47 protein-coding genes and 1 tRNA gene (2 of these 48 only partly in view) are annotated in these 57671 nt (G+C 38.2%); 43 read left to right on the top strand and 5 right to left on the bottom strand.

What is annotated here, in order from left to right; genetic code table 11:
* The 4 genes from ACGHIY_RS06825 to ACGHIY_RS06810 all read left to right on the top strand — a co-directional run.
* Window positions 1-892, top strand: partial view of a [FeFe] hydrogenase, group A gene (locus ACGHIY_RS06825; protein ID WP_008601602.1) — the 3' portion only. The gene continues 578 nt to the left of window position 1, outside the view; 892 of the gene's 1470 nt are visible here — the last part of the coding sequence; its start codon lies beyond the left edge, outside the window; the stop codon is at window positions 890-892.
* A gap of 272 nt (window positions 893-1164) precedes the next feature.
* Window positions 1165-1794, top strand: a complete 630-nt coding sequence (locus ACGHIY_RS06820; RefSeq protein ID WP_004697557.1) for a DUF47 domain-containing protein — start codon at window positions 1165-1167, stop codon at window positions 1792-1794.
* A complete protein-coding gene (locus tag ACGHIY_RS06815) occupies window positions 1787-2785 on the top strand; it encodes an inorganic phosphate transporter (protein WP_008601598.1) in 999 nt (332 codons plus the stop codon). Before ACGHIY_RS06820 ends, ACGHIY_RS06815 begins: the two co-directional genes overlap by 8 nt.
* 429 nt (window positions 2786-3214) lie before the next feature.
* Window positions 3215-3388 (top strand): hypothetical protein, encoded by a 174-nt coding sequence (locus tag ACGHIY_RS06810; RefSeq protein ID WP_004697552.1) that lies wholly within the window; start codon window positions 3215-3217, stop codon window positions 3386-3388.
* A gap of 232 nt (window positions 3389-3620) precedes the next feature.
* Here the strand turns inward: ACGHIY_RS06810 and ACGHIY_RS06805 are convergent, their stop codons facing one another.
* Genes ACGHIY_RS06805 through ACGHIY_RS06795 form a run of 3 tightly spaced genes read right to left on the bottom strand, consistent with a single transcriptional unit; the run spans window position 3621 to window position 6427 of the window.
* Window positions 3621-4625: an ABC transporter substrate-binding protein gene (locus ACGHIY_RS06805; RefSeq protein ID WP_390525396.1), complete on the bottom strand. Its 1005-nt coding sequence runs from the start codon at window positions 4623-4625 to the stop codon at window positions 3621-3623.
* Between the two features lie 21 nt (window positions 4626-4646).
* A complete protein-coding gene (locus ACGHIY_RS06800) occupies window positions 4647-5393 on the bottom strand; it encodes an ABC transporter ATP-binding protein (RefSeq protein WP_390525395.1) in 747 nt (248 codons plus the stop codon).
* A gap of 26 nt (window positions 5394-5419) precedes the next feature.
* Window positions 5420-6427 (bottom strand): FecCD family ABC transporter permease, encoded by a 1008-nt coding sequence (locus ACGHIY_RS06795; RefSeq protein WP_390525394.1) that lies wholly within the window; start codon window positions 6425-6427, stop codon window positions 5420-5422.
* A 252-nt stretch (window positions 6428-6679) separates the two neighbouring features.
* On the opposite strand from ACGHIY_RS06795, the gene ACGHIY_RS06790 reads away from it, so the two are divergent.
* The 18 genes from ACGHIY_RS06790 (at window position 6680) to ACGHIY_RS06705 (ending at window position 32177) form a co-directional block, all read left to right on the top strand.
* Window positions 6680-7135 (top strand): PTS sugar transporter subunit IIA, encoded by a 456-nt coding sequence (locus tag ACGHIY_RS06790; RefSeq protein WP_004696688.1) that lies wholly within the window; start codon window positions 6680-6682, stop codon window positions 7133-7135.
* 20 nt (window positions 7136-7155) lie between these two features.
* Window positions 7156-7431 carry a PTS sugar transporter subunit IIB gene (locus ACGHIY_RS06785; RefSeq protein WP_024061110.1) on the top strand — a complete coding sequence of 92 codons (276 nt, stop codon included), beginning with the start codon at window positions 7156-7158 and terminating at the stop codon, window positions 7429-7431.
* Between the two features lie 29 nt (window positions 7432-7460).
* Window positions 7461-8828, top strand: a complete 1368-nt coding sequence (locus ACGHIY_RS06780; RefSeq protein WP_278604423.1) for a PTS ascorbate transporter subunit IIC — start codon at window positions 7461-7463, stop codon at window positions 8826-8828.
* Window positions 8828-9223 (top strand): YbaN family protein, encoded by a 396-nt coding sequence (locus ACGHIY_RS06775; RefSeq protein ID WP_278617831.1) that lies wholly within the window; start codon window positions 8828-8830, stop codon window positions 9221-9223. Before ACGHIY_RS06780 ends, ACGHIY_RS06775 begins: the two co-directional genes overlap by 1 nt.
* Before the next feature lie 257 nt (window positions 9224-9480).
* Window positions 9481-10371 carry a helix-turn-helix transcriptional regulator gene (locus ACGHIY_RS06770; protein WP_278617832.1) on the top strand — a complete coding sequence of 297 codons (891 nt, stop codon included), beginning with the start codon at window positions 9481-9483 and terminating at the stop codon, window positions 10369-10371.
* Between the two features lie 232 nt (window positions 10372-10603).
* A complete protein-coding gene (locus tag ACGHIY_RS06765) occupies window positions 10604-15625 on the top strand; it encodes a TonB-dependent receptor domain-containing protein (protein WP_390525393.1) in 5022 nt (1673 codons plus the stop codon).
* A gap of 186 nt (window positions 15626-15811) precedes the next feature.
* Entirely contained in the window at window positions 15812-20890 is a 5079-nt protein-coding gene (locus ACGHIY_RS06760) for a TonB-dependent receptor domain-containing protein (protein WP_316060930.1), read from the top strand.
* Window positions 20891-20925: 35 nt separating this feature from the next.
* The gene (locus ACGHIY_RS06755; protein WP_004696674.1) at window positions 20926-21543 is read left to right on the top strand and encodes a MotA/TolQ/ExbB proton channel family protein; all 618 of its coding nucleotides are present in this window, start codon (window positions 20926-20928) and stop codon (window positions 21541-21543) included.
* Between the two features lie 2 nt (window positions 21544-21545).
* On the top strand, window positions 21546-21953 hold the full coding sequence (locus ACGHIY_RS06750) for a biopolymer transporter ExbD (RefSeq protein WP_004698605.1): 408 nt from the start codon (window positions 21546-21548) through the stop codon (window positions 21951-21953).
* 2 nt (window positions 21954-21955) lie between these two features.
* Window positions 21956-22759 carry an energy transducer TonB gene (locus ACGHIY_RS06745; protein WP_004696671.1) on the top strand — a complete coding sequence of 268 codons (804 nt, stop codon included), beginning with the start codon at window positions 21956-21958 and terminating at the stop codon, window positions 22757-22759.
* Window positions 22760-22787: 28 nt separating this feature from the next.
* Window positions 22788-23306: a flavodoxin family protein gene (locus tag ACGHIY_RS06740; RefSeq protein ID WP_008601576.1), complete on the top strand. Its 519-nt coding sequence runs from the start codon at window positions 22788-22790 to the stop codon at window positions 23304-23306.
* 21 nt (window positions 23307-23327) lie between these two features.
* Window positions 23328-24968, top strand: a complete 1641-nt coding sequence (hutW, locus tag ACGHIY_RS06735; protein ID WP_120055516.1) for a heme anaerobic degradation radical SAM methyltransferase ChuW/HutW — start codon at window positions 23328-23330, stop codon at window positions 24966-24968.
* 339 nt (window positions 24969-25307) lie between these two features.
* Entirely contained in the window at window positions 25308-26312 is a 1005-nt protein-coding gene (locus tag ACGHIY_RS06730) for a carbohydrate kinase family protein (RefSeq protein WP_390525392.1), read from the top strand.
* Window positions 26313-26318: 6 nt separating this feature from the next.
* Complete coding sequence (locus ACGHIY_RS06725; RefSeq protein ID WP_270278483.1) at window positions 26319-27680, top strand: TrkH family potassium uptake protein; 1362 nt, start codon at window positions 26319-26321, stop codon at window positions 27678-27680.
* A 35-nt stretch (window positions 27681-27715) separates the two neighbouring features.
* Window positions 27716-28366 carry a TrkA family potassium uptake protein gene (locus tag ACGHIY_RS06720; RefSeq protein WP_008714417.1) on the top strand — a complete coding sequence of 217 codons (651 nt, stop codon included), beginning with the start codon at window positions 27716-27718 and terminating at the stop codon, window positions 28364-28366.
* 112 nt (window positions 28367-28478) lie between these two features.
* Window positions 28479-29285, top strand: a complete 807-nt coding sequence (locus ACGHIY_RS06715; protein WP_105086709.1) for a hypothetical protein — start codon at window positions 28479-28481, stop codon at window positions 29283-29285.
* Between the two features lie 12 nt (window positions 29286-29297).
* Window positions 29298-30398: an AAA family ATPase gene (locus tag ACGHIY_RS06710; RefSeq protein ID WP_105086708.1), complete on the top strand. Its 1101-nt coding sequence runs from the start codon at window positions 29298-29300 to the stop codon at window positions 30396-30398.
* Between the two features lie 135 nt (window positions 30399-30533).
* Window positions 30534-32177 (top strand): VWA-like domain-containing protein, encoded by a 1644-nt coding sequence (locus ACGHIY_RS06705; RefSeq protein ID WP_278621806.1) that lies wholly within the window; start codon window positions 30534-30536, stop codon window positions 32175-32177.
* 105 nt (window positions 32178-32282) lie between these two features.
* Here the strand turns inward: ACGHIY_RS06705 and ACGHIY_RS06700 are convergent, their stop codons facing one another.
* Entirely contained in the window at window positions 32283-32960 is a 678-nt protein-coding gene (locus ACGHIY_RS06700) for a metal-dependent hydrolase (RefSeq protein WP_021148419.1), read from the bottom strand.
* 108 nt (window positions 32961-33068) lie between these two features.
* Between ACGHIY_RS06700 and moaC the strand changes: the two genes are divergently transcribed.
* The 14 genes from moaC to ACGHIY_RS06630 all read left to right on the top strand — a co-directional run bounded on the left by moaC (window position 33069) and on the right by ACGHIY_RS06630 (window position 50086).
* A complete protein-coding gene (gene moaC / locus ACGHIY_RS06695; protein WP_278621805.1) occupies window positions 33069-33572 on the top strand; it encodes a cyclic pyranopterin monophosphate synthase MoaC in 504 nt (167 codons plus the stop codon).
* Between the two features lie 45 nt (window positions 33573-33617).
* Window positions 33618-38894 carry an AAA domain-containing protein gene (locus tag ACGHIY_RS06690; protein ID WP_278621804.1) on the top strand — a complete coding sequence of 1759 codons (5277 nt, stop codon included), beginning with the start codon at window positions 33618-33620 and terminating at the stop codon, window positions 38892-38894.
* A gap of 53 nt (window positions 38895-38947) precedes the next feature.
* The gene (trmL, locus tag ACGHIY_RS06685) at window positions 38948-39433 is read left to right on the top strand and encodes a tRNA (uridine(34)/cytosine(34)/5-carboxymethylaminomethyluridine(34)-2'-O)-methyltransferase TrmL (RefSeq protein WP_004696651.1); all 486 of its coding nucleotides are present in this window, start codon (window positions 38948-38950) and stop codon (window positions 39431-39433) included.
* A 105-nt stretch (window positions 39434-39538) separates the two neighbouring features.
* Window positions 39539-39904: a YlbF family regulator gene (locus tag ACGHIY_RS06680; RefSeq protein ID WP_278621802.1), complete on the top strand. Its 366-nt coding sequence runs from the start codon at window positions 39539-39541 to the stop codon at window positions 39902-39904.
* A complete protein-coding gene (murB, locus tag ACGHIY_RS06675; protein ID WP_004698708.1) occupies window positions 39879-40808 on the top strand; it encodes a UDP-N-acetylmuramate dehydrogenase in 930 nt (309 codons plus the stop codon). The genes ACGHIY_RS06680 and murB overlap by 26 nt, the downstream gene beginning before the upstream one ends.
* A 138-nt stretch (window positions 40809-40946) precedes the next feature.
* Window positions 40947-41894, top strand: coding sequence for an epoxyqueuosine reductase (locus ACGHIY_RS06670; RefSeq protein WP_278621801.1), 948 nt, complete (start codon window positions 40947-40949; stop codon window positions 41892-41894).
* Window positions 41895-42091: 197 nt separating this feature from the next.
* A complete protein-coding gene (gene typA / locus ACGHIY_RS06665) occupies window positions 42092-43903 on the top strand; it encodes a translational GTPase TypA (protein ID WP_278621800.1) in 1812 nt (603 codons plus the stop codon).
* 267 nt (window positions 43904-44170) lie between these two features.
* A complete protein-coding gene (locus ACGHIY_RS06660; RefSeq protein ID WP_004696641.1) occupies window positions 44171-44890 on the top strand; it encodes a DUF4198 domain-containing protein in 720 nt (239 codons plus the stop codon).
* A 146-nt stretch (window positions 44891-45036) separates the two neighbouring features.
* Window positions 45037-47280, top strand: coding sequence for an autotransporter outer membrane beta-barrel domain-containing protein (locus ACGHIY_RS06655; protein WP_004696638.1), 2244 nt, complete (start codon window positions 45037-45039; stop codon window positions 47278-47280).
* 98 nt (window positions 47281-47378) lie between these two features.
* Window positions 47379-47837, top strand: coding sequence for a low molecular weight protein-tyrosine-phosphatase (locus ACGHIY_RS06650; RefSeq protein WP_205112542.1), 459 nt, complete (start codon window positions 47379-47381; stop codon window positions 47835-47837).
* A gap of 140 nt (window positions 47838-47977) precedes the next feature.
* Window positions 47978-48052: transfer RNA gene (locus ACGHIY_RS06645), tRNA-Arg, on the top strand.
* 371 nt (window positions 48053-48423) lie between these two features.
* Window positions 48424-49239, top strand: a complete 816-nt coding sequence (locus tag ACGHIY_RS06640; protein ID WP_316146324.1) for a class I SAM-dependent methyltransferase — start codon at window positions 48424-48426, stop codon at window positions 49237-49239.
* 9 nt (window positions 49240-49248) lie between these two features.
* Window positions 49249-49596: a nitrous oxide-stimulated promoter family protein gene (locus tag ACGHIY_RS06635; protein ID WP_004696632.1), complete on the top strand. Its 348-nt coding sequence runs from the start codon at window positions 49249-49251 to the stop codon at window positions 49594-49596.
* A complete protein-coding gene (locus ACGHIY_RS06630) occupies window positions 49586-50086 on the top strand; it encodes a folate family ECF transporter S component (RefSeq protein WP_004696629.1) in 501 nt (166 codons plus the stop codon). Before ACGHIY_RS06635 ends, ACGHIY_RS06630 begins: the two co-directional genes overlap by 11 nt.
* Window positions 50087-50163: 77 nt before the next feature.
* On the opposite strand, the gene ACGHIY_RS06625 is transcribed toward ACGHIY_RS06630, so the two are convergent.
* Window positions 50164-50442, bottom strand: coding sequence for a glutaredoxin (locus ACGHIY_RS06625; RefSeq protein ID WP_302498133.1), 279 nt, complete (start codon window positions 50440-50442; stop codon window positions 50164-50166).
* Between the two features lie 192 nt (window positions 50443-50634).
* Between ACGHIY_RS06625 and ilvB the strand changes: the two genes are divergently transcribed.
* From ilvB to argF, 7 genes are all read left to right on the top strand, one after another.
* Complete coding sequence (gene ilvB / locus ACGHIY_RS06620; RefSeq protein WP_390525391.1) at window positions 50635-52362, top strand: biosynthetic-type acetolactate synthase large subunit; 1728 nt, start codon at window positions 50635-50637, stop codon at window positions 52360-52362.
* 8 nt (window positions 52363-52370) lie between these two features.
* A complete protein-coding gene (ilvN, locus tag ACGHIY_RS06615; protein ID WP_042986452.1) occupies window positions 52371-52883 on the top strand; it encodes an acetolactate synthase small subunit in 513 nt (170 codons plus the stop codon).
* A 187-nt stretch (window positions 52884-53070) separates the two neighbouring features.
* The gene (locus tag ACGHIY_RS06610; RefSeq protein ID WP_021148405.1) at window positions 53071-53658 is read left to right on the top strand and encodes a carbonic anhydrase; all 588 of its coding nucleotides are present in this window, start codon (window positions 53071-53073) and stop codon (window positions 53656-53658) included.
* 31 nt (window positions 53659-53689) lie between these two features.
* Window positions 53690-54148: a hypothetical protein gene (locus ACGHIY_RS06605; RefSeq protein WP_021148404.1), complete on the top strand. Its 459-nt coding sequence runs from the start codon at window positions 53690-53692 to the stop codon at window positions 54146-54148.
* A 92-nt stretch (window positions 54149-54240) separates the two neighbouring features.
* Entirely contained in the window at window positions 54241-55563 is a 1323-nt protein-coding gene (locus ACGHIY_RS06600) for a fibronectin type III domain-containing protein (protein ID WP_390525390.1), read from the top strand.
* Window positions 55564-55791: 228 nt separating this feature from the next.
* A complete protein-coding gene (locus ACGHIY_RS06595) occupies window positions 55792-56976 on the top strand; it encodes a M20 family metallopeptidase (protein ID WP_316146326.1) in 1185 nt (394 codons plus the stop codon).
* A 31-nt stretch (window positions 56977-57007) separates the two neighbouring features.
* On the top strand, window positions 57008-57671 hold the 5' portion of the coding sequence (argF, locus tag ACGHIY_RS06590; RefSeq protein WP_390525389.1) for an ornithine carbamoyltransferase. 347 nt of this gene lie beyond the right edge of the window; 664 of the gene's 1011 nt are visible here — the first part of the coding sequence; its start codon is at window positions 57008-57010; its stop codon lies beyond the right edge, outside the window.

Genomic DNA, 57671 nt, shown 5'->3' with positions numbered 1-57671 from the left:
GATTGCTATGCAAGCGCCTACACAAAAAACATATTTTGCTGAAAAAATGGGCCTTGATGCAAAACAAATTGTTGCTGTTGCAGTAACACCATGTACAGCTAAGAAGTTTGAAATTCGTCGCGATGAAATGAATTCCTCTGCGGAATACTGGGATACACCAGAAATGCGCGATACAGACTACTGTATTACTACACGGGAACTTGCAAAATGGTTGCGCGCAGAAGAAATCAACTTTGATGATCTTGAAGATTCTGCTTTTGACCCATTGATGGGTGAAGCTTCTGGTGGTGGTATCATTTTCGGTAACACTGGTGGTGTTATGGAAGCGGCTATGCGTGCGGCTTACAAGATGGCGACAGGTGAAGATGCACCTCAAACATTGATTCCATTTGAAGCTATTCGTGGCATGGATGGTGCTCGCGAAGCAGACGTAGTGATTGGAGATAAAACATTACACGTAGCGGCAGTTCATGGTACAGGTAATTTGCGTAAGTTCATCGAACGCATGCGTGCAGAAAATATCCATTATGACTTTATCGAAGTAATGGCTTGTCGTGGTGGCTGTATCGGTGGTGGTGGACAACCACGCGTTAAATTGCCGATGGCTGACAAAGCTCGTGAAGCTCGCATTGCTTCCTTGTATACTCGCGATGCAGAAGTAACTGTAAAAGCTGCTTGTGATAATCCAGATATCCAAAAATTGTATGCTGAGTTTTTTGATGGCAAACCTATGAGCCACAAAGCACATCATATGTTACATACTACCTTTGTAAATCGTTCTGAAGATTTAGGCCCTAATGGCGCTTGTACGCCTGCTACATGCCCTACATCCGTACCTAATTTAAAAAAGGCGGCAGAGGCGGCTAAAGCGGCGGCGGAAGCTAATAGCTAAGAGTTGATGGTTATTAGTTAATAAAAAACACAAAGATAGCTAAGAAATATATAGCAGATAGTTGATATGTTAGTCAGCTATCTGCTTTTTATCTATTTTATATAGTGGAAATATGGTCAATAAAAGCTTTCACAGATGTAGATTCTATATATGCCATATACGCATAGGGGTTAAAATATAGAGATTGGTAAATTGGTTTAGGAATTACCTGTAGTATGCTATAATTAAATTGTTATTATAGAAGCAATCAATACTGGTTCGGGAGGATCTTCATGGCTTTTAAATTAAAAGGAAAAGAAGAAAAATTTTTCAGTATTTTGGAAAAGCATGCTGCACTAACTTATGAAAGTGCGGAAATGATGGAACGCGTGTTTAAGGGGGATATCTCTAAGGAAGAGGCATTTCTTGAAATTGATACAAAGGAAAAAGCTGCCGATGAATTAGTAAATGAAACTGTAGAGCGTTTGCGCAAAACATTTATCACTCCAATGGATCGTGAGGATATTCAGCTTTTGATTGACCAACTGGATACTACATTGGATAATATCAAAGAAATCATGGATAAAATGGTTATGTATCACGTTGGCAAACCAAGTGATGGTGCTATTCGCATGAGTGAAATTGTTGTTAAATGCGTTAAGCATATCAACAAATCCATTGGTTATATGGGTAGTCTTAAAAAGGATCATGTGAAGGTAGAGGGGCGTGTTCACCAAGTATTGAAACTTGAGTCTGAAGCGGATAATATTTATCATGAAGAAATGGCTAAGCTCTTTACAGAGTGTACAGATCCAATTGAAATTATCAAATGGAAGGAAATCCTTAGCGCTATGGAAGATGTAATCGATGGCTGCGAAGATTTGGTTGGTACATTCCGCCGGGTAGTATTGAAGTATGCTTGATGCCCATTATTTAGTATGGCTAGTTGTATTTTTAGCATTAGCCTTTGACTATATCAATGGCTTTCATGATACGGCGAATGCCATTGCCACATCCGTTTCTACACGAGCTATTGAGCCTAAAAAGGCAATTATGATGACCGCTGCTCTAAATTTTTTGGGTGCAATGGTTAGTACAGGTGTTGCAAAGACTATCGGTGGTGATATAGTAATGTCGCCATCTCTTATCGATAGTGGTATTATTTCTGCAGCCCTTATCGGTGCCATTACATGGAATCTTTTAACCTGGTATTGGGGAATCCCAAGTTCCTCATCCCATGCTTTGATTGGTGGTATCATCGGTGCTGTGGGCTGGTCTGTAGGATTTGACGCGTTGAATGAGGCGGGGATTTTAAAAATCTTTTTGTCTCTTATTTTATCTCCGATTGTAGCCATGATTGGTGGCTATATTGTGATGAAAGTATTGTTGCTTATTTTCGGTAGATTTTCTCCGATTGCTTTAAATGATCGATTTAGATCCATGCAAATTGTATCAGCAATTATGATGGCATTTTCTCATGGCTCTAATGATGCACAAAAAGCGATGGGGATAATCACATTAACCTTACTTAGCGGTGGTTTCATCGATACATTAGATGTACCGATTTGGGTAAAACTTTGTTGTGCTACTGCAATGGCTATGGGTACTGCTGTAGGCGGTTGGAAAATTATCTCTACAATGGGTACCAAGATTTTCAAACTAGAAACTATTAATGGGTTCGCTGCTGATTTAAACTCGGCGATTACTATTTTTACAGCTACATTCTTACATTTGCCTGTAAGTACTACACATGTAGTAAGTGGTTCTTTACTAGGTGTAGGCTCTTCTAAACGTATTAAAGCCGTTAACTGGGGGGTAGCAAGATCTATGGTTATGGCTTGGTTTGTAACGATTCCATTATCTGGCATCGTTGCCGCTATTGCTTATGAAGTAGGTCACTTACTATTTGGCTAATTCATATACTTTTTATTATAGTAAAAAAGACTGCAAACGCAGTCTTTTTTGTTTATCAAAATATTCTTCCTATATTGTCATATTTATAAATAATTTGCTTTTCTATTTTAAAATTCTATTTACTATATGTGTACGTGATAGTATCTAAATAGTCTAAAAATATAGAAATAAACTGGTTTGTAAATACTATATTCTATAAAAGAGATTTATCTATATTTGGCAACATTAATGTTACAATTCAAGTTGAATAGGGGAAAATACTTATAAATATGTGTTTTGTTGATTATGCATTTTACTAATAAATGAAGTTTATTACTAATTTATAAGCTGTTAAGAGGTTGTTTAAAGTGAATGGCTATTGCATACTTATGTATCCGAGGTTATACTATCGGTAGAAGGAGTATTTCAAGTGAAAAGTGAGGTATGTATATGGCATGGGGTGGATCTAGACGCGGTGCCGGGCGCCCACGTAATCCTATTAAACGTATTGGTAGAACCTTTCGACTCAGTGATGAAGAGTTTCTTTCGCTAAAGCCATTGATCATGGCTATTAAGGCAAATAATGATAAACGATATAGGCAACAATATAGTCGAGAAGTATAAATAATCAGGCATTGTCACAGCATATACAATTTAATACATTTTAAATCTATTTTACAATAATTCATTATTTCTAAATCTTTCAACTACAACACATCTTTACTCTCTAAACAATATGCTGTGTGCAATACAAGTAGTACGAAAAGGTCCCAATTCATTTGAATTGGGACCTTCTTCGTTATATATAATATACAAAACATATTACATATATTACTCTATATCTTGTTATATTAAATTAGTCTACTTTGATGCCGTGAATTTCTTCGGCTAAACGTTTTAAAGCATCGACGGTACGTACACCAGGTGTGATTTCAGAAAGTTTTACACGAATGAAGTGACCTTCTTTAACGGCTGTGATGTCTTGAAGTTGAGGGTTAGCCTTGATTTTTTCAATTTTTTGTTGGAAATCATCGTCGTTGCGGATAGAATTGCCATAGTCAGCGATAATAATATAATCAGGGTTTTGTGCAATTACTGTTTCCCAAGAACCTTTAGCCCATGTTTTATCAACGCCTAAGCCGCTCATTACATTATCAGCACCGATAAGTTTTAAGATGTTAGTAGTATAACCTTCGAATGCTGTGAATGGTTGACCATCTTCGGAGTCATAAATGAAAACGCGTTTGCGAGGCAAGTCTTTTAGCTTGTCTTGGATAGCTGCCAATGTTTTACGTTGACCTGCAACCCATTCTTCTGCCTTAGGTTTTACGCCGAAAATCTCACCTAATTTAATCATGTCGCTGAAGTTGGTTTCTAGGTCAGCTTTAGTAGATAACATGGATTCAGGGATCCAAATATTAACCTTTTGGGAAATCATTTTATCTGCAGGTATAGCTCGTTTGCTAAAAGAATCAGGCCATCCCGTTGCGAAGTCAGGCTTTACGGACATGAATACTTCATAGGAAGGCCATTTATCAGATAATACTTTTACTTTGTCGTAAGCCGCTTGTAAAGGTGGGTAGATTTCTTCTTCTTTGAAAGCCGTCCCAGCCATTTTGTCTTCAAGGCCTAATTGTAACATCATTTCCGTCGTTGCTTGGGACATGGATACTGCATGAGTAGGAGCGGATTTTACGGCAAAGTCTGTTTTTGTACCATCAAATGTTTCACTCCACGTTACTGCATTGCCATTGTCCGCTGTGTTCTTAGTTGTGTCAGAACCACAGCCCGCAATAGCAAAGGTTGCGCATGCCATAGCAATTAATAATAATTTTTTTGATTTTCTTAATTTTTGAAACATAGTAAGTCCTTTCTTTACTAATTAATAATATAAATGATAGCGCCCTTCATCCCAAGAGGTTTTGAAAGAAACTTCAAAAATTGGTTCAAGAATTTCAGGTGTGAGTACCTCAGTAGGGAAACCTTCTTTTAGAAGGGTTCCTTTGTTCATGATGACTATATGATCGCAATATTGAGCCGCTAGATTTAAGTCGTGAAGGACTACGATCGTAGTGCCTTTAAAAGCCCGTAATTGTTTCATTAGTGCCACTTTATACTTCATATCTAAATGATTAGTAGGTTCATCTAAAAGAAGTATTTGAGGTTTCTGGGTTAAGGCTTTAGCAATAAATACGCGTTGCTTCTCACCACCTGATAAATGATGAATTTCTTCATTTGATAAATGGGTGATTCCTACTTCATTCATATAATGCTCTGCAATTTTAACATCCTCAGAATTATAGGTGCCAAAGTGTTGTTTGTACGGATACCGTCCCATGAGAACGATATCTTTTACGAGAAAATCATCAATCATAGCGTCTCTAGATTGTGTTAAGACTGCTACCAATTGAGCAAATTCGCGACCTTTATAAGACTCTAAAGGTTTTCCGTTTAATGTGATTTTGTTTTTTGTTGGATGAAGTCGATATAGATGGCTAAGTAGGGTAGACTTACCACATCCATTCGGTCCAATTATGGCTGTTATTTTATTGGTAGGAAATGTTACAGAAATATTCTTTAACACTTCTTTTGTTTCATAAGAAAAAGACAGCTGATTAATTTGATACATAGTATCTCCTATAGATATGATATACACTAACCATTGTGTTTATAACGATTCATGATAATCCAAATGAAGAGAGGCGCCCCCAATAAAGATGTAAGCACACCAATAGGGATTTCTTCTGGACTGTAGAGTGCTCTCGATAATACGTCTGACCAAATCATAACGATGCTACCGATGAGTGCACTGAATAGTAATGTGTATTTATGCTTAGGTCCGCCTACAATCCGAGCAAGGTGAGGGATGATAAGGCCGATAAAGCCAACTACACCAACCTTTGATACTAGTGTGGCAATCACAATAGAGGATATGATAACGATGCTTAATTGTAACTGCTTAACGGAAAGCCCCATTTGTGCTGCTTCATGATTACCGAGTAGCAACACATCAAGGTCTTGATTGAACATATAGATATATAGCATAAACAAGGTTACAATAATTGCTGTTAATGGTAAATCGCCCCATTGTATGCCTGCAAAGCTGCCAAGTAGCCAGAACATAGCACTTCGCACTTGAGCTTCGTGTTTGGCTCCGTAAATAATCATCATTGTTAAGGCTGAGAATACACCAGTCATACCCATACCTATGAGGATAAGTTTTACGGGGCTGTTGCTTTTACCAACACATAAGAGGACTAATATAATTGAAAGTGCTGCGCCTAGGGCCGCAAAAATAGGCGTATTGTACTGGCCTAAGAATGGTAGGCCACCCATGATAATAGCGAAAACGGCACCTGTGCTTGCGCCAGAAGAAACACCTAATACATAGGGATCTGCGAGGGCATTGCGTGTGACAGTTTGCATTAATAGACCTACAAGTGATAGACCTATACCTGTTAGAACAGAGTAAATAAGTCGTGGTAAGCGGATATCTGTAATAATCGTATCAGTCATAGATGCTGTAGTATTTGCATCAATCATAGACATAAGTGCTGAAATAATTTGGTCTAGAGAAATGAATTTAGCGCCAAACTGTAAAGCTGTTACTAATGAAATACAGAGGATTAGACAGAGTACAAATACTTTTACCGAAGTCTGCATAAAATCTCCTTATTCTATTTTTTATTTAGGTAGTTTAAGTCTTATCTAAGTATAGAGAATTTTCAATATATATACAATATTAATACCTGTATAGGTATTATACGTATAAGGGTTTATTAAATTATAAATAGCAAAATCTTATGTTAGCTTTATTCATTTTTATAAGTTCATTGTTATTTTGATATATGAAAAATTTATTATAATAGCTATAATAGAACTATATGTACAGAAGTACGTTTAGGAGGTGTTAGTTTGATACAAGATTTATTATCTGAGGATAATGTATCCTTTCATTATCCCGCTGAGACGTGGGAGGATGTTATTCGTCATGGTGGTCAACTGATGGTTGATGCGGGTTTTACGGATCCATCTTATACAGAGGCTATGGTTGAAGTCGTTCGCGAAATGGGTCCATATATCGTATTGGCTCCAGGTCTTGCTATGCCACATGCTCGCCCAGAACATGGTGCAAAGCGTGTAGGGACAGCTTTAGTGACATTGGAAAAACCATTGAATTTTGGCAGTCCTGATAATGACCCTGTATCTGTCGCATTATTTTTATGTGCTCCCAATAAAGATGAGCATATTCAATTGTTAACAGATATTGCTACTTTATTTGAGGATGAAGAATTCTTAGATGCGGCCGTTGACTTTGAAAGTATTGACGACGTACAAGCATTCTTGGCAGAGCATTTAGACGAGCAATAAACATTTAGAAGGAGGCAAGTATGATTTCTGTATTAACTGTATGTGGTAATGGTATTGGTTCTAGCTTGATGTTAAAAATGAAAATTGAAGAAATTTGTGCTGAAAATGGTATCGATGCACAAGTTGAATCTATCGATTTTAACGCGGCTCAAGGTCGTAAGGCAGATCTCATCGTAACTGTAAAAGAGTTGGCTGAACAATTTGACGATAAAAATGTTGCTATTGTTCGTAGCTATATTAATAAAAAGAAGATTACAGAAGATGTTCTTGAAGCATTAAAACTAGCTGCTCAATAATATGTAACAATTATATAGGAGGTAGTGCCATGGAAATGGTATTAGAGTTCTTGCGTGATGTGCTGTCTCAACCGGCACTTTTGATTGGTATTATGTCATGTATAGGCTTGATCGCCTTGAAACGTCCGTTTCATAAAATAATGACGGGCACATTAAAACCTATTCTCGGGTATTTAATGTTAGCTGCAGGTGCGGGTGTTATCGTTAGCAATCTTGACCCTTTGGGGAAAATGATTGAACATGGATTCCATATTACTGGTGTAGTGCCAAATAATGAAGCTATTGTAGCTGTTGCACAAAAGGTACTTGGCGTTGAAACAATGTCTATTCTTGTTGTAGGCTTATTGATGAACTTATGTATTGCACGTTTCACCAAGTTTAAATATGTGTTCTTAACAGGTCATCACAGCTTATTTATGGCATGCCTTATGTCTGCCGTACTTGGTACAGCAGGTTTATCTGGTATGGAACTCATACTTGTAGGTGGTTTCTTAATGGGGGCATGGTCTGCCATTTCTCCAGCTATTGGTCAAAGTTATACATCCAAAGTGACAGATGGTGATGAAATTGCCATTGGTCATTTTGGTAGTTTAGGCTACTATTTATCGGCTTGGGTTGCTAAATATGTTGGTAAAGCTGAAGATAGTACAGAAGATATTGAAATACCAGAAAAATGGGGCTTTTTACGGGACTCAACATTATCTACCGCATTGACTATGATTGTATTCTACTTAATTGCGGCTTTTGCGGCTGGTTCCGAGTTTGTAGCCATTTTATCCGGAGATATGAGCCCATATTTATACGCTGTTATGAGTGCTATGAACTTTGCTGTTGGTGTAACAATCGTATACTCTGGTGTGCGTATGATCTTAGGTGATTTAATCCCTGCATTCCAAGGCATTGCTACAAAAATTATCCCTAATGCAATTCCAGCTGTAGATTGTGCCGTATTCTTCACCTATGCTCCAACTGCAGTGGTATTAGGCTTCCTTAGCTCCTTTATTGGTGGTATTATCGGTATGCTTATCCTTGGTGCTGTAGGTGGCGTATTAATTATTCCTGGTCTTGTGCCACACTTCTTCTGTGGTGCTACAGCAGGTATTTATGGCAATGCTACTGGTGGACGTCGTGGTGCAGCAGTAGGCGCTTTCCTAAATGGTTTGGCTATTACATTCTTGCCAGCTTTGGCGTTGCCAGTTCTTGGTCAATTAGGCTTCCAAAATACAACCTTTGGTGATGCGGACTTTGCCGTAATGGGTCTAGTATTAGGTAATGCTTATGAATGGGTAGGTATGGCTGGTATCTATGGCATTGTAGCTATTGCCGCTTTAGTACTCATTGTTCCTAACTTTATTAAAACAAAGGGTAAAGTTATTAACTATGTAGAAGAGGATTAATGAAAACAACTGAGCAACATCGTAATGTAGTTGTTCGATATGTATTCCTGACTATTGGGGCCATAAGTTTTGCCCTTGGTACAGCAGGTATCGTACTACCACTATTGCCAACAGTTCCTTTTTATATGCTAACGTTATTTTGTTTGGCTCGTGGATCTGAACGACTCCATAAAATGTTTTTGGCGTCTAGTTTATATCAAAAGACTGTTGCTGCTTATGAACGCGATAAAGCGTTGACATTGCGGGCAAAGTTGTCCATTCTCGTATCCGTTAGTGCCATAATGACAATTGGTGCCTATTTTAGTCAAGATATGCCTATTGCTCTAATGGTTATGGGCATTATATGGGTAGCTCATGTCATAGCATTAGCTTTTATTATTAAAACAAAAAAATAGAAACTTATATCCTTAGTTTTGAATATAGCCTCATGAATTAAGTTCTTGTAGTTTAATTTATGAGGCTTATTTTATAGCACACTAACTATATCTTAATGATGATATTAATTATTCTATATTACTAAAGCTAACTAGCTTATATTTTTAAATATAAAATGAATTATTACTATTTTGAAGTTGACAATGACTATCAATAAGTATACTATAATATAATATTATTAATTTATGTTTATAGAATTTGTGTATATGGTGATAGTATGAATCCACATAATCATGCGGCCTCACATGCTGGAACATCTATGTCAAGGTATACGGTGTTTGACGGTATCGATCTAATGTTTCTAGATGTGAAGCAAGAGACGATTCAATTTTATGCTAAATCACATACCAAGACGTTTGCTATAAATCACTGTGAAGAGGGGCGCATAGAGTGCAAGTTTTCATCTGGTGAGTATTTATATATGGGGCCAGGGGATATGTCGTTAGGTTGGCATATACGCTCTGATTATCAACATGAAAATTACTTTCCTACAAAATTATTTAAAGGAATTGTATTATTAGTAGATGTTGCAAAAGCTCAACCCGTATTAGATGCACTTGTTAGTGATTCTCGAATTGATTTGACTGAGTTGGCCAATCGGTTTTGTGAGCATTCTGATTTTGGTATGATGATGGAAGAAACGGAAACTGTTCGTCACATTTTTTCCAGTTTATATAATGTGTCAGATCAAATAAAAGAGCACTATTTTAAATTAAAAGTGATTGAAATCTTTTTATTATTATCTGTTATCTCTACAGCTAATCCTGAAAAGAGAAGTACCTATAGAAAGCAACAGGTAGATATTGTAAAAGCTGTAAGTGAATATGTATCAACACAGTTTATGAAGCGTATTACTATTGATTCCTTGTCTGAACAGTTTGATATTCCTACATCTACCCTGAAACGTTGCTTTAAAGGTGTATTTGGTACAACCATACATCAATATCTAAAAGAATGTCGTATTAATGCGGCGAAGCGATTGCTTCAAGACTCAGATCAGTCTATTTTAGAAATCGCTAATGCGGTAGGGTATGAGAATGGTAGTAAATTTACTAGTGCATTCAAAGAGGCTACTGGTGTAACGCCAAGTGCTTATCGTAAGGTCTAAATAATTTGGACCTTATATTATCCTAGCTAAAAATTTTTGTGCTTTAGGCTAAGTTTGATAGTCTATGAAAATTAAATATTGTCCTAAACGTATATTTTTGGTCTATTCGGAGTAGATATGTATAATACACTTTGCTACTATTAAACCTGTAAATGATTTTCAATGTCATTTGGTTATAGTGGTAAAGTGTATTTTTATATGCATGGTTAAATATATGTGTGGAGGAAATTTAATGAATAGGAGTTGGGTGCGGGCAAGGAGATATGTCATACTATCCTGCGCAGTAGCGTGCTGGTTGCAAATGCCGGTGGTTATGGCGGACAATGCGACTGTAACAACCGATGTGGTTCATGTTCGCGGTACATGGGCTGAAGAGCAGGCAAAACAAGAGTCTCAACAGACGACGATTATCACGAAGAAGGATATTGTCAAAAAGCAGGCAAAATCCGTAGAAGATATTGTATTTTCCGAAACTGGCGTATCTAGAACCGTCGATTCGATGGGGCGCGTTGGCGTATCTATCCGTGGAGCGGATCCTCGTCATACCTTGATTCTTGTGGATGGACAGCCTGTGATGGGCGACCTTGCCAAATATCAAGGTGCTGGTGATGAATTACAACGTCTCGGTACAGAAAATGTGGAACGTATAGAAATTATCCAAGGTGCAGCCAGTGCTAAATACGGATCCGATGCCATCGGTGGTGTTATCAATGTTATTACCAATAAACCGCGTAAGACCGCTGGCCTTCAGTTTAATGGGGAAGGTCGTAGAACTAAAGGCGACGGTGATATCGTACCGTTTTCCAATTTCTTTATGCGCGCTGATTCCGGCTCATTAGGTAAGTTAAAAGTTAATATTCACGGTAGTAAACGTGATATTATGCCTATTTATGCTAGCGAGCGGCGTCGTATCAGCGCTATGACCAATGATGAAGATCACGGGTTTTTAAAGAATTCCCTACGATATTACGGTACAAATTCCAATATAGGTTTGGCCGCTACGTATGATATTAATGATAAACAGTCTTTGGGAGTCCGTATCGATAGGTATAATGAAGACTTGGAACGATATGTAAAGCGCAGTACTTCTTATTTGGAACCTCAGGTTCATTACAAACGGGATTTAGATAGGAACAATCTTAATTTGACGTATACTGGTCAGGACAATAAGAGTTCGTGGAAAGCGGAGCTGAATTATACTCGGACCAAAGAAGATGATGTAACATTAACCAGTGACTACGGGAACAGTACCTATGAAGGGAAAAATACATTAAACTATGTGGATAATGTAGATCATCGTCAATGGAGCGTAACACTCGGGGCAGATACGCAAGTCAATAAGAAACATCTCTTGTCTTATGGTATTGGGTTTATACGGGAGACAGGCGAAGGTAGCAGACTTAAAAATGCGCCTCATACCTATAAACGGCATATCGACCCCTGGGATTATGATAAAAGTCTGGCAGTAAAAAACGGTGTTCCCTCATCCACAATTTATGACCATTCTTTCAGAAAAAACGAGGCCGGTGTAGAGCAGTGGAATAAGGAGAAAGAATGGTATAACGGAGATAAAAGCAAGCCAAACACATTGCCGGAATTTACTTATGAAGAATATCTTCAATATTTGGATCCCCAGGCGGGGATTGATTCAGCGGCCGCAATGGGGCTTGTGGACGGCCCCGTGACGGAGCGTACGCTGAAAAAACGGAATCCTGAAGCTTATGCGCGATATCAGCAGTTTGCTAAACGTTTATTAGCGGAGAATAAAGAATTTATTGAAGACTATCATTTTAATAAGGAGGGCCGAAAAGATGAAAACGGTAAGTATTATCCAGCACTTTATGATGCCTATTTACCGAGCTTTTACTATGGCGCCGTACCGGATTTTGATTCTACGAAGTTGAAATTAAACGGAGCTTATTTTAAAGAAGAGTATTTAAAACGCGTTAATCAACAGACCGCAGGACGTGCAGAGATCAAGAAACAGAATTTCTTTATTCAGGATACGTGGCAGGTTAATAAAAATACTACTTTATCACCAATTATAAGACTGGATCATAGTGATTTATTTGGCTCCAACTGGTCGTTTAATTTCGGTATGACTCATAATGTACATGGAAATGTACACCGCAGATTAAAGGCTAATGTGGGTACCAGTTATACGGAACCTGGTATGGGCGAGCTGTATTATAACTGGGAAATGTATGGCCCAAATATTACAAATGCCACAATCGGTGGCGGTGAAGCCCGATTAGGTTGGTATTGGGTCGGAAATCCGAACCTTAAACCAGAGAAATCCATGAATTTCGACCTCTCTTTGGAAGGGGAAAATAAAAATACCTATGGTAAAGTAACCGTATTCCATAATAATATTCGGAATTATATGTCGATTTACAATACGGGATATTTGATGGATTTTTATCCTCAGTATGATGAATCCACCACATATGGAGCGGCGAAATTTGCTCATGCACCAGATATGATTTACAGTTTCCGTAATATCGGCAAGGCCCAAATTACGGGACTTCAATTTGAAGTTAAACAAACTTTGAATAAACACTGGAAGGCCCGTTTGGGATATACGTATTTACGAGCGCTTAATAAGAGCGATAAAGATATGCCTCGTGAATTACTGGATAAACCTCGTCATAAAGTGGATATCGGTGTGGATTTTGAGGATAAGGCTAGCGGATGGAGCGGTAGTCTGTGGGGAGATTATTATATTCATATGCTGGATAGTAACTCCTTGTCTGGTGGCGGTAATTATATGGTATCTTATATTGATCCTAATAATTCCGATCGTTCCGTTATCAGATATAATTTGAATAATAGAAAAACCGCCGATATGTATGAACATAAAACTTATGGCATATGGAATTTGATGATTCAAAAGAAGATTGATAAGGATTCACGAATCTATTTCGGTATTGATAATCTCTTTAATCATCGTGATGATGATCGGGCTTTATCGGCTCGAGTATATCGTATCGGATTAAATATGAAATTCGGTTTCGGTTCAGGTGAAAGTAAAACGAAACTTACGAAGGAGCAGTTTGAATCGTTACCTCCGGTTATGCTGCAGGATTTTATTACGCGTCCTTTCGATACAGACAGAAAACGAGGTATGGAACTTGTAGGTGATTATCGTGTACGTAATGACAGTCATCTTGGATCTGATCGTCCTGCTACGCGGGTGACTGCTACAAGTTACGTATCCGACGAGGCCGCAAAGAATCTGGCGGACCGCAAGGAACATGGCTTGAATCAACGTATACGTGTCGGTGTCGATGCTCGTATTAACGATAATACGAATGTACGTGTTGTGGGTAGTGCTTCTGGCCAAGCTGGTGTAGATAGCAGTCATGAAACAGAAGGCTCTAAAGGTTTTAATCATCAACGTCTCGAAGAACTAGATGTAACACATCACGGTTCTAAATGGGATCATAGTGTTGGTCGTATTACTGAATCTATGGGGGTTACAGGTTATTGGTTTAATAAAGAATATGACGGCCTTCGTAGTGTTTGGACGAATAAGAATACTCAAGTCCGTATCGGTGTGGGGACCTTTAAACATAGTACGGGAATTAGCGACAGTGCTTATACTCATGCTATTTATACGCATTTTAAACGGGTTCCAACGGTAGAGGAATTCTTAGGTGTTACTATGGATTCGGACGGTGCCAATAAGGAACTCATCGTACCAAACGCAGGGAATACTATTAATTTCTACCAGCAATTAAAAGCCTTGCGCGATAAGGAAGGCATCTTAGATGCGGAGGTAGGTACATTAAAGAAGAAAATCGACGATATGACTTCCGATATCTGGTCTAAAGAATTTATTGACGGCATGTCCGCGGATCAACTGGCTCCATTAAAAGCGGAGTTGGCAAAGTTGGAAGCATCTTTGCCGGATGTGGAAGCTCGTGTGGCGAAAGAACGGGAACCGTTGCGAGCTGCGCAGTTTGATGTGTTGCGCCGGATGCAGGAGATCGCGGTGAAAGCTTATGGTGTGGATGCGGCTAAACAGACTGTATCGATTAAGATGCCTGATGTGTCAGTAACGTATTCTTATAAATCGCGATACTATGATGAAGATGATGAACAATGGTATGAAGACGAACGTACTTTCACTCAGAAAATAGCACCGGGAACGATTGGGCTTGATAAGAAAAACCCATTGTTTGAAATGAAGTTGAGTGATACCACTGTTCTTTCCAATGGTGGAAAAACGTTTATTTCAAATTGGTACAATCAGAATAAGGCGGCTATCGTGGAGACGTATCGTGCCAAGGCGAAAGATATAGCAACCTATAGCTTTGGCAATAATCCGTACATGATGAAATTTGAAGATAATGCCTTTGACGGGCTAGACGAGTCTATTTATAAGGCAAATGTCGTTGATATTAACGACTCCGGCACGTCTGGTCTTATTAACGTAAAAGGAAGTGCCTATTATCCTTCTATGATAGCTTCGTACTTTAATAGCTTGGCCCGAATGCTTGAAAAAGCGGACGGCAACAGTCGTTTGCCGAGAGAGGCGCTAGGCAAATATACAGGTGCTGTTATTCCTTCAATAGGTGTCGTATTGGAGCGGGATACAATTCCACCAATTGAAAAGGCTACCTATGTTCAAGTTAAACATATGGTAACACCTAGACTTGGCTTAGCTGCGTGGTACTTACGCTCCTTTGGCGGTAGTGACTATCGCTTCTATACGGCGAATGGTAATGCTACAGAAGCGCATGAATTCAACAATATGGCTAATGTTTTCGGCGTTGGAGCTAAGTATCAATTAAATCATAATGTAAGTGTTTCCTTCGACTATGGACAAAACCGTAGTGACTTTGGTCGCTTCATGAATGGCAATACTCATTATGACCATAAGGCTGGATCCTCTCAATTCGATATCAAGGGCCGTGACGTAGGTGGTGTACCTCATTTCTGGGCATTGCGCTTTGATGTTGGTCGTGCCGATATGAATAAACCTGGTTCTTGGAATGCCTATGTAGACTATAAATACTTTGCCCATGGTTCCTTCTTTGGTGGCAATGGTACAGAGGCTGTTCCTGACCGTTACTTAGATGGTATTAAGAGCTTTACCTTTGGTGGTGGCTATGTGCCAACTAAAGATCTTCTTTTACAAGCATTCTATACATTTGATGCAAAAGGGATCAATAAACGAGATACCTTATATGGATCTGAAAACTTTAAACTTGGGAATTATACTCGTTTCCAAATGACGTATAAATTCTAAAAATTTATATCCGATTTGTCCGAAACGTATATTTTTGGTCTATTCGGAGTAGATATGCAAGATACACTTTGCTAACATTAAAATGTGAATGATATTCAATGTCATTAATGTTGGTGAAGTGTATCTTTTTAATTTTTGTGTGGGAGATACAAGACATATGTTTAGTTATAAGTTTAGGAGGGCATAATGAACCGGTGGGGACATACAAAGCGTACCATAATCCTGTCTAGTGCAGTTGCCTTGTGGCTTAGCGCACCTCTAGTGGTTTGGGCAGATAATGCGACTGTCACTACAGATGTTGTTAATGTGAAAGGCACATGGGCAGAAGAAGAAGCAAAATTGAACTCACAGCAAGTGCAAATCATTACCAAGAAAGAGATTGAAAAGAAACAGGCGAAGTCCGTTGAAGACATTATTTTTACGCAAACAGGCGTATCTAGAACAGTTGATGCTATGGGGCGTGTGGGCGTGTCCATTCGCGGTGCAGAAGCGCGTCACACTCTTATCCTCGTAGATGGTCAACCAGTGCTAGGTGATTTTGATAAGTACTCTGGTGCGGCCGATGAAGTACAACGTTTGGGTACAGAGAACGTAGAGAGAATTGAAGTTATTCAAGGTGCGGCTAGTGCTAAATACGGATCTGATGCAGTAGGTGGTGTAGTTAATATCATCACTAAAAAAGCACAAAAGAAACCATCCGTACAATTTAATGCTGAAGGCTTGCGTCGCAAGAGCGATGGCGATGTATTTCCGTTCCAAAACTTCTTCATTCGTGCCGATTCTGGTCAAATGGGCAAGTTAAAGGTTGGTTTATCAGGTAGTAAACGAGATCTTATGCCTGTTCTAGCATCTGTTAAACGTCGTGCCTCTGGGATGGCCTTTGATTATGCAAAACATAACTTCAAGCCAAATGTACTTCGTTACTATGGTGATGCGGCAGATATCGGTCTTGTAGCGACCTACGAGGCAAATGATAAAAATAAGGTGGAATTGCGACTTAATCGTTACACGGAAGATCTTGTGCGCGATGTTAAGCACTCCGACTCCGACTTAGAGCCACAGCAACACTTCAAACGTACGGCAGATCGTAATACAGCTAATCTGCAATGGTCCTCTAGAGCTGGAAAGAGTGACTGGACTGTAGAAACTAATTACTCTCGTATTAAAGAAAATGACGTAGCGCTCATTAACTATACAGGTCGTTCCGCTTATGAAGGCTCTAATGAGTTGCGTTATATTGATAACATCGATCATCGTCAATTAGATATTCGAGTAAATGCTAATACGCAAGTCAATAAAAATCATTTGCTAAGCTATGGTGTTAGCTATGCTCGTGAAGAAGGTTCTGGTAGTCGCTTAAAGAGTTCTCCTAATACAAGTACGATGTACATTGATCCATGGGATTACGATAAAAGCTTGTTAGTAGACCGCCTTGATCGTCTCGTGCGACGTAAAGGCGATAATAGTGTTAAAGTTTACTCTCACATCCATGACTATAAATTCATTAATTCCGGTGGCGGCATGCCGCAATGGGATATGGATTATGAATACTATGGGGCTGAAACAAAGGCACAAAAGCCGGGCATTACGTACGATGATTATGTGAATTATGGTTTATCGGAAAGCAGACTTAGTGAATGGTCAAGCACATCGCCGAATAATCAACCCGTAACGGATGAATTTAAGAAGCGATATTATGCTTTGGAAAATCGGTTGAAATCGGAAAATCCTGAAATGGCGGCACATCGTGCAAACATCGTAGGTGACTATTTTAAATATGGTGAGTCTAACGATCCAGAAATGCGTAAGAAAGCGCCTAAGCTAAATGGTAAGGCTTTCTTGGAAGAGTACCGTAATCGCGACCAACGCTTGACTACTGGTAGTGGTACGATTCGTAAAATAAACGCTTATATTTCTGATACATGGCAAGTTAATAAGAATTTAACATTGTCTCCAATTGTGCGTTTTGATAATAGTAGCTTGTTTGGTTCTAACGTATCTGCATCCTTGGGTATGACATATAACGTTAACGGTAATACACATCGCAGATTTAAAGCCAATGTAGGTACTGGTTATACAGAACCTGGTATGGGCGAATTGTGGTATAACTGGGAAATGTATGCTTCTAACCCTGTAGGGATTGGGGTAGCAAAACTCGGTTGGTATTGGGCTGGCAATCCTAATTTGAAACCAGAAAAATCGGTCAATTTCGACATGAGTTTGGAAGGTGAAAATAAAAATACATATGCACGCGTAGGTGTATTCCATAACCGTATTAAGAACTATATGTCTGTATACTTCACTGGTGATTTTATGGACTTCGCACCATATCTTAAAGGTGATGCGAAATACCAACGTGCACCGGATATGATTTACAGCTTTAAAAATATTGGTAAAGCTGAAATTACAGGGTTGCAAGCGGAAGTACAACAAAAATTCGGCAAATATTGGTCTGGTAAATTAGGTTATACATATTTACACGCCATCAACAAAAGCGATCCATCCATGCCACGTCAATTATTGGATAAACCAATGCACAAAGTTGATATTGGCATTACTTATGATAACCCTAAATCCGGTTGGAATGGCTCCATCTGGGGTGATTACTATATCAATATGCTTGATAGTAATACTCTTAATAACGGTGGTAACTACTGGCCAGATATCTTATCTGGTGATGCAGGCGTTTATAAGAAACAAATGTATGAAAAGAAAACATTTGGCATTTGGAATGTAATGATTCAAAAACGTTTCAATAAAAATGCCATGATGTATTTCGGTATCAACAATATCTTTAACCATCGCGATGATGATCGTGCTACACAAGAACGCGTATACCGCATGGGTGTTAACCTTAAATTTGGTGGTGGCGATAGTAGTAAAACTACAGCCATCGGCAAAACTAAGGATGGTTCAAAAGTTAATGCTACAGGGGTTAATGTAGCTAATGGTGAAGTGGTAAATTCTGAATCTGGTGTACAAAACGTAGCTGATGTAGTTCGTTTAACTGACTTTATTCGTTCTGATTTTGATACTACTAAAGAACGTGGTATTACAATGGTTGGCGACTATAGAGCGCGTTGGATGGCACATGATGGTTCTAATAGACCGCAATCTCCATTTAGAGCAAACTCTGCTATCGGTTCTGCAAAAGCTAATATGTACGATGCTAATCGTCATAGTTTTGAACAACGCTTACGTCTTGGCTTTGATGCTCGACTCAATGAGTTCACAAACCTCAAGGTTATTGGCAGCATGAGTGGTATGAGTGGAGTAGATACAAGCTGGACAAAATCTGATTCCAAAGGTCTCAATCATCAACGACTCGATACTGTTGATCTTACAAGACGAGTTAAAAAATGGGATGTATCAGTGGGCCGCTTAACCGAGCCTATGGGTGCTAGTGGTTACTGGTTTGGTCAATCTTATGATGGCGTTCGTGCTGTTTGGAATGGCCATGACTCTCAAGTTCGTATTGGTGTTGGTACTTTCAAACATAGTACAGGTATCACTGATTCTGCATATACACATGCAGTGCACAAAGTTATCTTTAGACCACCAACAGCAGCTGAATTGATTGGTATCAATCGCGATGATTATCCATACGATATTGAGAGTGCTACTAAAACCGGTTCTGATGGTGAGAAGAAGACCTCAACAGATCCGGCAGCTCCAGATAGTCCAACTGGTATTTATAACTCCACTTACAAAGGTAAGACAGATAGCCTCTATTTCTATCAACAGCTCAAAGACTTGCAAGCTGAATACGAAGCTTATAAGGCTACATTAAACCTAAATTGGAGTAATCCAAACCGCGATCAAGAAGTTGAAAAGGCTAATGCTAAGTTAGCAGAAATACAACAAAAACAAGCTCAAGTTATGAGTCGTTTACAAGATATTCTTACAAAAGCGTATCCTACAGAGATGGCTGAGAAGAAATTCTCCCTCGATATTCCATCTGGTGGATATACAATGTATGAAATTACTAATAAGAAAACAGGGGAAAAACTCTATAAGACTGGTGATCTTATGTATAATGTGAACTCTCCGTTATACCCTGAATATCTAAAAGATAAGGCTAAAGGCCTTATCGTACCTACTGATAATAAAGAAGCTTTGTTGAATCCAAAGGGTTATGTTGATAAACATAGTAATGAGATTAATCAATCCATTTCAGAAATTGCTAAATATAATGCAAAAGATAATTGGAGTAATTATAACAATGGTGAGCTTGATGAAGTTTGGGTAAAACAAGCTGATGGTACATTTAAGAAATCTTATGATTACTCTGGTCAACCATCAAGTGATTATGAATTCACTGGTTCCTTAGGTGCAAAGACTTACAAATACGATAGTGGTAAATACGTATTTAGTGATTATGATGCTAAAGATGCCATTTACAAAAAGAACTTCACCATGTCCTCTGGTGATTATGGCGAAGGTGGTTCTTACTATGGTTGGGGCATGCCAAATGCTATGTATAACTATATGTATAATCTTGAAAAAATTGTACATGATGCGGAATCTGAAAATAAATTGCCACGTGAAGCAATTGGTAAGATCATTGGTAATTTGATTAGAACAGAAGGTGTAGTTCTTGAAAAAGATACTGTACCAGCCATCGATAAGGCAGCCTTTATTCAATACAAGAAACAAATTGGCTCTCGTTTAGGTTTGCAAGCTTGGTATTTACGCTCCTTTGGCGGTAAAACACATACATATTTAAATGCAAACGGTAACGGTAATGATGAACATAGCTTCTCCAATGTAGCTCATGTGTTTGGTATTGGTGCTAAATATCAACTTGGTGCTAATGCAGCTGTTACAGTTGATTACGGTCAAAATCGTTCTAACTTAGGACGTTACCTCAATGGTAATACCGTATATCAACATGAACGTGGTACAGCAGACTTTACTCTAAAAGGTCACCAAATGGGCGGCACACCACACTTCTGGATGGCTCGTCTAGATATTGGGCGTGCTGATTTAGATGTTCCGAAATCTTGGAATGCGTTCATCGATTACAAATACTTTGAACATGGCTCCTTCTTCGGTGGTAATGGTACGGGTGCAGTACCTGATCGTTATTTAGATGGTGTTCGCAGCTTTACATTTGGTGCCGGCTATGTACCGCGCATGGACTTGCTCCTTGAAGCATTCTATACTTTCGATGCGAAGGGCACTAATAAACGAGACACTTTATATGGTAGTGAAAGCTTTAAGTTAGGCGATTATACAAGAATTCAAGGGACCTACAGGTTCTAATGTTCAGTCTGTAAACAGACAGAAAGGTTACAAATATGGAAAATTTAAATTATGTCATTCACTTATTTCATAGTGGCGGGTATGTAATGTATCCATTGTTACTCTTGTCTTTCATGGTTATCGCTATAGCTGCAGAACGTGCTTTCTTCTATCGTAAGTATGCAGGCAAAACATTTGTTGTAACTCATGCAGTAAATGAATTCGCAAAACTACAACGTTGGGATGAAATCGATAAAGTAATTAAAGAGAACCCTTCTATTGCAAGTCGTATTGCAGAAGCAGGTTTAAAAAATGATTCTAGCGAAGAAGCAATGAAGACCGCTTTTGCTGATCAAATGGGGGTTGATGCAGTTGGTTTCCGAAAATATATGGACTACTTAAGTGCAACAGTTACAATTTCTCCATTATTGGGCTTGCTTGGTACAGTAACAGGTATGATTGGCTCTTTCAGTATCCTTGACTCCGGTGCGGGTGCATCTGCCATTACTGGTGGTGTAGGTGAGGCGCTTATCGCGACAGCATCTGGCTTATGTGTGGCCATAATGGCATTTATCGTTTACACAATTTTTAGTCATCGTTTGGACTCCATTATTAATCAAATTGAAAATATGTGTGTAAATATAGTTACAGCTAAACGAGAAGGGTGGAAATAGTTATGAACTTGCAAAGCTTTCGTATGAAAACTAAGCCGGAATTCATGATCATTCCAATGATTGATATCATTTTCTTCTTGTTGGTATTCTTCATGATGAACAGCTTGCAAACAGTGGCTCAAAAAGCCTTGTCTGTACAATTACCACAGGCTACTAGTGCTTCTGCACCAGCTCAATTACCAGTGGTTTTAACATTAGATGCGGAGGGTCATATTACGATTGATAACAAGCCAATGAGCATTGACGATGCTGAGGCAATGGTAAAACAACGTATCCAAGAAAACCCTAATGCTAGTGTTATCTTACAAGCCGATAAACGAGCGGCTCATGGTCAAGTAGTAGCGATTATGGACATGTTAAAACAATCTGGCGTTAAACGCTTAGCTATTGCAGCTGAACAGAAAGGATAACTATGGGACTAGGCATATCATGGAAAAAAGCAGCCATTATATCCGCCGTAGTTCATCTTATTGCTCTCTTTATTGCTGTAATCTTTTTTGTAGTGGTTCCAGCCATTCAAGAAATGGATACCTATGAAATCGACCTCACACAAAGTGTGCTCGATGATGGTGGCAGTGGACATGCTGGTGGTGGCGGAGGTAACAGAGCAGATCTGTTCCCAAAACCATTGTCAGCAGATGAAGTAGCGGCAAGAACAAAGGCTGTTGTAGCAAATGTTGAACCATCTACAGCAACAGATATCCCTGATGCAGTAGATGTGGCAGCTAAAGCAAGTGAAAATAAAGGCAATACATCCGGTGATAATTCCGCTGTTGGTGGCACAGGCCCTGGATCAGGTGGCGGATCTGGTGGCGGTCATGGTACCGGTGAAGGTACTGGCGTTGGTGATGGTAGAGGCCATGGTACTGGTACAGGTGATGGTACCGGTGAAGGTGATGGTCATGGTACAGGTAAAGCAGCGTTCAATGTAGAGGGCTTTTATGCAGCTGTAGATAGCCAAAAACAAATTCCTTATGCGGCTATTAAGCGTAAAATGAACGTAGATGTTACAATTAATGTAATGGCTAAATTAGATACTAATGGTAATTTAATAGACGTATATCCAACTAGTGGTGGCGATGAGATATTTGTAGAAGCGGCTCTTGATGCAGTGCGACGAGCGACTCCGTATCCAAATGAAACAGGGGATATACAACCGGTAGAAGTTCCTGTACACTTTGTAGTACAGGCCGATGGCGAAGATGAAGAAGAATAAATATATCTAAGTAATAAAGGAGATAAATATGAAATCTATTATTTTATATTCTTCCCTTACGGGAAATACTAAAAGTGTAGCGGAAGCAATGGCTTCCGTTATGCCTGAAGGTACACCTTGCGTTCCTGTAAAAGATGCACCTGAAAATTTAGCTGATTATGATACAGTATTCGTAGGTTTCTGGGTGGATCGAGGTACAGCGAATAAAGAAGCGGCAAAATTGATTGAAACTTTAAAGAATCCTAATGTGGTATTCTTTGCTACATTAGGTATGTATGCTGATTCTGATCATGCTCGTGAAAGTATCGAAAAAGCATCTGAATTATTGCCTAACAAAGAAGCTCTTGTAGACGGCTTCGTATGCCAAGGTAAAATCGATCCTAAAGTAATCGAAATGATGTATAAAATGTTCCCCCCTGGATCAGCACATGGGCAAAGCCCAGAACGCGATGCATTACATAAAGCGGCGGAAACTCATCCAGATGAACAAGACTTTGCAAATGCAAAAGAATTTACAAAATCTGTACTTGCAAAGTTGCAAGCCTAATTTCTGAAAGGGGATTGGAGTATGAGTTTAGCAAGTTTCTTTGAATCCATTCCGGAGAAGCAGCGAAACCTACAACTAGGTTTAGAATGCGATAATCCGATGAGTGGTGCATTTCCTCATAAACGTGTTGTACATGCAGGTCTCAATGGTACGCTCGTTTCTCCAAAAGAAACACAAGCCGTTTGGGATTCGTTAATGAATGGCACTCCTAAAAAGGGCGAAATGCAATGCGCTTACATTCATATTCCGTTTTGTAAGACAAAATGCACATATTGTGGTTTCTTCCAAAACGGTACGAGTCAAAGTGTTGAAGACCAATATATTGATGGTCTTATCAGTGAATTAAAGCTCGCTAGTGAGCGTTCGAGATTAAAAGATGGTTTGATCCATGCCGTATTTATCGGCGGTGGCACACCAACATCTCTATCACCTACAAATTCTGAAAGATTGCTTAAAGCGATTAAAGCGTACTTGCCATTGGCAAATGATTACGAGCTTACCTTAGAAGGTCGTATTCACGATTTGATCCCTGAAAATCTTGAAGTTTGGATGGCAAACGGCGTCAACCGTATGTCCATCGGCGTACAATCTTTTAACACAGAAGTGCGTCAAATGGTAGGCCGTTTAGATACGAAAGAAACCGTATTAGAACGACTAGCTGCTTTGAAAGCTTATGGTCAATGCTCTGTCGTTATTGACTTAATCTATGGCTTGCCTGGTCAAACTATGGAGGTGTGGGAACAAGATTTAGCTGATTTAGTAAGCTCTGGTGTTGATGGTGCAGACCTATATCAATTAAATGTATTTGATGGTAGTGATCTCAATAAAGACATTACAAACGGTAAAGTTCCAGCTGCAGCCACAACAGCAATGCAAGGAGATATGTTCGAATTCGGTCGACAATACCTAGATGCGCGATCTTATCGCCGATTGAGTGCTGCACATTGGAGTGCTAATAATCGTGAGCGTAGCCTATATAACACTTTAGCTAAATCGGGCGTCCCAATGTTCCCATTTGGTAGTGGTGCAGGTGGTAACGTCGACGGTTATGGCATGATGTTACATCGTGCATTAAAACCATACGAAGATATGGTTACCCGCGGTGAAAAACCATTTATGGCCCTTATGAAACAAAGTGATTTACAACCTATCGTCAACCGAGTAGTAAGTCAATTAGAACAAGGATTCCTCAATATTATGAGCTTAGTAAAAATGGATTCCAGATTAGATGAATTGAACTGGCTCTATAAATTATGGGAAAAACGAGGTCTTGTTGCCTATAATGGTTTGCTTTATAAATTGACTGATGCAGGCGAATTCTGGACTGTAAATCTTACGCAAAGTACATTAGAAGCTGTTGAATATATCATGACTGGTAAGAATTCCTTCGCTATAGAAGCAGTAGCAGCACAAGATACAAAAACAACTTCTAAAGAAAATCCTAACCAAGAGGTACGTGGCATTGGCCAAGGTAAAGCCAATATCTCTGTACCAACTGACGAAGATTCCGAAGCACAACGTAAAGATGCTCTCATTGCTAAGGCTAAAGCTGAAATTGCTAAGAGCGGTGCTTCTGGCGAAGCAGCAGAACGAATGGTACAAGCTATGTACAATTTAAGTGCTGATGAGATTGAATATATGATGGAACGTATGATGTCTTAAACTGTTATGTTACACCTTAATTCTAACAACCTCTCCCAATAATCAACATATAATATACAAGACATATTACGTGACATATACGTGCTCTCTGTAGTACAAAGTAGCCCCAGACTGTAGTCTGGGGTTTACTTTTTATAGAGCGAAAGGTATTCTGTAGGTATAAGACTTAAATGACTTTAAAAAGTATAGCAATAGATGTATAGGAATAGATGTATAAGTCTATAAGGACAATAAAAGTCTAATTGCTGTTAAAATCATAAAACAATAAGTGAGATAGTAAATCTATAAGATGTGAAGTGATATTGCTTGTATAGCTGATAAAAGGCTTAGGAGGTTAGTATGAATACATGTCCTCAAACAGAAATAGATATATTAGGTATTGGGGCTAGCACATTAGACCGCTTCATCGTTGTGGATCATTACCCAACGGGACGTGAGGTACAACAAGTTGTATCTTCTACCACCGATGGTGGAGGACCTGTAGCTACAGCATTAGCCGTTGCAGGTAAATATGGTGCACGTACGGCCATGATTGACAGTATCGGTGACGATATGGTGGGGCGTCATATTTTAGATGATTTCAAAAAATATAATGTTAATACTGATGCTATCCACATTGAAAAGGGGGAAAAGAGTGGCGTTGCTACAATCCTAGTAAAGCATAGCACTGGCGAGCGTGCCGTATTTTTTGAACGCTCTACTGCGCCAGAGCCAGTATTTTTAGATACTCATAAGCAATTAATTAAAGAAGCTTTCATTTTACATGTCAATGGACGGCATCGACAATTCATGTGTTCTGCCATGGCGTTAGCACAAGAGGCAGGTACTATTATCTCCCTCGATGGAGGTGCACAGCGCTACGATGAAGAGATGAAATCTATTACAGAGTCAAGTCATATTGCTATTGTTGCTCGTGATTATGCTGAAAAATATACGGGCACTACTAATTTAGAAGAAGCCTGCCATATCATTCATGACCGTGGTGCTCTTATTGCGGGGGTTACGGATGGCGCTAATGGTAGTTATTTCGTATGGCCTGATGGAACTTTCTATCGTTGTCAGGCCTTCCCTCAAGAATATGTAGTTGATACAACGGGGGCCGGAGATAGTTTTCATGGTGCATTTCTTTCAAAGCTTGTTACATTATTGAGAGAGTTAGCCCCAGTAGAAGGGTTAAAGACCTCTACATATGCTATAGATTTATTACAACATTGTGGACATTCTGATTTAGAAAAAACTGCTATTTTTGCGTCCGCTGTAGCAGCTTTAAATACGCAAGGGATTGGTGGTCGTAGCGCTTTACCAAGTTTACACGTTGTAAATAAGTTAATGGGATTGGAGTAAATCAGTATGTGGCACGATATTTCCCATTCTCATGTACAACGGTACATGCAACAAAATCCCTATCGATTATTAGCGTTTAGCTTTCTAGGCGTCATGATTATAGGTACAATATTGCTTATGTTACCGATGGCGAGTGCTCAGGGGCAGACGACGGCTCTTGTAGATGCCGCTTTTACCGCCGTATCTTGTGTTTCGGTAACAGGGCTGACCACTGTAGATACTTATTATCATTGGTCTTTATTTGGTAAGATTGTAATGGTTATCCTTATTCAGTTAGGTGGGTTAGGAATTGTATCTTTCACAACCATAATTGCTTTGCTTCTAGGTAAACGAGTAGGCCTTAAAAATCGTATGCTTTTGTCCGAGGACGTCGGACAGGAGGGTATGACTGGTTTATTACATATTACGAAAAAGTTAACGCTTTATACCTTTGCTATTGAAATTGTGGGAGGCATAATCTATACGATTCAGCTATATCCCTATATTGGACAGGCTGCATTGTATACCGGTATCATGCAAGCTGTTTCCACCTTTTGTAACGCTGGATTTGTATTTTTTGATAATGATCTGCCTTATGCCATGGTAGGGGACATATTATTTAATATCAATACAGCAGTACTAATTGTTATCGGTGGTTTTGGCTATTTAGCGGCCTTTGACATATGGTCACACCGTAAGGTGCGACGATTTGTTGACTTAAAACTTCACACTAAGATTATGTTAGTAGGCACAGCGATTCTTATCCTATTAGGAACTATCATTTTTTTAGGTGTGGAATGGTCAAATCCAAAAACCTTTGGGACATTACCGATTTGGAATAAAATAATGGCCTCTTTATTTCAATCAATTACGCCGCGTACAGCTGGGATTGCAACGGTTGATTATAATGCATTACATCCAATTACCTTGTTTGTTACCATTATTCTCATGTTTATTGGTGCGGGCCCGAACTCTACCGGTGGAGGGGTTAAAATTAGTACCGTAGCAGTAACCATACTTGCATCGCGTACCTTGTTTAATAACCGTCCAGATACAGAGATTTTTGAACGTCGTATTTCATTAGTAACCGTGCTTAAAGCCAACGGGATTATATTTTTATCGCTCCTTCTTATTTTAATAGCCACATGTTATCTGGCCTGGGATGAGCCTTATGATTTTATCCGATTGTTATTTGAGGTTACGTCTGCCTTTGGGACTGTAGGCCTTACGACGGGAATTACATCTGATTTATCTGAAAGCAGTAAATGGGTGCTGATGCTTGTTATGTTTACCGGTCGTGTCGGTGTTATGACCGTTATTGGTACATGGGCTCTTAGGACATCACCAACGAAGCCAATTGGGTATGCAGAAGAGAATGTATTGTTGTAATTGAGTAGAATAGTTAGTCTATCAGGAGATATAGCATGAAATATAAAACAATTGCCGTCATTGGTCTTGGTCAATTTGGTACGACTATAGCCAAGATGTTAGCCTCTATGAATCATGAGGTTTTAGGTGTAGATATTAATCCAGAAATTGTACAAAAGGTTTCCCCCTATGTCACACATGCTATCGTAGCAGATACTACTGATGAAGAGGCTATTAAAGCCTTAGCTTTGAGCCAATTTGATATAGTTATTGTTGCTATTGGGGATAATATCCAGGCAAATCTTATGACTTCGATGTTATTGAAAGAAATGAAAATGCCTCATGTGGTTTCGAAAGCTGAAAATGCACTCCAAGGTAAGATGCTCAAGAAGATGGGGGTAGATATGGTTATCTATCCAGAATACGATGTGGCACAACGATTAGCTCAATCGTTGACACGAGAACATGTAATGGATTACCTACAGCTATCTAAAAGTATTAGCCTTATTGAAGTAGATATGCCAAAATTTTTGGTAGGCACTTGCTTGAAAGATTCTAATCTGCGTGAGAAATATAATCTTAATGCTGTAGGAATCAGGCGTGGGGAGGATTTAGAAGTCCCTCCTAATCCGTTTACGATTCTTTCAGCAGAGGATAAACTATTAATCATAGGAAATAATTCTGATTTAGATGCATTAACAGTGTAGTAAGTATACGAAAGAGATATAAATATATCGAAAAAATATGATATAATAAGATAGAATTCAGTATAGGCCATACGTATTCGTATGGCCTTTTAATATAGAAATGAAGGTTATTATGACAGAGGAACAATATATAACGGCGCTGACCAATAACCCACATGGGATTCGAAATATTCCAAATCCTACAGAAGCTATGCAACTTACATGTGTGGGACAAAACGGCATGTTGTTACAATATATTAAAGAACCTACTCAAAAGGTTATTGAAACGGCGCTTTCACAAGCACCACGAGCTATACAATTCGTTGAAAATCCTACAGAAGAATTGTTAAAAGCCTTAGTGGAAAAAGATTGGGCGGTTTTAGAATATATCGACAATCCGTCTGATACATTAATAAAAAGTGCGTTAGCTCAATCAGGTTGGGCTATTCGCTATATTGCGAACCCATCTGAAGAATTGCAATTAGAGGCGGTGAAGGCGAATTATGATGCCTTACAATATATCAATGCTCCAAGCGAAGCTGTGCAGTTACAAGCCGTGCAAGAGAGTTACTTAGCCTTGCGCTACATTGATGAGCCTAGCGTAGCTGTACTAGAAGCAGCAGTAAAGCAAGATCCACAGGCAATGCGTCAGATTACAAACCTCACTAAGAACTTGGCCTTGCATTTATTTAAGGTAAGTGCGGCTATCGTCGGTTATATACCTAATACATTGAGCGTTACGGTAGACGAAATCAAAGATATAATTCTAGATGCCATTTCTAGCGATACCGTTGATGAAGACTATGTACGCGAGTTAATCAACAATAAAGCTATCGGTGGACGTCAATCCAAATGGCCTATTGATATATTGTCACTTATTGATAGGTATGGTACTAGAACTGTTAAGAAAATTGCAGTAGGCGAATATTTGAGATATTAGAAGGGAGATACAATGAACTTTATAGATACAATGGCAAGCGTTGAGTTAGTGCTTGCTGCTAATCAAGTACCCTTGCTCGTCGGTGAGACGGGTATAGGTAAAACCTCTCTCGCAGCGCGCGTTGCAGAGGTACATAATTGGGAATTAGTAACTATTGACGGAAACCTTTTAAAAGAAGGTGAAATTGGTGGCTTGCCTACAGTAGAAACGGTGACTCATACGGATGGTCATGGCAATACACGGGATGTAAAAACTACAGTATACGCTGTGCATCATACATTGGAACATGTGGCACAAGCCGTAGATAAAGGGCGCCAAGTATTACTGTTTATCGACGAAATTAACCGCGCAGAACATGCAGTTCAACAAGAATTGATGAACCTTATTCTAAACCGTGAAATTAATGGCTTTTCTTTAAGTGATCAAGTGCGCATCATCGCCGCTATGAACCCTGAGGATTCCTTTGATTACCAAACGATTGACATGGACCCGGCACAGCAAAACCGTTTTGTATGGCTTTATATGAATGCTGATTATATGCAATGGATTGACTGGGCTATTGGTGCTGGTATTGAAGAAAAGGTTATTGAATTTATTTCTTCCTATCCAGAATATTTAAATCAACGTCACGAAGACGATATCGATGCCACACCTCGTTCCTTTGAACGCGTGTCCGGTCTATATAGAATTTATAAGAATCAAGAGGGCACAAGCTATAGTCGTGACGTATTTATGAATGTTATCCGCGGTAACGTAGGTAAACTCATTGCGGAGGCTTTTGTAAACTTTATCGAGTCCGACCAAGAACCTCTTATTACCTTTGATGATGTATTGGCGGCGGTTCAAAAACCAGGTGCTATTATGTCTATGGCTGAGCAGGTTAAAGGTGAAAGCCCAACTCGCCTTTATGTAGCAGCAAAAAATATGTTGCATCGTTTAAATCGCAATAGCAATGCGCAGGAAGTACATCACTTTGTGGAGTTTTTAACTTTGTATCCAGGGGATTTGCGCGTAGCGGTTATGAAAGATCTTCGTAATACGTATGAGCGTGTTTACGCTTATGCTATTGAAGATGACCTTTTTGTAGATACTTTCTTTGACGCGCAAAAATAATTTTATGTGCGTAGTTAACCAAATCGAAGCTATATATAGATAATCGACTGTAGTAAATTATTAATTATTATGCTAATTGATATATGGCATATGACATATATTAAATTTGTTTTCTAAAGAAAAGGAGGTGTAAATATGCAACGAAACTTAGATAAGGACGATATACGTGATGCGTCGGATTTACTGACTCATATCGATGGCTGGGAAAAAACGGGTTCTTATGATGCGGAGGCTATCGAGGCTCTTGATCGATGGCATGCGAAACGAGAGCGCATACATCGCGAAGCAGAGGCTTTGTATACGCAAATATACGCATCCTATGAGGCCTATGTAGATAGCTATGAAGAACAACATCATAGCATGGCGCCTGAACGCATAGCGGCCGATCTTATGAACCATAATATGTCGGATAGCCATATAGGTACCATCGGTCGTGCTCTTGAAGACGTACAAGTGGAGGGGACAGACCTTTCCGTTATGCAGCAAGCGATAATGACACCTGCCTATGAGCAACGGTTGTGGAACATATTACATGATGTAAACAGTCTGCTCCTTGAAGAGGACCAATTCTTTGGTTACTTTTACTTACAAATGACTCATCGCATTCGCTTTGATATGGCCAGTGCTTTTGGTATTAATCTTAAACAGGGCGGATATGTATTATATGTAAATCCCTTTATCTTGTTACGCCAATCACCTGATGTGATGAAGGATGGTATTAAGCGTGAAGTTCTTCATATCATTTCTGCTCATTTGATGCGGGTAAAAGCACTGAGCCAAGGCTTTCACAAAACAGCAGTCCATATGGCTATGGACATGGTCGTAAACGATTACCTTGAACATGTAGACCGTGATGCAGTAACGGTAGCCAATGTAAATGCGCGCTTTGGTTTGTTATTAAAGCGTTTCCGTACCATTGAATACTATGCGAAGGCTATTGATAATGTTATGAAAGAAAAAACAGACCTCTTTGTGCCTATCGATAACGCAGATACGGCGATTGCTATGAAGTTTGACCCTCAAACTAGCCATGATATTTGGGATGAATCTGATTCTATTGATACAGACACGATGGACCAAATCACAGAGCGCTATATCAACGAAGCTTCAAAGGGTGATATGGAAGGCTATGTGAAAAGTCTTATCGATACATTCCAAAAGACACGCCGCGCCTTGCCATGGTATTTTTATCTCAAAAAGTTGATGGGCAAGGTAGCGAGTGGATATAAAAAAACGACGATGCGTCGTAATCGTCGTCAGCCTGAGCGCTTGGAGTTGTCAGGTACATTGCGCCAACATAAGGCAAATGTATGGGTTGCTCTCGATATGAGTGGTAGTATAACTGATGTGGAGTTTACGAATGCCTTAGAGCAAGTGTTACAAATCGTGCATGCCTATAACCATCGCATTACCGTTGTAGAATGTGATAATGAGGTGCGCCGCACCTATACGATGGAATCCGTGAAGGATGTGAAGCCGCGCCTTGATGTGCGTGGTGCAACAGCCTTTACCCCTGTATTCTCTCTGGCTAATCAAAACCGTGTAGATTTACTTGTATACTTTACAGATGGCAAAGGGGAAGAGCGACTACGAGAGGCGCCAAGAGGCTATAAGGTGCTGTGGGTGTTGACCGGTGAGAACCCACAACTATCTTTGCATACCCCATACGGCCTGGTTCGTGAACTCGGCTATGTTGGTATTGATGAAACTCAAGATATTGATGAGTTTGTACGCATGGCTAACCGTGGGGGCTTTTCTATGGCAAATCAAGAGATTTAGTCTATTAGAATGCAATTTTTTATGGGTTTGATCTTGAACCAAGACGATATACAAAAATGACGCAATCCTTTGGATTGCGTCATTTTTAGGTCTGTAGATTTTGTATTAGCTGTTAAGCTCAATAGAAGAACCTGGATCGATAATGAGTGCTGTTTGGTTATACTTACCTTCTACAAGACTTGTAAATACACCTGGTTCGCGGTCGATAACGGGCCATGTTTTGTAGTGAATTGGAATGGAAATACGCGCTTTTACATAAGAAGCAGCAAGAGCTGCATCTTCAACCCCCATTGTGTAATTATCACCGATAGGAAGAAGGGCGTAATCAATTTCACCAAAACGATTTAATAATTTCATATCGCTAAAGAGTGCTGTATCACCAGCGAAGTATAGGATATCTCCGTAGAAATCTACGATACAACCTGCAGCGTGACCGCCAGGGATGCCAGAGCCGTGGAAGGCAGGAACCATTCGAACAGAACCGAATTCAAAGTCGAACTTGCCACCTAAATGCATGGCGTGTGTACGACAACCGGCAGCTGCCGCTTTACCCGCTACCTCAGCAGTAGAAATAACGAGTGCATCATTTGCTTTGGCAATAAAATCTGTGTCGCCATAATGATCATCATGACCATGACTGACAAAGATATATTGGCATTTGATGTCTTCTCTTTTAGCGATATCCCATGTATTACCGGTCAAGAATGGGTCGAAAATCATGGATACATCGCCACGTGTGAGCATAAAGCAAGCGTGACCAAAATAAGTTAGTTTTGTTTTCATAGGAACACTTCCTTCCTTGTACATACAATTCTTAATTCTATTGTATAATATAATAAATGAAAATAAAACTATTGGTGATAATTTATACATAATTAGTAAGGATATATTATGGATTTAACACATTTTGATCAAGATGGAAATGCTTGGATGGTAGATGTATCAGATAAGGATATTACAACTCGTACTGCCGTGGCAGAAGGCTTTATTGCTATTAATGATGCCATTTATGAGCGTATCGAGGCGGGAACAATAAAAAAGGGGGATGTTCTTAGTGTGGCTCAATTGGCAGCTATTATGGGGGCGAAACAGACGAGTAATCTAATTCCCCTTTGTCATCCGTTAGCATTGACTAAGGTAGAGGTGCATTGTACTCTTGTTGATGGTGAAAGTCCTGCCTGTACAGATGCTACACATAATCGTGCTGTTAAGGTTCGGGCTACCGTAAAAACGACAGGAAAGACAGGTGTTGAAATGGAAGCGCTTACAGCGGTTCAAGTAGGGCTGTTAACAGTCTACGATATGTGCAAAGCTATTGACAAGGGTATGATTATAGGACCTACATATCTTGTAGAAAAAGAAGGCGGGAAAAGTGGACATTTTGTAAAAGTATAAGTTGATACTATTTCTTAGTTAAACTTTATTGGGGAGAGGTAAACTATGAATGTTACTTTTGATACAAATAATCATGGAGTTAGTAGAAAAGCCATACAATTAATTGAATTTATTAAAGCTTTAGAGGCAATGAAAAGTAAGGATTTAAAACTATCTATTAATGATTGTTTAAAGTCTATATCAGTTAATGATGTGCCAGAAACAGGGAAATATATATATAACAAATTAAATATTTCTAATTTGGATGAATTAGAAACAGAGGTCATTGATGATGAAGAATGTAAGATTATATTAGAAGTATTTAAAGTTAATAGAATACCTTGTCCAGAGCCTCCACCTGAGTTGAAGTCTTACCTTCTAGAGAATTGGAATTCAAGTCGTACAGTGATAACATCAAATAAACTGGTGTCTTTAATAGTTGAAGCTGACGATGAAGTTGATGTTAATCAAGTAGATAAATGGATTGGGTTAAGAAATCGTTGGGTAGAAGAAGATTCTTATTTATGTAAGATTGACTTACTTTTTTCAAAACTACAACAAATTAATAATGCAATACAAAGTGATCCTGATAAGATTGAGTTTATTCTTGGTAATGCAGTAATAAATAATCTAGATAAATCTATTAATTATCCTCTAATTTATACAAAGGTTCGTATACGTTATATTCCAGAAAAAAACTCGATTCAATTATATTGTCCTAGTAATAGTGTTAAATTTTCTGAAGAACTATCCTATAGTAAACATGATGATTTGACATCTCTGGATTGGAGTAATCTAGTATCATTTAAGCAAGAAACTGAATTGATGGATTTTGTAGTAGGGGATAGTAGTTTAGATTCTATCGTTACCAATAATTGTCGTTTATTAGATCCTAATATTAAGTTTTTTTCTACATGGAATGATGTAGTTGAATATACTAATATGGAGCTCTATATTGTATTAGAGCCAATATTAGTGCTCAGAAATGTGAATACAAGTAATCTAGGATTTCTCAATAAAGTAGAGGAGAGTTTAGAGCATAACATATTATCAGGTGCTTTAATAGATATTGTTGTAGGAGAAAATCAATCTACAAATTCTCAAGAAATTGAAATACGTTCTGATTGGGGCGCAATAAATGGACAGTCTTCTAATGTATTTTTTACTAAACCTGCTAATCGCGCTCAATTAGAAATTGTTGATTATATTAATCATAATAAATCTGTAGTTGTTCAAGGACCTCCAGGGACGGGTAAAACACATACAATTGCTAACTTAATAGGTCATTATTTATCGCAGGGTAAAACTATATTAGTTACTAGTTCTACTAGTAAGGCATTAGGTGTTTTAAGGGATAAGTTGCCTAAAGAAATTAGACCATTATGTGTACCATTATTAGATCAAAGTGAAACAGAGATTTCTAAAGCGATAGAGATTATATCAGAACAATTACAACAATATAATTCTGAACACTATCGTGCACAAATAAAAAATTTAATCAATGAATATGAACATACTTATGCTGAGCTAGAAAGCTATCGAAAGAAACTATTCTCCATTAAGTGTAAGGAAAATAGATATTTAAGTATTCAAAATAAGCCAGTGTCTATTAAAAGTATTGTTGAGACAATACTTAACATATCAACAACGGACTTTTCATATTGGAATAATATTAATCCACAGTTGGCCTTTCCGTTAAGTAATATAGAGTATAATTTTTTAGTTGAATATACCAGTAAAATTCGACCAACTTTAGAGGAAGCTCATTTATTATTACAAAAATCAGACATCAAAATTGAAGATATTCCAGTTGTGGATTCTTTAGAGAATAATTATAGATTAAAGAAATCTATTGATAATGAATTAGAATGTATATGTTATGTATTAAATGATATATTAGAGAATGAAGTATTTATTAATTCCAATGAGCAATCTATGGAACTCCAGTTTGATAGTAAATTAGTGACATCTGATATAATATCAGAATTTAAGTATATTGCTCAGAATAGAACTGTGTTGACTGAGCCGTATTGGATAGAATTAGCAGGCGATGCATTATCTAGAACTGAGGATACTAATCAATGGCATAAATTATACGATAGTGTTGAAAGGGGCATAGTTCTTTATAATGCGTACTATGAGACTGGACTTAATATAGAAGATATATCTATTGATAATGAAACTATAACTATAGAGTCTAAAAATATTATTTCGCATATTGAAAACTTGATTACTAATCCGCCTAGTTTTATTTCTAGACTTTTAAAATCCATTAATGTCGAGGCTGAGTGTGCTCGTATTAGAATAAAAGATAAATCAATTTCTTCGATTGATGAGTGTAAGCAGCTTTACTGTTTAATAGATTATATGTTATGGAAAGAATCATTTGCATCGTTGTGGGACGATATGATAGGGAAGTATATTGAAAAGTACTCATTTTTATCAATTCTTTCTTATACTAAAGGTAGAAATGTTGCATTGTGGTGTAAGGAACATGTTTTAAATGAGATAGAAACGGCTAAATCGTGGTATCAACTTTCGATTACTCCTGTGGTTGAATTATTTAATAGATATGGAATTAGACTTTCTATCAAGGATAGTATTTTAACGACACCAGCTACAAGAGTTCAAAATTTAATTAATAATTTAGAAAAACTAGAGAAAGCAATTTTTGATTTTGATGACTTATGTAACAAAGATTTTGTAGCTTGGAAAGCAAATGATATTGAAATTGAGAAACGATTATCTGATCTTGTTGGGAAATCTAATAATCAAATTACTGAATCTATTTTCTCATTTTATAAGAAAAATGATTTTAATAAATATAGAAATTGGTATGATACACTTGTTTATGCAATAAAAAATACTGAGAAACGAGTGGAATATGATCGTATACTCGGTGATTTAGATAGACTTGTACCAGAATGGTCTAACTTTATTAGGGATAATGACACTTTAGCCTTTAAGTCATATGAAGAGATGCAAAGTGTTTGGTATACAAAGCAGTGTGAAATTTCGTATCAGGAAAATTTTAATGATGATTATGAATCTTTGTTAAAGCAAATTAAAAAACTTTCGGAATTATTATTTAATTTAGCAAAACAAATTGTAGTGAAAAAATCCTGGTATGAACGCGCATATACAACTGCTGATAATAAAGCTGTACATACTGCGTTGGCATCGTGGGTAACATTAATTAAAAAGATTGGCAAAGGGACTGGAAAAAGTGCGCCAATGTACAGGAAGCAAGCTATAGAACAATTATCTATAGCAAAAGATGCGATTCCTTGTTGGATAATGCCTATTAATAAAATTTACAATACCATTGATCCTTCAAGTATGAAGTTTGATTTAATTATTGTAGATGAAGCAAGTCAAGCGGACATAAATGCATTACCTATTTTAGCGTTGGGGGATAAAGTAATTGTTGTTGGCGATGATAAACAAGTTAGTCCTTCCGGTATTGTGAAAATTAAAGATGAAGAAATACACTCGTTACAAAATAACTATTTAAGTTGTCTCCCTAACCGAGTACTATTTGATTTCAAAACATCTTTATATGAATTTATTAGACCATTATCGCGTCAAGTGTTGCTAAAAGAGCATTTTAGATGTGTTTCTGCTATTATAAACTATTCCAATAAATATTATTATGATAATAATATTATTCCATTGCGTGATGATAGTATTTCGCCACTAAAAACGCCTATAGTTCCTATATATGTAGATGGTTTTAGAGATGGTAATAGTAAAATTAATAAGCATGAGGCTGAGTATATTGTAGCATCTATAGAGGCCTGTTTTAATAATTCATCTTATGATGGCTTGAGCTTTGGTATTATTTCTTTACTAGGAAATGAACAGAGTGAATATATATATAATCTCATTACAGAACGATGTGATCCTGCAGATATAGAAAAGCATAGTTTGATTTGTGGTGATGCAGCTCAGTTCCAAGGTGATGAGCGGGATGTAATATTCCTATCTTTAGTGGATGCGAAACAGTTAGATTCTGATAACGAATTTTTGAGAAAAATTGATAATTCTAACATTACATTTAGACAGCGTTTTAATGTTGCTGTTAGTCGTGCTAAAAATCAGATTTGGGTAATTTATTCTATGCATCCAGATTCATTAAGAAACGATGATATTCGTAAAAACTTGTTGTACTATTGTGAAAATTATGGCACCATAGAAATTTTAAAAGATGAAGTTAATAGTTTGTCAGAATCACCTTTTGAATGTGAGGTTGCTACATATTTGATAGATAAAGGCTATAGTATTAAGCAACAATATCCTGTTGGTAATTATCGATTGGATATGATTGTTGAATATGATAATAATAAGATTGCTATCGAATGTGATGGAGAAGCTTATCATAGTACGGAAGAGCAAATAAGACGAGATTTAGAACGACAAACTATATTAGAACGAATCGGTTGGAGTTTTATACGTATTAGGGGCAGTGAATATTATAAAGCTAAAGATAATACATTACAGGCTCTTGATAGTCGTTTGAAATCAATGGGATTTTATCCTGAAAAAGTTGAAGGTGACAATAATGTTAGTGATTCCGTAGTTGACGCTATAAAACAAGAGGCTACAAGATTGTGTTCTGTTTATCAAATGAAATATAACAATGGAGTAGAACGATTAAAGTTATCTGAAAAACCTAAAAATGATTATAAAGAATTTGATTCAGAGTCAATGTCTATAAATGATAATAAGGTTGAAGAATCTAACCGATTTAAAGCCGAAGAAGAATTCATTGGCGAAAAGCACAATTCTGAAGATGCACTTAGTGAGAGGCTAAAACCACATTTTATTCGTTATAAACAAGATATACTTAATAGAGATGGTGCTGAAATTAAAAGTAGTAAAAACGATAATATTACTAGGATACCAAAAGTTATAGTATCAAGTGAAAAATTAGTATCAAATTCTAGAAGAACAGATGGGGATAAACAAAATCGTAAGTATAATCAAATAAAAGATGATTGTGAATCTATAACTATCTCAGCAAAATCGACTAATAAAGATATCTATATATTTGGTAATTTAGGTTATATTACTAAACTTGAATATGAGGATTTTCTTGCTGAAGGCCAGAGAAAAGCAAGTGGAAGGCAAAAGAACTTTTTTAATAATAATATGATTAAAGTAGGTGCAATGGTATATAATGATAAGTATGGTATAGGAGCAATTGATGCTGTTGATAAGGCTCAAAAGTATGTTAAAGTCATTTTTAGTGAAGTTAATAAATATGAAACATTTATTAGACCTACATGCTTTACTCAAGAGAAATTAATTTTATTAAGAGGTCGTTTGCGTTCAATGCTATAATAAATGGAGAAAATCAGATTATTTTTTGATTATGAAGAGAATAGAGGTATTAATTGGAAATAGTACTTTATGAGCCTGAAATTCCAGGTAATACAGGAAATATAGCGCGTTTATGCGCCGCCAATCATATGACCTTACATCTGATCAAACCCCTTGGCTTTTCTATTGATGACAAGCATGTAAAACGTGCTGGCCTTGATTACTGGCACTTGGTAGATGTACAGGTACATGAAAATATTCAAGAATTATATGAGAAATATCCTGATCGTAGATATTTCTATGCCACTACCAAAGCGAAGCATACTCATTCCGAGGTGAAATATGAAATTGGTGATATGCTTGTCTTTGGACCTGAAACAAGAGGGTTGCCTGAAAGTTTATTAGATGGTAAAGAGGATACATGCATTCGTATACCCATGGTAGATGAAGCACGTTCTTTGAACTTATCTAATGCGGTGGCAATCATAGCTTATGAAGGTATGCGTCAACTTGATTATCCAGATCTTAAGGCTGAAGGCAATTGGATTCAATCAAAATAAATAGACTTTTATAATTAAGGAATATATTATACGTAGGTGTTAGGAGACCTACCAAATCTATATGATCGGTAGCGATTTTAACGGTGTTGTTTGGAGGAGGATATTATGAACTACGATAAAGCTCATGATTTAGCTCACGCAATGCGTGAATCCGAAGAGTACAAAGAATTAATGGCGGCTCAGGAAGCAGTGAAGGCAGATGCAGTAGCGATGGGGTTGGTTCGCACATTTATGGCACAACAAATGCAATGGGAATATGCTAAGTTGTCTGGGGCTCCAGAAGCGGACGAGTTGCAAAAGAAACAAGAGGAATTGATGCCTCAAATTCAAGAAAATGCTGCAGCGGCTGCTTATTTGCAAGCGCAAATGCGTTGGAGCCAGATTTCTAATGATATTTACAAAATCATTAGCGAACCAATCACTGAGGGGATGAAAGTGTTAGATCATGGCGAACAACAACCACAACATTAAGGTATTACAAACCGCTTTATTAGAAAAATTACCAAGTACACGTGTACGAGAGCAGGAGCTTCTTTGTCATCATACGACATTCAAAATTGGAGGACCTGCGGACTTATTTATTGAGCCTACTACGATGGCAGAACTTAGTTTTACACTTCGTACCATTCACGAATTAGATGTGCCTGTAACTATTATTGGTTGTGGCTCTAATATTTTGGTGAAAGACGGGGGTATTCGTGGTGCTGTCGTATCAGTTCGACATATGACCCAAATCATGGATTGTAACGAAAACACATTGTGTATTGGTTCTGGGTATATGTTAAAAGATGCTTCTGAATTTGCTTGGGAGAATAGTTTATCTGGACTTGAATTTGCCATTGGTATTCCAGGCACACTTGGTGGTGCCGTATTTATGAATGCAGGTGCTTATGACGGTGAAATGAGCCACGTAGTTACTGCAGTGAGAGCCGTAGATTTCCAAGGTAATATCAAAGAATATGATGCATCTCACTTGGACTTTGCTTATCGTCATAGTGTATTCCACGATAATCATGAAGTTATTGGGGAAGTCATTATGACACTCAAACCAGGCGACAAGGATGCCATCAAGGCACGTATGGATGAGTTAACAGAAAAACGTGAATCCAAGCAACCTTTGGAATATGCCAGTGCAGGTTCAACCTTTAAGCGCCCACCAGGGTACTTTGCAGGTACATTGATTGAACAAACAGGCCTAAAAGGTTTGTCTGTAGGTGATGCGCAAGTATCTCATAAGCATGCTGGCTTCGTAATCAATACAGGTAGTGCAAGTGCGAAGGATGTACTTGACCTGATTAGTGAGGTACAACGTCGTGTGTATGATCAACATGGTGTACATCTCGAACCAGAAGTACGCATGATTGGTGAAGATTAATACAAATTAAATACTAATATAAGATTTCTTATGTAATGTTACTCTTATAAGGATGACGGATTCATAAGAAATCTTTTTTTATAGTTTTTAAAAGAGTATGATAGGTTTATAGTTAGTTCATATTTTGGAGGCGATGATATGAATACTTTGTTGGCCCAGGAGATTTATGATAAAGCGCTAGCGTGTGGGTATGACAGTTGTGGTATAGGGCCTCTTGATGCACTTGATTTTTATAAAGAACGGTTGATAAAGCGTTTAGAAGATGTACCTGAAAGTAAAGAGGTATATGCGCATAGTAAAGATTTTTTAGCATTAAAAGAAAAGTATCCTTGGGCACAATCCATAGTGGTTTGTACTGAATATTTTGGTGATTATAAGTTTCCTGTATCTCTTCGAAACCGATATGCAAAAGGGTTGTTGTTATCTTTGTCAAATATTCCTCACAGTGATGAGTTTAAACGAAGGCAATCTTTTGAAGCCTGGCTTGGTGAAAATGGAATACGATATATTGGCGGTGAAACGGCGAAACCTGCCGGAATTATTCCTTTACGGCCCGCTTCGGTAGCAGCTGGTTTAGGCATTTATCGAAAAAATAATTTTTTTTATGGACCTAAAGGTTCTAGCTATGAACTGGTAGGCTATTTAATTGATGCGTCCTGTAAGTATATTCAACAGTTAGAGATACCACCATGTCCGGATTCTTGTAATTTATGTCAGCAAGGGTGTAGGACAAAATCCTTATCTGCACCGTTTACTATGAATCCGTTAACATGTGTATCTTTTATTAATACATTCGGTGATGGTAAGTTACCGGATGGTGTCACAGACGATATGCTGGAGGCGTGGATATTAGGTTGTGATAACTGCCAGGATGCATGCCCTTTTAATGCAGACCATGACTGGAGCATAGGGCTGGATTATCCTGGACTTGATGAATTAGAGCCGTTGCTACAGCCAGAATATATTTTGAAAGCTTCTGATGAGGAGATTATAAAAAAGCTGATTCCTAAATTCTGTTTCCATTTAACAGATAAACAAATTCCGTTGTTGCGTAAATCTGCTAAGCGGGCGATAGCGCGTAAATAGGTTTTTGTCCTAAGATGAGTCAAAAGTATAATCGAATGTTGAAATTGCCATGATTAGAATAGGTGTACTGTTTTGACTTTTTTCTATAGACTGCGTTATAATTAACTGTTGCCAATTTTGGGGAATATACCTGCATAGCCCGTTTTATCGAGGCTATGTGATATAGAATATACTGAAAGAATTAAAGGGAGGATCTTATGATTCGCGAAAATCTTCGTAATGTAGCGATTATCGCCCATGTTGACCATGGTAAAACTACTTTGGTGGACGCATTATTAAAACAAAGCCATGTGTTCCGTGAAAATGAAAAAGTAGCAGAACGCGTAATGGACTCCAACGACTTGGAACGTGAACGCGGTATTACTATTTTGTCTAAAAACACTGCTGTAATGCATGATGGTATTAAAATCAATATCGTTGATACTCCAGGCCATGCTGATTTCGGCGGCGAAGTAGAACGCGTACTTAACATGGTTGACGGCGTATTGCTTCTCGTAGATGCTTATGAAGGTCCAATGCCTCAAACTAAATACGTTTTGCGTAAAGCCTTAGAACAAAAATTGAAACCAATCGTAGTAATTAATAAAATCGACCGTCCTGATCAACGTGTTAAAGAGGTTGAGGACGAAGTTCTTGAATTGTTTATGGAGCTTGAAGCTGATGATGATCAACTCGATTTCCCTGTAGTATACGCATCTGCTCGTTCTGGTGTGTCCAAAACTAATTGGAATGATGAAGCTGTAAACATGGAGCCGTTATTCAAAACATTGATTGATGAAATTCCTGCACCACAAGGTGATATGGAAGGTCCTCTTCAATTTATGGTAACTACACTTGATTACGATAACTTCATCGGTAAAATCGCCGTAGGTCGTATCGTTCGCGGTAAAATGAAAACCAACCAACAAGTGGCTATCATGAATGGTGAAAGTACTCGTAAAGCGAAAATTGGTCGTGTGTACACATACAATGGCTTGAACCGCGTTGAAACTGACGAAGCTGAAATGGGTGATATCATTGCTTTTGCAGGTATCGACGATATTAACATCGGCGAAACAGTAGCGGATGCTGAAAATCCTGAAGCATTACCATCCATCTCCATCGACGAACCAACATTGTCTATGGTGTTTTCCGTAAATAACTCTCCATTCGCAGGCCGCGAAGGTGAATTTGTTACATCCCGTCACTTGCGTGATCGTTTGTTCCGTGAAGTAGAAACTAACGTTTCTATGAAAGTAGAAGAAACTGATTCTGCAGATGCGTTCAAAGTATCTGGTCGTGGTGAATTGCATTTGGCAGTATTGATTGAAACTATGCGTCGTGAAGGCTACGAATTACAAGTAGGTAAACCTCGTGTAATTTTCAAAACTATTAACGACCAATTGTGTGAACCGCTCGAAGCATTGACCATCGACGTACCTCAGGAATTTATGGGTACCGTAATGGAAAATCTCGGTCAACGTAAAGCTGAGTTGACTAATATGGTTGAATTGGCCGGTTATCTTCGTATGGAATTCGTAGTTCCGGCTCGTGGCTTGATCGGTTTCCGTGCACAATTCTTAACAGCTACAAAAGGTAATGGCATCATGAACCATGTATTCCATGGTTATGCACCATATAAAGGTGAAATTCCTTCCCGTACACGTGGTGCTTTGGTAGCATTCGAAAATGGCGAAACTACTCCATATGGTTTGAACTCCGTTCAAGATCGTGGTACATTGTTCGTTGGCCCTAACCAAGACGTGTATGCAGGCCAAGTTATTGGTGAAAATACACGTGAACTTGATATGGATGTTAACCCATGTAAGAAAAAACATGTTACCAACATGCGTTCCAGTTCCTCTGATGAAGCGGTACGCTTGACTCCACCTCGTATCTTCTCCTTGGAACAAGCTCTTGAGTGGATCAACGATGATGAACTTGTTGAAGTGACACCTGAAAGCATTCGTATGCGTAAAACGATTCTTGATCGTAACGCACGTGCGAAAGCAGCAAAGAATAAAAAATAATATCTTATGCAGATATATAAAGGCGCTCCTTAAGGAGCGCCTTTTTTATCTAATCTATAAGTATTTATCTAACATATTCTTACAAGTCATATATTCATGAAAATAGGTGATAATTTTATCATTTATGATTATTGGGTATAAAAATAAGTTAATATACTAAATACGCATAATAACTTGCTGATAGGGGTATTGGTATATACGAAATATTTGTAACGCTGTATAATAATAACAAGTTTATTGAAAAAGTTATTGATTATGGAGGTTCTTATGAATAAGAAAATCTTAGCTTCTTTATTTGCAGTAGGTTTAGCTGCAGGTTGTGTGTGCTCTTCCGTTGATGCGCATGGCGTATTCTTTGCTAACCGCTTAGATGAAAAGGCGCTAGTACTTGGCGAAGGCCCTGTTGATGATGCGTATAGCCCAGAAATGGTAAAAAGCATCATTGGCTTAGATAACAATGGCATGGTAATTCCTGTACAAGTTATTAAACATGAAAAAAATGTAGTAGTTGTACCAAATGATAAATTGGGTATTACAGTAACTGACTTTGACTATGGTTATTGGACAAAAGACAAAGATGGTAAAACTGTTCATAAACCAATCTCTGAAGTACCAGGTGCTCAAAAAAGTACACATGCCATTAAATATGACGTTCACTACTGGAATGCAGAAGCAAAACCTTTCAATAATAAAGATGCTTTCATTCAAATCATTCCATCTGTTAACCCATTAACTCTTAGAAAAGGTGATACATATGAAATCCAAGTCTTGAAAGACGGTAAACCATATGCAAATGCACCTCTTATTAAAGACGTAATTAATGATCTTACTAATGAAAGCCAAGCAGATGCTAATGGTAAAGCAACTGTTACTGTAAGTGCTAATGGCCTTAACGTAGTAGGCGTTGAAGTGGGCTTCCCAACTCAAACTAAAGGTGAGCAAAATAAATACTTCAGTGCATTGTCCTTCATCATCAATCCTGAATAATATAGGATATAACTATTTACTAAGTGTGTGAAATAAACAAGACCTCCTAAGTTGGACTTAGGGGGTCTTTTTATATTTTTAGGGTGTACGTATAAATGCGTTCTGTGAGAGCCTCGTATTAAGCGAGGTAAGAAAGAGAGATTTTTATGAAATTACAACGAAATGTATCAGCTGTGATGGCTGCATTGGTATTAACTGGAATGACCTGCTCTGCATTTGCTACAGAAATTAATGCCACAAGCGATAAAGCGGAGGAATTGCTTGGCTTAACAATGGGGTCACCGGTACAAACACAACCAGAAGTTAAGCATATAGAAGATACCTTGACGGTTAATGTGCATGGTAAAAGCTTAACAGATACAGGTAAAACTAAAAATGTATCAGGTATTTATAATGGATTTGGATCACAATTGACGGTGGATAAAGATTTGATTGTACGCCTTAAAAATGATGCACCAGCCTCAAAAAGGGAACTCGGTCATTACTATATGAGCGCTGTGTATGCTGGTTACGGTGGTAAAGTGCCAAGACTCAGCAAGGACAATCCTGATAGAGATTATGGAGATACTAATATTCACGTCAAAGGCAATGTAGATATCGATGCTATCGGTGTCGGTTTACAAGCTAATCAACGTGGTCATATTATTGTTGATGGTGGTGGACGTATCATCACGCATCCTTTAGAAACTTCTGATACTTACTCTGTGGTGGCAGAAGAGGGTGATGTATACGTTAATACTGGCTCTGATGGTAAACATCCAGGGTCTAAAGAATTGGTCGCTGTTGGGAATGTAGGGTTAATTAATAAGGATTATGGACGTGATCCAAATCATAACGAAATGCCAACGAATATAGCATTAGCTTTTACAACACCTAATTCTAAACTTACGGGTGCTGTATTAAATGAATATGCTGAAAGCAATAAGAACCCTCATAATTCTGGTGCTGATATTTACTTACAAAATGGAGGGACTTGGAATAATGAATGGATTGGTATGGAGCGGCCTACCCCTAAAAGAGAACGTCCATCTGGGGATAATGCAGCATATCTATACAAGGGCAGTAAGGTTCGTAATCTCGTAGGTGGATCAAATCCAGCGGCAGCCGGTATCCTTCATCCTATCGATGCACGGCCTATTACAATTCAAAATTATAGCGGCTATGTGAATGCTGTTTATAAGGCCGGTGTTCCAGCTAGTGAAAAAGGAAAGGGGAATATTGTTGTTGAACATGCTGCAGATAATAGCCATATTACCTTGCAAGGCGATGGAGCTAATTTGACTAATGATGATAGCTACCGAAAGGAAATACAAGCCTTAGCTGATAAATTACAATATACTGGCAATGATAAAAAACTGAGCACAACAGTTCAAATCAATGAAGGGATTACTCGTCCAGGTGCTGTTGCAGAACTAGGTGCAGATCATTTTGACTCGCAGGGGCGTCTTGTTGTAAATGATACAACAAAGATTAATCGTGCTAATGAATCATCCTTAGTGAGTGGTTCAAAATCTGCTCTTACATCGACTGCTATGGCATGGAAGAGTAATACCAATGATTTACAACGCCGTTTAGGAGATCTTCGTTTAGCTAATACAAACCAAGGTGTATGGGCAAAATATATAGGCGGTAAATCTAAAATCACAGACGGTGCTGATGCACATATGACGTATAATGGGGTACAAGTCGGCTACGATCATAAGGCTTCTAATGGTTGGATTTTTGGCGGCGCTATTGATTACAGTACATCTAGTAATTCATATGCCAACGGTAGTGGTGATGGCAAACTTGGCGGCATCGCCTTGTATGGTACAAAAAAACATGATGATGGTCGTTATTTAGATATCATTGCACGTGGTAATAGATTATCCAATGATTATAAGCTCTACTCCGTAGGTGGACAACGTGTGAACGGTGATTACCATACATATGGCACATCCTTAAGCGCTGAATATGGTAAACGTATTAAGAAGGAAAATGGCTTCTACATCGATCCTAGTGTAGAATTTATTGTAGGCCGTTTGAATGGTGTATCCTATGATGCTTCTGTTGTCGGTGGTGGTTCTATGCATGTGAAAGCTGATGCTGTGAACTCTGCTGTAGGCAGACTTGGTATTGGCATTGGGAAAGAAACAGAAAAATCCAATATCTTCGCTAAATTAGCATTAGCGCATGAATTCTCTGGTAAGGTAAATACAACATATTCCGCACCAGGCAATCCAACAGTACAAACAACAGTAGATTTGAAGGATACATGGCTCGATGCTGAAATTGGTGGGTCTTGGAGTGTCCGTCCTAGTACATATCTATATGGTACATTCACTAAAAACTTTGGTGCTATCGTAGAAAATACATGGCGCATTGATGCTGGGATACGGCATAATTTTTAATTGAATATTGCATTAATGGTCCTTATAGCGTATGCTGTAAGGACCATTAGTATATAAGGAGTTTTTTATGATTAAGTTTCTATTCATTAGGAGTTATAATGGTTAATATTTTATTCATCTGTCATGGCAATATTTGCCGTTCTACGATGGCAGAGTTTTATATGAAGCATATCGTTGAGCAGGCTGGACTAAGTGATTCTATTTATATTGAGTCTGCAGCTACATCTCGTGAGGAGATAGGGAACGACACTCATTATGGGACTAAAGATAAATTAGATGAAATGGGTATTCCTTATACTCGCCGCAAGGCACGTCAAGTGACGCTGGATGATTATTACAACTTTGATTATCTCATCATTATGGATGAAAATAACGGGCGGAACTTACGTCGTATCATTGGTGATGATGTAGATTTTAAGGTGTACAAGGCGATGTCATTCGTTGGTGAAAACCGTGATGTAAAGGATCCTTGGTATACGGGAAACTTTGATGAAACCTATGACGATATAAGTCGGAGCTGTGATGCTCTACTAGCAGTGCTTAAAGAGAAACTTTAAGCGAAATATATAGACTGATGGGTCCTCAATGGTAGCTGAAATTTTAATCTACATTGAGGGCTTTTCTATAAGCCTATCTGCCTCATATACTTTATACTATCGAACCATAGCGTAATATGGTATAATTTTTAGGTATTCATGCGCCTATAGCTCAGGGGATAGAGCGCCGGTCTCCGGAACCGGGTGCGCAGGTTCGAATCCTGCTAGGCGCACCAAATAAAAGGCTTCTCGAAATTTCGAGAGGCCTTTTTTGTATGTATTAATGGGAGAGAAATACATGGCGATATATGCATGAATTAGTTAGAGATAGATAAATACATGAGCTGAGGTGCTGATAAGATTTCGATATAGAGTTTTATATTTAATAATATCGAAATAACATAATAAATGTGATTTGGGTAACACATTTTGTTTTGAGAATGATGTACAATAAGGATAGCTATATGAAAATCTGAACATCCTAGCCGGAACACTAGGACATATAGGGGAGCGTTAAATTACGTAGTGAATTTAACTAAGTGAATATTACTTATATATGTATCAATAGCCCATCCATTTAGGTATGGGGCTATTTAGAGGGGATAATATGACAAATAAAATACAAGAGCTTACCGTCAACGAAGTTTGGCGTGATGAGCAAGACGCATGGAACCATCGTTCTGAGTACTTTGTAGAAATGCACAATCGCGAGGATCGCAAGGCACAGGTCACTGATTTTTTAGCCTTCTTAAAGGAAGAAAATTTATTACCTGCAGCGAATGGTCGTACGCTTGATGTAGGCTGTGGTGTTTGTGATTATGCATTGGGCTTAGCTCGTGAAGGATATAAAGCGACTGGTATTGATTTATCTGATGGTATGATTCGCGGTGCTAAACAATTGGCAGAGTCAGAAGGTTTAGATCTTAGTTTATATATCGGACCTTGGTCTGATGAAATTCGTCGAGAGCTAGGTTGGGATAAAAGCTTTGACTTGGCATACAGTATCTTCTGCCCAATTATGTTTGATGTAGAAAATATTCGCGCCATGCACGATGCAAGCAATGATAAATGCTTGTGGATTGCTTTCAGTGAACGGAGTGACGAAATGGTAGATATGTTATCTGAACATTTCTTTGGACGTGATTCTTTCCCATGGGATGGCAAGATGAAAGAATGTTTAGATGCAATTCATGAGATGGGGCGTAATGTGAAAGTGACTTATAAAACGGTTCCTGAAACAGAGGTTATGTCTCTTGAAAAGGCAGTTAATTATTTTACCATGCGACTTCATAATAATGGATGGGGAGATATGGAAGACATGAAAGAAGAGATTAGAAATCTCATTGAGCCACTAGCTATTGATGGAGAAATCCATAATAAGACTATTGATAAGGTGGCTTGGGTTTCATGGTCTGTGAAATAGGAGAGAAACATGACAGTTGATGAGAAACGTAAGTTAGAACTAAAAACTATGTACCAGATTATTGGCATCTATTGTCATAATAAGCACCACACTCCTAAAGGACAACTCTGTGAGGAGTGTCAAAAAGTTTGGCAATATGCTGAACATCGTATAGATGTATGTCCTCATATGGAAAGCAAGACCTTCTGCAGCGTATGTAAAACGCATTGTTATGCGCCTACGTATCGTGAAAAAATACGTGAAATCATGCGCTATGGTGGTCCTAGAATGTTATTTATATCACCAATTCAAGTTATTCGCCATATGTATTTAGAGTGGAAGGATAGAAAAAGGAGTCGTACTTCTTATGAAAACTGATATGATTGTAAAGACAGGAATGTTTGTAGCATTGACGGTTTTACTATCTTATATATTTGCTATTCATACCACATTTATACATATTACCTTTGGATTTTTATCAACCGCTATATTTGGTATTCTTTATGGGCCTATGGCAGCAGGTATAATGGCTGCTATTGCCTGTTTTATAGGTATGTCTTTATTTGGACAAGGGGTATTCTTTCCCGGCTTTATCATATCTGAATTTCTTGTAGGCTATGTGTATGGGTATTTTTTACACGGACGTAATGTTACATTTAAACAATTACTTTTACCGGAGACGATTGTTACTGTATGTATACATCTGATATTAAATACAATATGGCTCACAATATTTTATAACAAAGCAGTATCTGCTATATTTATTGGACGTCTTATTAAAAATATCATTTGTTTCCCATTAGAAATTGCATTGATTTTAATTGTGTATAAGGCAGTCAGTAAGTTTATGGTACAAAAAAAGCCATAATCTTACAGTATACTAAAATGCACCCCTAACATTAGATTATATGTTAGGGGTGCATTATTATTTGTAAATATAGCGTTTTACGCGAGTGCTTTGTCCAATACAGTTTTGATTAAAGATTTTGTTTGGACATAGCTTTCACCAGGTTGCGCCTCGTATTGTTTGTCGAGGTCGAACCATAAGTTCGGATAGTATTCATAAGGGTGAGTTTTGAAGAGCTCATGAGCATCTTGATCTTCAACCCAGTTGATATGAATATCTGCGTATGCAGGATTTTCTGCAACGAGTTCATCGATAGCACGGAATGCATTAGCGCAATAAGGGCAACCGTTTAAATGGAAACCTAATATTTCTTTCATGATATTCAGTCCTTTCAAAATAGAATCTACATATATTTCTATAATTTGAGATTTTATACATATTCATGTACCACAACATATGGTACACTACTGAGTATAACATATCTATATAAGATATTCAATTTTTTAGATATATCAGATGTGAATATTGAGAATTCGATATGCATGCATTATATAAATAAGGAGATACCTATGATTTCAGGCGCACAGTATTTGGTAAAAGCCCTTCAAGAGGAGCAGGTAGAGTTTTTGTTTAACTATCCTGGGGCGGCTACTATTGATATCATGGATGAATTATATAAGCAAGATAAGGTAAAAGTGATTTTGCCGCGTCATGAGCAAGCATTGGCCCATGCGGCAGATGGATATGCTCGTAGTACCGGTAAAGTAGGGGTTTGTATGGTAACCTCTGGACCTGGTGCTACAAATCTTGTGACTGGTATTGCTACTGCTTATTCTGATAGTGTTCCGCTCGTTTGTATTACTGGACAAGTTGATTTAGGCCTCATGGGCAATGATGCTTTTCAAGAGGTAGATACTGTTGGCATCGTCCGCAATATTTGTAAATATGCCGTTACTGTTCGTGACCGTAAAGATTTAGGTCGTATTTTGAAAGAGGCCTTTTACATTGCTCGCACAGGTCGTCCAGGACCTGTTGTAGTAGATATTCCTAAGAATATTCAGAAGGCTATGGGGTCAGATGAATATCCAACAGAGATTAATATTCGCGGTTACAAACCAAATACCACTGTTCACGTAGGTCAAGTTAAAAAGGCCTGTTCTATTATTAGTAAAGCTAAAAGGCCTCTATTCCTATTAGGCGGTGGGGTAAGTATTAGTGGGGCCAATGACCTTATGATGGAGTTGGTTGAAAAAACAGGGATTCCTGTTGTAACAACCTTGATGGGAAAAGGTGCTATTGATAGCCGTCATCCATTGTATCTTGGTAATGTAGGGATTCACGGTGGCTATGCCCCTAATGTGGCTATAACTGACTGTGACGTGATGATTTCTATTGGTACGCGCTTTAATGATCGTATTACCGGTAAACTAAGTACCTTTGCACAAAATTGTAAGATTATCCATATTGATGTAGATGCGGCATCTATTTCTAAAAATATTAAGGTTGATATTCCAATCGTAGCAGATGCTAAATTGGCTATCGAAAAAATCTTAGAATATATTGAACCTCACGACCTTGGCGAATGGCCAAAACAATTACAGCAACTTAAGGCAGAGCGTCCTGTCACTCAAGCTGACGAAGAGGGGTTAACACCTCAAACTGTTATCGAGTACATCAATCATCACTATGAACATCCTATTGTTACAACCGATGTGGGTCAAAATCAATTGTGGACTACCCAGTTCCTTGATGTGAAAGGTCAATATCAAATGTTGACGTCTGGTGGCTTAGGGACTATGGGCTATGGTTTTCCTGCTGCATTAGGTGCGCAAATGGGAAATCCAGATAAGCGTGTTTTTGCCATCTGTGGTGATGGTGGCGTGCAAATGAATATCCAAGAGTTTGCCACTGCTATGCACTACCGTTTGCCTGTGACGTTAATTATTTTAAATAATGGCTTCCTCGGAAATGTACGCCAATGGCAGCAATTATTTTACGATAAACGTTACGCTTGTACGAACTTGATGATGGATGAAAGTGCCATTGTTACGCGAGACATAATCGACAATGATGAGTTTGAGTATGTACCGGATTTTGTGAAATTGGCGGAAGCTTATGGCGCAAAGGCAATGCGTATTACTAAGGTAGAGGACATCGAAAAAGGGTTCCAATTGGCAGATACTTTCAAAAATGGTCCAACCCTACTCGAGTTCATCATTCCAACGGAGCTCAATGTGTTGCCAATGGTACCAGCAGGTAAGTCTTTAAGTGATATGTTGTTGAAGGATAAAAAATAGGAGGGGCTATGGAAGTACAAATGAAAAAACGCTGTATTTCAGCGTATGTAGAAAACCAAATCGGTGTACTAGCTAAGATTTCAGGCCTCTTTGCAGGCAAAAATTATAATCTTGATACATTGACGGTAGGGGAAACTGAAGACCCTACCATGTCTCGCATGACTATTGATCTTACTTGTGATGATTTGACGTACGAACAAATTATTAAGCAACTAAATCGCAGTGTGGAGATTATTAAAGTTATCGACTTTACTGACATGCGAATTACGAAAAAAGAATTACTATTTATCAAGGTCAATAGCTGTAAAGAAGCGGACAAACAAGAAATTTTCCGCATTGCCCAAACCTTTGATTTGTTAGTTGTGGATTATAATCGTAAATCTGTACTTGTTCAATGTGTAAAAACTGTATCTAAAAATAATGATATGATTGCCTTATTTAAAGATATGTTCGTGAACCGTATTGAAGTCGTGCGCGGTGGTAGCGTTGCCATTGAAGCCTTATCCACACCTGATAGATAAGGTGTGTATTTTAAGTGTACTTTAAAAGTGTTTTAGGTCTATTCAAATATATAATATATGTATTTGAATAGGCCTATTTTTTGTGGCTTAAAGCGTGTACAACTTAATATGATATAATATGTATATCGACCATTATTGATATAGAGAGCTTGGTTGTATGCCGAGACCTTTAACTATAGGAGGTATCATGAGTTTATTAGATGATATTTTAGCCCACAATAGAGAATATGTAGAAGATCAAAATACAGGTTATGTAGATACAGATACAAAGTGTAGTAAAATGCCAAGTCGCGAGATGGCCATTGTTACATGTATGGATACACGTCTTGTTAACTTCTTAGAAGATTCCATGGATATTGGGCGCGGTGAAGCGAAAATCGTAAAGACTGCAGGTAACTGTATTACAGGTCCCTTTGATGGCGTTGTACGTAGTTTACTTGTTTGTATTTATGAGCTAGGCGTTAACGAAATCTTTATCATTGGTCATCACGAATGTGGTATGGCAAAAACTACAGCAAAAGATCTAACAGAAAAAATGTTGGCTCGTGGTATTGCACCAGAAGCGATTCATATGGTCCGTAAAGAAATGGAACGCTGGGCTGATGGCTTTACACATCCTGCAGAGAATGTGGAAGAAACAGTGGACGAATTGCGTATGAACCCTTTAATTCCTAAAGACGTGCCAATTCATGGTCTTATCTTTCATCCTAGAACGGGTGAAATCGAAGTCATTGTTAATGGCTATACACAAATGAAACAATATTACGAAAAATAATAGGTAAATTCTTTAATAGAGGTATTGTGAATTGAGCAATATAGATAGATTAGATACATTTGAGGTAGCATGTAAACATTTTCTTACGGATCTTTCAAATTTTAAAAATCTCATTTCCACTCAAGTTCAATCATTAGATAGTCTAGAATGGGCTTTTGATAAAGGTTCCACTAAGGTTTGTAGTGCTGACGAAACGGGCTTAAAAAAACGCTGTAAGGTTGGCGTAAAATATAGATTACAGGTTGAGTTATCTCAAGTTGATGCGGAAACTATATGGGAGGAATTTAGTCGGTTTTGGGGTGACACTACTTTAAATCAAATTGAAAGAGTAGGTAGCAATGAGGAACTAGGTCGCTATCAATTTATAGCCAATAACTCTTTAGGGGATGAGCTTACCTGTGATATCTATTTACCTAATGAATGGAATATACCGCAATTAAATATGTTGGGATTTATTTCTGCTAGATATAGAAACGTAGATGTTGAATAAGTATAGAAAAATCTTATTTGACTTAAAGTTAAGTTTAAGTTTTATAATGTGTTCATATTAGTACTTAATAGATATTTACATAAAGGAACTATATGAATAAAAGTAAACTGTTAAAAACAATTATAGCCATTTTTGTTTTGGCTGTATTAATTATAGGTGGATATGTCCATAAGGATGCCATACAGAGTCGCATAGCTAGAACTGCCGCCGTTGTAAGTGGACAAGAAATTAAGCCACTCCTCGATTCCGAAAGTCGTTATATTCGGCAAATTGTAGCTCAAGATAATAGCATGAGTCGTACTATTATGTGGCAATCAGATAGCAGCGAAGCTGATGCGGTAATAGAGTATCGTCTTGTTGGATCCGATACGACTCAAACGATAAGAGCTACAGACAAAGCTTTTACCGATGATGGCAGTACCACCTATATCCATGAGGGTACAGTAACTGGTTTGACGCCTAATACTAAATACGAATATCGCGTTGGTTATGGCAATGATCGTCGCAGTGATTGGTATTCGTTGGAAACTGCTGGCTCCAGTGTGTATGATGTTCTTATCTATCCAGATTCTCAATCTGGTGATTATTCTGCGTGGGAGCAGATTGTTAAGGATTCCGCACATCGCAATCCAAGGACAGCCCTGTATATTAGCATGGGGGACCTTGTAGATAATGGGGAACAAGACTATCAATGGCGCACTTGGTTGAATTCCATCAGACCATTGAGTGCTAATGTGCCGTTAGCAACGACCTTAGGCAATCATGAGATGTATACATTAGATTGGAAAATGCGCGAGCCTTATGCATATTTGAATTACTTCGCAGTACCGCCTAATGGGAATGAAATATTTAATCGCCGTTATTATTCCTATGATTTTGGCGATGTGCATTACGTTGTATTAGATACGATGTTGTATGAAAGTAATCATGAGGATAATCATGATACTCATCATCCTGATTTGTACGATGTAGAGGTTCAGTGGCTACGTCAAGATTTAGCAGCTAATACTAAAAAGTGGACTGTAGTCCTCATGCATCGTGATCCATTCCGATATGCCTTTGACCGACTAGGTGCAAGTCGCGATGTAGGTTTCGATGATGAGGGCGTATTATTTATGCCTATCTTCGATGAGTTTAATGTAGACTTAGTTTTATCTGCTCATTTACATACATACCGCAACCGTGGCCATGTACGAAACTTTGATCGAGACCCATCTGGTCCACTATATATCCTTACAGGGATAGCTGGTGATGCACGACGTCCTAAGTGGAAGCAACATCCTCTAGATGTATATGTAGCACCTCAGCCTGAAACAAATAATTATATGTCTATGACAGTGACACCGAATAAGCTGATTGTAAAATCATTTTTACCTGATGGTACTCAGCTTGACGAATCAGTCATTGAAAAATAAGAAAAAGACGCCTTTTTTGGAAGGTGTCTTTTTTTGTCTATTTTTCTCTAATCAAAGGTTGCAAGAATCTATGAGTAAAATTGATTTACAATACAACAAATAAAAATACAATGGATTTGTATAAATACTTGCTAATTGTGGTGTGTAGTATTATAATACGTGTATAGATTATAAAAATACACAAAATATGTATAAAATATACATACAGTGTATAAAGGAGATAGAGTAATGAACACATTACAAGATTTAATTAAGAAATATGCCTCCCAATATAAAGAACAAGTTGTGGAATGGCGCCGACATATTCATAGCCATCCAGAGTTATCTGGTGAAGAAAAAAATACATCTTTATTTATTCAAAAGGTTCTTGGTGAACTAGGAATCCCTTTTGTAAACGATGTTTCTGATTATGCCGTTATCGGTAAGATAGAAGGTGCTCATACAGGCCCTGTTATTGCATTGCGTGCCGATATGGATGCATTACCCATACATGAAATAACAGGATTGCCCTTTGCTTCACAAAATGAAGGCGTTATGCATGCTTGTGGTCATGATAGCCACATGGCAATCTTGCTTGGTGCAGCAGCGATTTTACAGTCTATTAAAGATCAATTGCACGGCACTGTAAAGCTTGTATTCCAGCCTTCCGAAGAGGAAGCTTTATTCCCAGGAGCACAAGGTATTGTCGATAGTGGTATCCTCGATGATGTAGACGAGATATATGGTCTCCATGTATGGCCTCAACTTCCAGTTGGTGCGGTAGGCCTAAAAAAAGGTAATTTGATGGCTGCATCAGACCACTTCCTTGTACATATTAAGGGCAAATCAACCCATGGTGCGGAGCCTCACAATGGGGTTGATGCTATTGTGGCCGCAGCGAACTGGATTGTAAATGTGGAGTCCATGGTCGCTCGTGAAACTAACCCGATGGAAAATCTTGTATGCACAATTGGAGTGATTAATGGTGGTGACCGATACAATGTGGGCTGTGGCGATGTGTATCTTGAAGGTACTTGTCGTACCTATGAACCAGAGAAACGTGATTATATTGAACGACGATTAGGTGAAAGTTTACAGGCCCTCGATGTGTTGTTTAAAACGGAAAGTACTTTGGATTATAAAAGGGGACATGGTGCAACTATCAATAATCCAGAGGCCATTGATTATGCCACATCCATTGTAGAGAAATATCTTGGTAAAGACGCAGTGGTACATCCTGAATTTCCGTCTATGGCAGCAGAGGACTTCTCCGCATATCTTCATAAAATAAAAGGTGCTTTTCTTTGGTTAGGTACTGGGTTTGAAGGCAATCCGGCCTTACATAATGAGGCTTTCACCATTGATGAAAGCATTCTGGAACCTGGTATAACAATGATGGCTGCTATTGCCGCCGAATTTTTACAAGAAAAGTAGTTAAATAAGTAGTTTGAAATAAGAGGTTATCATGAAAAGTTTACAACATACATCATTTAAAACAATGCTTCAATACACACCGGAAGAAATTAAATACTTCTTGGACTTAGCAGCAAAATTAAAAGCCGATAAAAAAGCGGGCAAAGAAATCAAAACATTAGTAGGTAAAAACTTTGCATTAATTTTTGAAAAAGACTCAACACGGACACGTTGCGCTTTTGAAGTAGGGGCTGCGGACCAAGGTGCTTTTACAACATATCTTGGCCCTACAGGTTCTCAAATGAATAAGAAAGAATCCTTAAAGGATACGGCTCGTGTTCTTGGTTCCATGTATGATGCTATCGAGTTTAGAGGCTTTGACCAAGAGGACGTAGATACATTGGCGGAATACTCTGGTGTGCCAGTTTGGAATGGGCTTACCGATATGGATCATCCTACACAAACATTAGCCAATTTCTTAACACTTCAAGAAAATATCGACAAACCGTTGAATGAAATTTCTTTTGCCTATGTAGGTCATGGTCAATCTAATATGTGCAATGCTTTGATGAGTGGTGCCGTTAAAATGGGGATGGATTTCAGACTTATTGGTCCTAAACAATACTGGCCAGCTGGTCCATTCTACGAAGAGTGCTTAAAGGTGGCTAAAGAAACAGGTGCTACTATCACTTGTACAGATGATGTAGCTGAAGGTG

This window comes from Veillonella parvula, assembly GCF_042850485.1.
Taxonomy (GTDB): domain Bacteria; phylum Bacillota; class Negativicutes; order Veillonellales; family Veillonellaceae; genus Veillonella; species Veillonella parvula_Q.
The sequence above is the reverse complement of the archived record's forward strand: the minus strand, read 5'-3'. Positions and strand labels throughout refer to the sequence as shown.

Excerpts from the sequence above, each read along its gene's own strand:
- ilvB (WP_390525391.1), top strand. The coding sequence starts at position 50,635 with ATGATTTCAGGCGCACAGTATTTGGTAAAAGCCCTTCAAGAGGAGCAG.
- ACGHIY_RS06595 (WP_316146326.1), top strand. The coding sequence starts at position 55,792 with ATGAACACATTACAAGATTTAATTAAGAAATATGCCTCCCAATATAAA.
- ACGHIY_RS06775 (WP_278617831.1), top strand. The coding sequence starts at position 8,828 with ATGAAAACAACTGAGCAACATCGTAATGTAGTTGTTCGATATGTATTC.
- ACGHIY_RS06700 (WP_021148419.1), bottom strand. The coding sequence starts at position 32,960 with ATGAAAACAAAACTAACTTATTTTGGTCACGCTTGCTTTATGCTCACA.
- ACGHIY_RS06755 (WP_004696674.1), top strand. The coding sequence starts at position 20,926 with ATGGAAAATTTAAATTATGTCATTCACTTATTTCATAGTGGCGGGTAT.
- ACGHIY_RS06820 (WP_004697557.1), top strand. The coding sequence starts at position 1,165 with ATGGCTTTTAAATTAAAAGGAAAAGAAGAAAAATTTTTCAGTATTTTG.
- ACGHIY_RS06635 (WP_004696632.1), top strand. The coding sequence starts at position 49,249 with ATGACAGTTGATGAGAAACGTAAGTTAGAACTAAAAACTATGTACCAG.
- ACGHIY_RS06690 (WP_278621804.1), top strand. The coding sequence starts at position 33,618 with ATGAATGTTACTTTTGATACAAATAATCATGGAGTTAGTAGAAAAGCC.
- ACGHIY_RS06660 (WP_004696641.1), top strand. The coding sequence starts at position 44,171 with ATGAATAAGAAAATCTTAGCTTCTTTATTTGCAGTAGGTTTAGCTGCA.
- ACGHIY_RS06805 (WP_390525396.1), bottom strand. The coding sequence starts at position 4,625 with ATGTTTCAAAAATTAAGAAAATCAAAAAAATTATTATTAATTGCTATG.
- ACGHIY_RS06740 (WP_008601576.1), top strand. The coding sequence starts at position 22,788 with ATGAAATCTATTATTTTATATTCTTCCCTTACGGGAAATACTAAAAGT.
- ACGHIY_RS06745 (WP_004696671.1), top strand. The coding sequence starts at position 21,956 with ATGGGACTAGGCATATCATGGAAAAAAGCAGCCATTATATCCGCCGTA.
- ACGHIY_RS06800 (WP_390525395.1), bottom strand. The coding sequence starts at position 5,393 with ATGTATCAAATTAATCAGCTGTCTTTTTCTTATGAAACAAAAGAAGTG.
- ACGHIY_RS06705 (WP_278621806.1), top strand. The coding sequence starts at position 30,534 with ATGCAACGAAACTTAGATAAGGACGATATACGTGATGCGTCGGATTTA.
- moaC (WP_278621805.1), top strand. The coding sequence starts at position 33,069 with ATGGATTTAACACATTTTGATCAAGATGGAAATGCTTGGATGGTAGAT.
- ACGHIY_RS06780 (WP_278604423.1), top strand. The coding sequence starts at position 7,461 with ATGGAAATGGTATTAGAGTTCTTGCGTGATGTGCTGTCTCAACCGGCA.
- typA (WP_278621800.1), top strand. The coding sequence starts at position 42,092 with ATGATTCGCGAAAATCTTCGTAATGTAGCGATTATCGCCCATGTTGAC.
- ACGHIY_RS06630 (WP_004696629.1), top strand. The coding sequence starts at position 49,586 with ATGAAAACTGATATGATTGTAAAGACAGGAATGTTTGTAGCATTGACG.
- ACGHIY_RS06730 (WP_390525392.1), top strand. The coding sequence starts at position 25,308 with ATGAATACATGTCCTCAAACAGAAATAGATATATTAGGTATTGGGGCT.
- ACGHIY_RS06795 (WP_390525394.1), bottom strand. The coding sequence starts at position 6,427 with ATGCAGACTTCGGTAAAAGTATTTGTACTCTGTCTAATCCTCTGTATT.
- ACGHIY_RS06655 (WP_004696638.1), top strand. The coding sequence starts at position 45,037 with ATGAAATTACAACGAAATGTATCAGCTGTGATGGCTGCATTGGTATTA.
- ACGHIY_RS06600 (WP_390525390.1), top strand. The coding sequence starts at position 54,241 with ATGAATAAAAGTAAACTGTTAAAAACAATTATAGCCATTTTTGTTTTG.
- ACGHIY_RS06670 (WP_278621801.1), top strand. The coding sequence starts at position 40,947 with ATGAATACTTTGTTGGCCCAGGAGATTTATGATAAAGCGCTAGCGTGT.
- ACGHIY_RS06710 (WP_105086708.1), top strand. The coding sequence starts at position 29,298 with ATGAACTTTATAGATACAATGGCAAGCGTTGAGTTAGTGCTTGCTGCT.
- ACGHIY_RS06650 (WP_205112542.1), top strand. The coding sequence starts at position 47,379 with ATGGTTAATATTTTATTCATCTGTCATGGCAATATTTGCCGTTCTACG.
- ACGHIY_RS06785 (WP_024061110.1), top strand. The coding sequence starts at position 7,156 with ATGATTTCTGTATTAACTGTATGTGGTAATGGTATTGGTTCTAGCTTG.
- ACGHIY_RS06750 (WP_004698605.1), top strand. The coding sequence starts at position 21,546 with ATGAACTTGCAAAGCTTTCGTATGAAAACTAAGCCGGAATTCATGATC.
- ACGHIY_RS06815 (WP_008601598.1), top strand. The coding sequence starts at position 1,787 with ATGCTTGATGCCCATTATTTAGTATGGCTAGTTGTATTTTTAGCATTA.
- ACGHIY_RS06640 (WP_316146324.1), top strand. The coding sequence starts at position 48,424 with ATGACAAATAAAATACAAGAGCTTACCGTCAACGAAGTTTGGCGTGAT.
- ACGHIY_RS06810 (WP_004697552.1), top strand. The coding sequence starts at position 3,215 with ATGGCATGGGGTGGATCTAGACGCGGTGCCGGGCGCCCACGTAATCCT.
- murB (WP_004698708.1), top strand. The coding sequence starts at position 39,879 with ATGGCGAACAACAACCACAACATTAAGGTATTACAAACCGCTTTATTA.
- ACGHIY_RS06760 (WP_316060930.1), top strand. The coding sequence starts at position 15,812 with ATGAACCGGTGGGGACATACAAAGCGTACCATAATCCTGTCTAGTGCA.
- ACGHIY_RS06770 (WP_278617832.1), top strand. The coding sequence starts at position 9,481 with ATGAATCCACATAATCATGCGGCCTCACATGCTGGAACATCTATGTCA.
- ilvN (WP_042986452.1), top strand. The coding sequence starts at position 52,371 with ATGGAAGTACAAATGAAAAAACGCTGTATTTCAGCGTATGTAGAAAAC.
- ACGHIY_RS06765 (WP_390525393.1), top strand. The coding sequence starts at position 10,604 with ATGAATAGGAGTTGGGTGCGGGCAAGGAGATATGTCATACTATCCTGC.
- ACGHIY_RS06720 (WP_008714417.1), top strand. The coding sequence starts at position 27,716 with ATGAAATATAAAACAATTGCCGTCATTGGTCTTGGTCAATTTGGTACG.
- ACGHIY_RS06610 (WP_021148405.1), top strand. The coding sequence starts at position 53,071 with ATGAGTTTATTAGATGATATTTTAGCCCACAATAGAGAATATGTAGAA.
- ACGHIY_RS06625 (WP_302498133.1), bottom strand. The coding sequence starts at position 50,442 with ATGAAAGAAATATTAGGTTTCCATTTAAACGGTTGCCCTTATTGCGCT.
- ACGHIY_RS06680 (WP_278621802.1), top strand. The coding sequence starts at position 39,539 with ATGAACTACGATAAAGCTCATGATTTAGCTCACGCAATGCGTGAATCC.
- hutW (WP_120055516.1), top strand. The coding sequence starts at position 23,328 with ATGAGTTTAGCAAGTTTCTTTGAATCCATTCCGGAGAAGCAGCGAAAC.
- ACGHIY_RS06715 (WP_105086709.1), top strand. The coding sequence starts at position 28,479 with ATGACAGAGGAACAATATATAACGGCGCTGACCAATAACCCACATGGG.
- ACGHIY_RS06725 (WP_270278483.1), top strand. The coding sequence starts at position 26,319 with ATGTGGCACGATATTTCCCATTCTCATGTACAACGGTACATGCAACAA.